This is a genomic window from Postechiella marina, assembly GCF_039538365.1.
Taxonomy (GTDB): Bacteria; Bacteroidota; Bacteroidia; order Flavobacteriales; family Flavobacteriaceae; genus Postechiella; species Postechiella marina.
In genome coordinates, this window is the sequence record NZ_BAABCA010000001.1 from 1 (window position 1) to 57,671 (window position 57,671).

Annotated in this window: 30 protein-coding genes (1 of these 30 running past the window's edge); 12 read left to right on the plus strand and 18 right to left on the minus strand. The window is 31.6% G+C overall.

Translation table 11 applies throughout. The features are described 5' to 3' along the window. Positions 1-198: 198 nt before the first annotated feature. The 11 genes from corA to lacZ all read right to left on the minus strand — a co-directional run bounded on the left by corA (position 199) and on the right by lacZ (position 26,524). Positions 199-1,263, minus strand: coding sequence for a magnesium/cobalt transporter CorA (gene corA, locus ABD715_RS00005; protein WP_344785677.1), 1,065 nt, complete (start codon positions 1,261-1,263; stop codon positions 199-201). 202 nt (positions 1,264-1,465) lie between these two features. Then, positions 1,466-2,191, minus strand: coding sequence for a hypothetical protein (locus tag ABD715_RS00010; RefSeq protein ID WP_344785679.1), 726 nt, complete (start codon positions 2,189-2,191; stop codon positions 1,466-1,468). Further along, positions 2,188-4,932, minus strand: a complete 2,745-nt coding sequence (locus tag ABD715_RS00015) for a right-handed parallel beta-helix repeat-containing protein (RefSeq protein ID WP_344785681.1) — start codon at positions 4,930-4,932, stop codon at positions 2,188-2,190. The genes ABD715_RS00010 and ABD715_RS00015 overlap by 4 nt, the downstream gene beginning before the upstream one ends. Positions 4,933-4,982: 50 nt before the next feature. Further along, positions 4,983-6,536, minus strand: coding sequence for an alpha-L-fucosidase (locus ABD715_RS00020; protein ID WP_344785683.1), 1,554 nt, complete (start codon positions 6,534-6,536; stop codon positions 4,983-4,985). Positions 6,537-6,606: 70 nt separating this feature from the next. Then, positions 6,607-7,758: a T9SS type A sorting domain-containing protein gene (locus tag ABD715_RS00025; RefSeq protein ID WP_344785685.1), complete on the minus strand. Its 1,152-nt coding sequence runs from the start codon at positions 7,756-7,758 to the stop codon at positions 6,607-6,609. A 133-nt stretch (positions 7,759-7,891) separates the two neighbouring features. Next, the gene (locus ABD715_RS00030) at positions 7,892-11,905 is read right to left on the minus strand and encodes an FG-GAP-like repeat-containing protein (protein WP_344785687.1); all 4,014 of its coding nucleotides are present in this window, start codon (positions 11,903-11,905) and stop codon (positions 7,892-7,894) included. A gap of 120 nt (positions 11,906-12,025) precedes the next feature. After that, positions 12,026-13,654, minus strand: coding sequence for a hypothetical protein (locus tag ABD715_RS00035; RefSeq protein ID WP_344785689.1), 1,629 nt, complete (start codon positions 13,652-13,654; stop codon positions 12,026-12,028). Positions 13,655-13,666: 12 nt separating this feature from the next. Then, entirely contained in the window at positions 13,667-15,442 is a 1,776-nt protein-coding gene (locus tag ABD715_RS00040) for a RagB/SusD family nutrient uptake outer membrane protein (RefSeq protein ID WP_344785691.1), read from the minus strand. A gap of 12 nt (positions 15,443-15,454) precedes the next feature. Beyond that, positions 15,455-18,607, minus strand: coding sequence for a SusC/RagA family TonB-linked outer membrane protein (locus tag ABD715_RS00045; protein ID WP_344785692.1), 3,153 nt, complete (start codon positions 18,605-18,607; stop codon positions 15,455-15,457). Between the two features lie 306 nt (positions 18,608-18,913). Then, positions 18,914-23,164 carry a two-component regulator propeller domain-containing protein gene (locus ABD715_RS00050; RefSeq protein ID WP_344785693.1) on the minus strand — a complete coding sequence of 1,417 codons (4,251 nt, stop codon included), beginning with the start codon at positions 23,162-23,164 and terminating at the stop codon, positions 18,914-18,916. 105 nt (positions 23,165-23,269) lie between these two features. After that, positions 23,270-26,524: a beta-galactosidase, LacZ type gene (gene lacZ, locus ABD715_RS00055; protein WP_344785695.1), complete on the minus strand. Its 3,255-nt coding sequence runs from the start codon at positions 26,522-26,524 to the stop codon at positions 23,270-23,272. A 301-nt stretch (positions 26,525-26,825) separates the two neighbouring features. On the opposite strand from lacZ, the gene ABD715_RS00060 reads away from it, so the two are divergent. From ABD715_RS00060 to ABD715_RS00080, 5 genes are all read left to right on the plus strand, one after another. Next, on the plus strand, positions 26,826-30,026 hold the full coding sequence (locus tag ABD715_RS00060; RefSeq protein ID WP_344785697.1) for a SusC/RagA family TonB-linked outer membrane protein: 3,201 nt from the start codon (positions 26,826-26,828) through the stop codon (positions 30,024-30,026). A 60-nt stretch (positions 30,027-30,086) separates the two neighbouring features. Then, positions 30,087-31,997, plus strand: coding sequence for a RagB/SusD family nutrient uptake outer membrane protein (locus ABD715_RS00065; protein ID WP_344785699.1), 1,911 nt, complete (start codon positions 30,087-30,089; stop codon positions 31,995-31,997). A gap of 12 nt (positions 31,998-32,009) precedes the next feature. Then, a complete protein-coding gene (locus ABD715_RS00070) occupies positions 32,010-34,037 on the plus strand; it encodes a SwmB domain-containing protein (RefSeq protein WP_344785701.1) in 2,028 nt (675 codons plus the stop codon). Positions 34,038-34,320: 283 nt separating this feature from the next. Then, positions 34,321-36,786, plus strand: a complete 2,466-nt coding sequence (locus ABD715_RS00075; protein WP_344785703.1) for a glycoside hydrolase family 2 TIM barrel-domain containing protein — start codon at positions 34,321-34,323, stop codon at positions 36,784-36,786. Between the two features lie 70 nt (positions 36,787-36,856). Beyond that, the gene (locus ABD715_RS00080) at positions 36,857-37,936 is read left to right on the plus strand and encodes an SGNH/GDSL hydrolase family protein (protein WP_344785705.1); all 1,080 of its coding nucleotides are present in this window, start codon (positions 36,857-36,859) and stop codon (positions 37,934-37,936) included. Positions 37,937-37,942: 6 nt separating this feature from the next. On the opposite strand, the gene ABD715_RS00085 is transcribed toward ABD715_RS00080, so the two are convergent. The 4 genes from ABD715_RS00085 to ABD715_RS00100 all read right to left on the minus strand — a co-directional run bounded on the left by ABD715_RS00085 (position 37,943) and on the right by ABD715_RS00100 (position 44,950). Continuing rightward, complete coding sequence (locus ABD715_RS00085; RefSeq protein ID WP_344785707.1) at positions 37,943-42,148, minus strand: hybrid sensor histidine kinase/response regulator transcription factor; 4,206 nt, start codon at positions 42,146-42,148, stop codon at positions 37,943-37,945. Positions 42,149-42,266: 118 nt separating this feature from the next. Continuing rightward, a complete protein-coding gene (locus ABD715_RS00090; protein WP_344785709.1) occupies positions 42,267-42,419 on the minus strand; it encodes an SsrA-binding protein in 153 nt (50 codons plus the stop codon). 582 nt (positions 42,420-43,001) lie between these two features. Beyond that, complete coding sequence (locus tag ABD715_RS00095; RefSeq protein WP_344785711.1) at positions 43,002-44,588, minus strand: M56 family metallopeptidase; 1,587 nt, start codon at positions 44,586-44,588, stop codon at positions 43,002-43,004. Between the two features lie 2 nt (positions 44,589-44,590). Then, entirely contained in the window at positions 44,591-44,950 is a 360-nt protein-coding gene (locus ABD715_RS00100) for a BlaI/MecI/CopY family transcriptional regulator (RefSeq protein ID WP_344785713.1), read from the minus strand. Between the two features lie 154 nt (positions 44,951-45,104). Here ABD715_RS00100 and ABD715_RS00105 point away from each other — a divergent pair, with 154 nt between their 5' ends. Then, on the plus strand, positions 45,105-46,055 hold the full coding sequence (locus tag ABD715_RS00105) for a calcium/sodium antiporter (protein WP_344785715.1): 951 nt from the start codon (positions 45,105-45,107) through the stop codon (positions 46,053-46,055). A gap of 899 nt (positions 46,056-46,954) precedes the next feature. On the opposite strand, the gene ABD715_RS00110 is transcribed toward ABD715_RS00105, so the two are convergent. Continuing rightward, a complete protein-coding gene (locus ABD715_RS00110) occupies positions 46,955-47,977 on the minus strand; it encodes a glutamine synthetase beta-grasp domain-containing protein (RefSeq protein ID WP_344785717.1) in 1,023 nt (340 codons plus the stop codon). A gap of 280 nt (positions 47,978-48,257) precedes the next feature. Here ABD715_RS00110 and ABD715_RS00115 point away from each other — a divergent pair, with 280 nt between their 5' ends. From ABD715_RS00115 to ABD715_RS00135, 5 genes are all read left to right on the plus strand, one after another. After that, entirely contained in the window at positions 48,258-50,444 is a 2,187-nt protein-coding gene (locus tag ABD715_RS00115; protein WP_344785719.1) for a glutamine synthetase III family protein, read from the plus strand. 80 nt (positions 50,445-50,524) lie between these two features. Beyond that, positions 50,525-51,703 carry an AIR synthase related protein gene (locus ABD715_RS00120; RefSeq protein ID WP_344785721.1) on the plus strand — a complete coding sequence of 393 codons (1,179 nt, stop codon included), beginning with the start codon at positions 50,525-50,527 and terminating at the stop codon, positions 51,701-51,703. Between the two features lie 76 nt (positions 51,704-51,779). Beyond that, positions 51,780-52,820: a DUF3078 domain-containing protein gene (locus ABD715_RS00125; RefSeq protein WP_344785723.1), complete on the plus strand. Its 1,041-nt coding sequence runs from the start codon at positions 51,780-51,782 to the stop codon at positions 52,818-52,820. Between the two features lie 99 nt (positions 52,821-52,919). Then, positions 52,920-55,193 carry a TonB-dependent receptor gene (locus ABD715_RS00130; RefSeq protein WP_344785725.1) on the plus strand — a complete coding sequence of 758 codons (2,274 nt, stop codon included), beginning with the start codon at positions 52,920-52,922 and terminating at the stop codon, positions 55,191-55,193. A gap of 12 nt (positions 55,194-55,205) precedes the next feature. Beyond that, positions 55,206-56,045: a DUF4249 family protein gene (locus ABD715_RS00135; RefSeq protein ID WP_344785727.1), complete on the plus strand. Its 840-nt coding sequence runs from the start codon at positions 55,206-55,208 to the stop codon at positions 56,043-56,045. A gap of 59 nt (positions 56,046-56,104) precedes the next feature. On the opposite strand, the gene ABD715_RS00140 is transcribed toward ABD715_RS00135, so the two are convergent. Then, positions 56,105-56,743: a hypothetical protein gene (locus ABD715_RS00140; protein ID WP_344785729.1), complete on the minus strand. Its 639-nt coding sequence runs from the start codon at positions 56,741-56,743 to the stop codon at positions 56,105-56,107. Between the two features lie 221 nt (positions 56,744-56,964). After that, positions 56,965-57,339: a hypothetical protein gene (locus ABD715_RS00145; protein WP_344785731.1), complete on the minus strand. Its 375-nt coding sequence runs from the start codon at positions 57,337-57,339 to the stop codon at positions 56,965-56,967. Positions 57,340-57,603: 264 nt separating this feature from the next. Here ABD715_RS00145 and ABD715_RS00150 point away from each other — a divergent pair, with 264 nt between their 5' ends. Further along, on the plus strand, positions 57,604-57,671 hold the beginning of the coding sequence (locus ABD715_RS00150; RefSeq protein WP_344785733.1) for a hypothetical protein. 643 nt of this gene lie beyond the right edge of the window; only the first 68 of its 711 coding nucleotides appear in the window; its start codon is at positions 57,604-57,606; its stop codon lies off the right edge, out of view.

Consider the following 57,671-nt stretch of genomic DNA (forward strand, 5'->3'; position numbering starts at 1 on the left):
TCAACATTTATTTGTTGAGGATTTTTTTTTGTTATATACTCAACTTAAAGTAAAACTTTATACTATTTATAATACGAAGGAAATGTTAATACAAACTTATCTATGGGGGCTACTGACTAATAATATATAAGCAAGCTTGTTTTTTTATTAAAAATGCGCATTTAGTTTTATGAGGAATAATAGTTCTAGTATTTATGTTTAGAGCCATTTTTTTCTTTTAAAATAGTATAGCATTCCAAAGAAGATAAATATCATTACACCCCAGAGTATAAAATAAGCATATTTATGCTTTAATTCAGGTATGTTTTCAAAATTCATACCGTATATACCTGCTATAAAGGTTAGAGGGATAAATATGGTAGCTATTATGGTTAGTACCTTCATAACTTCATTCATTTTATTACTTAGGTTGGTAAGGTGCATATCCATTAAACCCCATATCATTTCTCTATATATATCTACGTTTTCTGCTACTTGAATAGTATGGTCGTGTAGATCACTTAAATATAAATGTGTTTTTTCTTGTACTAATTTTTTGTCTACTTTGGTTAATTTACCGACTACTTCTCTTAAAGGAGAAACTGCTCTTCTTATTTTTAATACTTCTCTTTTAGAGTTTTGAATATCGAATACTAATTGATCATTATTTACTAAATTAAATAGGTTGTCTTCTATAGTTTCGGTTTTTTCACTAAGTATGTCTACTAAAATAAAGTAATTATCTACTATGACATCTATTAAGGCATATAATAGGTAATCTGCTTTCATTTTTCTAACCAAACCTTTGGAAGTTCTTATACGCTCTCTAATAGTGTCAAAAACGTCTCCTTCTGTTTCTTGAAAAGAGAGTAGATAATCTTCTCCTAAAACGAAACTGATATGTTCTATTTTTAATTTATTGTTATCATCGAAATGGAGCATTTTTAAAACTATAAAAGCATAGTTTTCGTATTCTTCTAATTTAGGACGTTGGTGTGTATTAACTATATCTTCTATTAGTAAGGGGTGCAATTCAAAATGTGTACCCAGTTCTTTAATGGATTCAACATTGTTTAAACCATTAACATTTATCCATGTTATGTTTTCTTTATTTTCATATAAGAATACATTTTTTACATTTTCTGCTCTTTCTTCTACTACCGTGTTTAAGTTATAGTCGAAAATCTCAACATTTAAGTCTTTGTTTTGTTTTTTTCCCATATAAACAGGAGAGCCAGGAGCTAATCCTGTATTCTTTCTTTGTGTTGATTTGTTGATTTTCATTCTAATTAAACCGTATTTAGAGTTATTTTATTCTATTAGATGTATTATATAGAGAGGCAATAGAATAGAAGTTAAAGACAATGTACAAAATAGTATGATAATATGTAATAGGCTTTTTTATTATTCATTTTTAAATAGAAAAACTCTGTAATTACATTACAGAGTTTTTCTATTTAAAATATGCTAATGATTATATTATAATTTATATTTCTGTTCTAAATTCGAATACTGGAGATTTAGATGTGTTTCCTGCTTCGTCTTTTGTTACTATTATCCAGTAATAAACTGTATCGTTAGTTAATGATATATTATTTTCTGTATTAGTATTTGTGTTTTCCTTTTGTAATTCTGTTGGAGGATTGGTTGTGCCTAAGTAAATATCATAAGTTGCTATATCGTTATCTAAATCACTTCCCAGCCATTCTAGATTAACAGGATTGCTTGTTATACTTCCCATTTTTGGTGAAATTATTGAAGCAGGAAATGGAGCATAGTTTTCTTCTGCTTCGCCTGCGTTAAACAAATTCCAAGTTTCACTGGTTGCTACTTTTGTAGTTTTGTTTGATTTAGATATAACATGCCAAGAATAGGGCACACCTCTTAATAGTGTAAATGAGGCCGAGTTACTAGATGTTGTTTTTTCTTGAATAGTATCTGTATTTAAATTTTTTATTATAATGGTGTAGTTATTTGTATTGCTAGACTTATTCCATTGGAATGCTACAGTGCTTTCTGTTTTAGATAAAATATTACCTTGATTACATTCTTCGTTTTTAAGTGGAGTTACTAGTGTAGCAGCTTCTGGAGGTAGAATTTTATCATCACCACCATTATTGCTATTAGAATCGTCGTTACTACTGCTACCGCAACTAACTATAAATATTAGGGTTAATACTAGTGCAGTTCTTTTTATATGTCGAAGTATCATTGTTTAATAATTTTAGATTGAAAATTAATTTTTTGAGATTTTAATTGAATAAAATAAAGGCCTGGTTTAAGTGTTTCTAAATTTAAGTTAAATTGTTTATTCTTTATAAACTTATTTTGTTGCATATAAACTTGTCCTGTAGAGGATATAATTTTGTAATTAACAGTATGGTTTACATTATTAAGAAAATTAAGACTTAATATTGTTTTGACTGTGTTTGGAAACAAAGTAATGTTATTATCTAAATTAATATTTTCTGAATATTTTCCTTGACATTCTTTAGCGGTTTTTACTTCTATTTTATTATTTCCGTCTTTTAAATTAAGGGTTAATATATTTTTAGTTGTTACTATATTGCTACCATTAAGAGTAACATTATATGTATCGCTTCCATTTAATGTTAAACTTACTTGCTTGTTTTTTGAGTTTATTTTACTTGTAACAATAAGTTTTTCTGGTTGGTATATTATAATATTAAAACATTGCTTGTAGTCTAAGTTGGCACTAGTTGTTATGCATAATGTATAAGAACCTGCTTCTAAATTTGTAAAAGATGTATTGGATGTAAAACTTTTTTCTATATTTAATTCTTCAATTTTGGCAGAAAAATTTAAGGTTGTATTGTTAGATGTAATTGTAATAGAACCATTATTACTACTTATACATGTTTCACTTTTTGTTAATATTTTAAAATTATCTGATGCTATTTCGAATATAGGGCACCCATCTGTATTTACAGATGTTTTTAAAGGGGTATCTGGACAAAGATCAATATCGTTTGTAACACCATCTTTATCATCATCATTTGGTAGAAAATCTATACAATCTTCACCAGGTAGTCCATAACAGCCATTACCGGTAGGACTATAAATGGGATCCCAAGTTATTCCTGCAACCCAATTATCTGCTCCATATTCGTATGCTCCAATATCTGGAGACGTACCTATATAGCCATCTGTTATACCCGTTATAATACGACCTTGGTTTATAGGGCTTGATTCTGGTTTTAGAGTAAATTTTCCGTTGTTAGCATCAGTAAATACATTTGCTGTAACTACTAAATTATTTTGTTTGTCAGATTGAGGTTCCCAATCTCCATTGTTTGATAGGTTATTCCAAACTTTTACATTAGAAAAAGATGTTCCGTCTTTATGCCAAGCTCCCATAACCTGCGATCCATTCCAAAGTGTGTTGTTATAAATTTCTATATCTTTTCCATTCCAATTAATTTGAATATTGGTCCATTCTGTGTTCCAAACCACATTGTGATGAACCTTAAAGCCTGCAGCATCATTATCTAAATAAATGGCAGTGGCTTTAGATTTAGATCCGTTAGACTGGGTGTCGTGAAACCAATTATGATGAATTTCTGTTGTATACTGGGCACCAACGGTATAAAATAGCCCACAATCATCTGCTAATAAATTGCTTTTAGATACATCATTATAAGCTATTTCATTGTTAGTTCCATAATATTGAATGCAATCTCGTCCTCCATTAAAAATAGTATTGTTTTTAATAAGGCTATTATTTATACCTCTAGCTACTAGAGGTGCATCATAATTGGATAAAAAATCGAAATCGTGAATATAATTATCTATAATTTGGATATTATTGCCTCTTGCTTGTATTCCTGCGGATGTATTAAATGCTATTTCGCATTTTTCGATGGTATTATTAGAGCCTTGTATATTAATACTAGCTTTTCCTGCTCTTGAAGAGTTAGAGACTCCTATGGTGTAATTGCCATAAAAAGAGGAAACAGCATATAGTACATTGTTAGTGGTTTTATTATTTCCGTTAGCTTGCCATGTAGAGCTATCTTCCATATTTATCGCACCTCCAAATACAGCAATATTTCTAATTTCAATATAGCTTTTGTTTTTTAAATTAATGGTTTCAATTCGTTTTCTCATTTTTACTTCGCCATCAGTAGGAGGAGTACCTCCTTGAAGTTGAATGAATAACTCTTTAGATGATTCATCAAAATACCATTCATTTTTATAGTCTAAAGCTTCTTTAACACCTTCGAGGTAAAAATCTCCGAGATCTTTAGGTGCATGAAATGTTCTTACCCAACTTTCGTTAGTACCAAATTCTAAATCAAAATTTACACGTCCGCTAGAACTACTTGTAATTCTTTTTTTCCATGCAGTCCAACCAGAACCTGCTTTGTCTCCGTAAAAGAAAATAGCACCACCAGTCCAGTTTATTGCTGGAATAGTGTTTTCTGTTAAATATGCATTATTTATAATTTCTCCACTACTGCCTCCAGTATTTCTAATTGTTGCTATATCGAAAGGGTTGTTATTTGTTTTGTTGGGCCACCTAGCTAAATCGCAAGCTGTTTGGTTTACCATAACGAAATTTTGATCTCCAAGACTATTAAAAGTAATTTTTGTTTTGTAAATAGATCCTGAATCTTGTGTCCAACCAGAAAGCGATTGCATAGCAGAAATAATTACTTTTTCTCCAGGATAGGATTGATATATAATAGGATTTCCTGCAGTTCCGGAGTTTTTAGGGGATAGTGTTTCTTCGTAGGTGCCTTCTCTTATGTAAACAATGTCTCCAGGGAGAGCTATTGAAGCTGCTTTTGATAGAGTTAGATATGGACTTTCTATGGTTCCAGAATTAGAGTCGTTTCCGTTTTTAGCAACATAAATATCTTTAGCAAAGGTGTTTAGTGTTAATAGTATAATGGCAATAGTAATTAACTTTTTGTAGATGTTTACTATCATTTGTATAGTTGTTTAGTTAGTTTTATTTGTTACTAAAAAGTATGTATAGATTATTTTTTTAGTTTGATAGCTATGGTATATATATGATTATTAGTACTTTTTATGTGTTTTTGGATTTCTAAACCATGATTAGTTTGTTGCCATTTTATATTATTAGAATTTCCTAAAATATTAATGTCTTCAATAGATAAATAGGTTAGATACTCTGAATTTTTAGCTAAAGAGGTTATATTAATTTTACCATTAGTAGGCCAACTTAAAACAATAGCGTAAAGTATGTTTCCTTTTTTTGTAAAACGAATATCTTTTGAAGAAAATAGGTTTGAGTTGTTTTTAGAATAATAAACTTCATTTATTTTGGTTGGTCCTTCTCCGTAAATTTTCCAAGTTGTAGTATTGTAAATAGCTTCTCCATTTATTTTTAGCCAATTACCAACTTTAAGCAAAATATCTTTTTGATTATTTGGTATGGTTCCATCAGATTTTGGTGATACATTTAAAATAAAACTTCCGTTTTTACTAACAATATCAGCTAAATTTGCTATAATTTTATTAGTTGTTTTATGTATTGAATTACTAGTATTACTGCAGGAGGTTTTCGAAATTGAAACATTGTTTTGCTTTTGTAATTCTTTAAGAGTTGATAATTTATCGCATTCAAGGTTATAAATAATTGTTTTCTCAGGAAATGAGTTATTATTTTTATCTTGTAAAACAACTTCTTTACCCCATTTTACACCTTTATTATAGTAATAAGATGCTAGTTTTGGGCGTATGTTTTCAAAATTAGGTGAATTATTATAATAATCTATCCAAAATATATCTGGTTGGTAGTTATCTATAAGATCTATAGTTCTATTCCACCACCTTTTTTTAAATTCGTTAGATACTGGTTGATTTAAATCTTTACCCTTAGCAGAATACAAATCGGCATAATCTGGGTTTGTAGTGTCAAAATGATCTTTTTTATTATAAACAGACCAATTAAAAGCAAATTGAGAAGAAGCTCCCATTATAAGTCCTTTATTTCTTCCTGCACGAAATAACTCTCCTAATATATCTCGTTTTGGACCCATGTCGTATGCATTCCAACGGGTGGTATTAGACTTATACATAGCAAATCCGTCGTGATGATCTGCAACAGGTATAACATATTTGGCTCCTGATTTTTTAAATAATTCTATCCAATTGTGTGCATCAAACTTTTCGCCTTTAAATAACGGAATAAAGTCTTTATACCCAAAATCTTTTTGATTACCCCAATTGGCTTTATGATGTATGAAAACATGAGAAGGTATATTTTTTTTTGAGCTTATTGGATAATTGAAATTGGTACTGTCTATATACATTAGCCTAGGGTAACTTTCGGCTTCGAATGCAGGAACTGTATATGCTCCCCAATTAACGAAAATTCCAAATTTAGCATTAGTAAACCATTTTGGTGTTTTGTAGTTGGCTTTAATAGAATCCCAATTTTCTTTATAGATGTTTTTTTCAATAGGATTAGTGTTTGCTTTTTTTTGGCATGAGAAACATAGTGTAATAGCAAGACATAGAGTAAAGACTAGAGCTCTATATATTGAATTAACTATTGGTAATCTCATAAATTAACGTGTTATTTATTAGATATAATATTTATTCGGTGTTGTATTTCAAACACCGAATAAGTATTATTTAATTTTTAATAATTTTACGTGTAATACCAGTATCTGTTTTTAAAAAGTATAACCCTTTTTTTAAGCTTGATATGTTAATAGAATTTTGAGCTTTTAGTTTTAATACCTCTTGTCCTAACGCATTGCTAATAGTAAATGTTTTAACATTGTTAATATTGCTAAGGTTTAAAATGTTTTTAACCGGGTTTGGGTACATACTAAGCGTATTAGCTTTTATATTTTTAACAGATAGAGCTGGACTTACAGTAAAGTTGTTTTGAGCGGGTAGAGATGCTGGAGCAAAATTTGTATCATCGCCCGCAATAGGTCTAAACTGAAAGGTGTAAATAGGAGCAGGTGTATCTTGATGGCTAATGTAGTTATTACCTTGATCTCCTGCATTAGGATCCCAATTGGCTCCTAAATCAGAGCTAGGTCTCATTGTACCGTTATTTTTGGCACTGTTAGGAATATTAATTGTTATTGTAGTAGTCATGTCGGTTCCAGGATCTAGTTCAGTTGGGTTACTAAAAAGACCATACCAAATATCACTAAATAAATTTACATCATTAACTGTTCCATCAGTTATCGTCCAAAGAGTAAACTTGATGCCATTAGGAGCAATTGGCATATCTGAAGAATATATTATATCTATATCCATTGTAGCACTAGAAGGGTAGGTTACAGAAGCTGGATTCCAATCCCAAGAATCACCTAATGGAGCAGATTCTATTGTAATAGCAACATCATTACCTGTTACATAGCTGGCCCATTGGTTGGCAGAGTTTTGGTAACCAACCCTCATAAAATAAGCTTCATTTGCAGGTAAATCGGCAGAGGCCATTAAATCTGTTGGAATAACCCAATCTATGCTAGAAGTACCAGTGTGCGTGTTTGCGACAGTTAAGTCATTTTTACCTTTTTTCCAAGTCCATTTTGATGTGTCTGAATTCCAAATTTGAATAGAGTATTGTAAGTTTGCTGAGTTTGTACCACCTACAGTGTGATCTAAACCAGCACCGTCATCACCAGCATCAAAGCTAGCAGATAAAGGATAGGATTCTCCCATTGTTACCGTACTAGGAGGTTGTGTTACCCATGTTTTTGTAGGGCTAGTTTGCGCAAACATAAAAGTACTTGTGAGTAATGCAAAAAATAATTTTTGAATCATAATATTTGGTATTAATTAGTTTTAGTTATAACTCAAAGTTAAATTTATAATGAGCAGTAAAGGGCTAGATTTGTCCAGAATACTATGATAAATGTGTTTTGAATTGCTCCAAACGTCAAATATTAAAGGATTTTTACTTTTTTACTATTAATTTTGTTTTATTGTTAATTTTTAAAATATAAACTCCTGTAGTTAAAGACTTAGAAAGGTTAAGTTGAGTTGTTTTTGTAGTTTCGTTATACGTTTTTCTTTCAAAATTTAAAAAGCTTCCTTTTAAATCTATAAGTTGAAATATATCATTTTCAGATGTGTTTGTAATATTAATGAAATTACTATTTAAAGGATTAGGATATACTTTTTGAAAAGAGCTATCTTGGTTAGGTATTGTTGTTTTTCCATCAAAATATTTTACACCAAAATTGTAAGCGTTTATGCCAATTTGTTCTCCAATTATTCTTCCTGGAATATCGTCTGCAGGAGGGTGTATGCCTCCCCAAATTCTAGATAAACTACATTGGTCTGAGGCATCTCTGTATGTTGCCCATTGCAGTTTTACATCTACACTTGGTCCTTCTTCAAAAACTAAAAACTCATCTTTTTTTGCAATAAACTCGCCATATCCCCCAGGGAAAAACTCATCTCCAGTTAACAAAGTCATTACTTCTGCAGCAGCTCTAGAGTAGGTAGAGTGCCCAGAAACGTATCCTGCAAATGGAGGAGTAACAAAGCTTGGGCGTTGGTAAGGCCACCAGTTTTCTGCTAAAATCCAGCCAACACCAGCGTTATCTGTTTTAGTATTTTGAATGTATTTATGCCCTCGCCAAGTGTATAATTTTATTTTGCCAAGGTGTTCTTTATTTGCCCCTTCAAGTGCATCGCCAGGATTTACGGTTTCTATGTAGCCTTCTTTTAATGGTATACCAGCAATGTGGTAATTTTCTAATTCAGCATTTGTACTTTGTCCTAATTTTGCCATGTATCGTATAGCAGATATTGGTCTTATATAATCGTACCAACCTTTAATGCCCCATGCGGTAATGGCAGCATCATGCATAGTACCTCCCATTAAAAAATAGGCTTTTACATCCCATTCTAAATTATTTAATATATCTCCTTTTCCATTTAGTTTTTTTACTAACAAACTATGGTCGCTTACGTAATTTAAAAGAGTAAACCAATGTCCAGGCGGGGTTTCTGAATCTGGACCATCTGCCCAAAATTCTGCTAATACTCTTGTATAGTCTCCTCTTGGAACTAATTGCTCTTTATAAGGTGCATTTGTATACGGGTTTATATTGTGTCCTTTAGAAATATCTCCGCCATCTGTAGATTTATAAAAGTCGATAAAGTCGTCAAAATTTGTAGGAACTTCATTTAAGTTTATGTTCCCTATGGATTTTGGTGAAATATCCCAAATGATATTATCTGATGGATCTAGGTGAGACGACCATATAGAAACCATAGAAAACCCCCATTTGTAAGCATCGCTTGAAGCATTATTTTGAGACAGATTAAGCATTGGAGGCTCATTTGGATCATGATATACTATATATTCATTTCCATCTTTATTATAAATGTTCTTATTTTCATTAATTAAGGAAAATGGATGAACTGCACCCCATTCTGGACTTAAAAAATCTGGTGTGTTTTCAGATATTAAATTACCACTTTGATCTATGAACTGAAATAAACTTAATTGTTGCCATCGATTTGGGTTTATGTTTTTATTTATTCCAGGCAAAGCAGGTATTAGTGGTGTATTAGTAGGTGTGTAATGTTTGTTTTTATAGTGGTCGATTTCATTAGATTTATCTGTTTTACCGTATTCTAAAATAGTTTTTGCTATGTAGTTTCCTAAAGCAGCAGGGTTACCAGAGCTGTAATCTATTGATTTATAATCTGTAGGGTATCCTAAATCAGCCATTATAAAATCGAATGTGCTTTGCGATTCTAATTGTCCTGGAGAGTTTTTAAAACGGTGAGATAGTAACCTATAAGCAGCATAACTCATGGCTTTTTCTTTGGCTTTATCTATATTTTCTTCGGTAGCGAAACCGTTAAAATTATTACTGTACCCATGTACTTTATTACCTAATAGATATGTTCTTGCTTTACTATTAAAAATAGACCAAGCATCATACAGGGCTATACTTGTGTGAAATAAATTTCTTGCATGAACAGTAGGTCTTGCATAATCGTTGCGTATAGCATGTAATAGTGCCTCATTCCATATTCTAGCTACCGAGCGTTTAGGAGATGTATTGGCTATGCTTAGGTTTACATCTGCATCTATTTTTTTTGTTGTACAGGTTAATCCGCTCTCAATTATGGATACTTGTCCTTTAGCTTCAAGATGCCATTGTACTTTAATTGTTTCTGTATTTTGGCCTTCTAATATTTCTCCTCCTGTAACGTACCATTGCACAGACGAATTTGTGTTTTTATTGTATGTGTATGTTTCAATATTAAGGTATCCAGATGTTGTATTCCCATTAATTACAGCTCCATCCATGTAGGTACAAGAGCCATCGTCTTCTACTGCATTTGGATTATAGCTACAAGAATTAGGATCTGTACAACCTTTTATTTTTACTCCCTGAGTTGTATCTACAACCTCATAATTATTACCTTCTATTACTTTTATTGTAGCATCTATTGGTAAATTATTATAGGTTTCAATTAGACCAGAAGGCCATTTTATTTTAATTTCTGAAATAGATGTTGCATTATCTAAGCCAAAATGTAAAGGTTGAATACTTTGAGAAAGAAAACCTACGCCAGAAGCGTAACGGTGTAAACTTCCGTTGTTTGTTGTAATTGATACACTTGCACCAATAGCGTTTCGGTTTGATGTTGTACCTTCTAATATTACTTTAAACCAATGTGGGTTTTGTGTAGAATTTTCGTTAATAGTCGTGTTTTGATAAAAGTAAGATTCTTTATTACTGTTTGATACAAACAAGTCTAAATCTCCATCGTTATCATAATCAAAAGGTGTTACTGCAAACCCCATGGTAATGGCGCCTAAGCCTACCTTACTGGTTTGCTCTGTAAAAGTGTAGTTTGCATTTGCATCGTTTTCAAAATATACATTAGCTTCTCCTTCAGGAAAAGATTCTTTAAACCCATTAACAACAAATAAATCTTCATCACCATCCAAATCAAAATCAGAAAAGGTACAACCCCAACTCCAGCCAGTTTTTAAAACACCTTTAGTTTCTGCTAGTTCTGTAAAAGTGTTATCACCATTGTTAGAGAATAAAAGATTCTTGTTTATATCGGTAACATACATGTCAAAATTACCATCGTTATTATAATCGCCTATGGTTATTCCCATATAGTTGGCACTTCTAGCCATATCGTATTTTAACGATTGATCTTCAAAAATACTTCCAAATTTATTTATGTATAACTCGTTAGGAATAAAAAAATCGTTAGTAACATATAAATCCATCCAATTATCATTATTAAAATCAAATGGCATACTCATATAAGATTGATTCATGCTGTTTACATTATAAAATACAGAACGATCTTCAAAGGTTCCGTCTCCTTTGTTCATATATAATATATTACCATCGCATCCATTCCAAACAGAAATATATAAGTCTATTAAACCATCATTATTGGCATCAAACCAAGTAGCACCAGCATTACTACATTCGTTTCGTTTTTTTATTTTAGCTTGTGTTGTTGTTTCTGTAAAAGTTCCATTTCCATTATTACGAAATAATTGTACTTTAAATGCATGTGTAAAAAAGATGTCTGGAAAGCCATCATTGTCATAATCGCCCCAAGACACTCCATATTTAATACCGTCTAGATAACCATTGTCTTTACTCTCTTCTGTTGAAGGAAATAGGTTATTTAATCCAGAAGTAGTAGTGACATCTGTGAATGTACCATCGTTATTGTTTCTAAATAATTTGCTTTTCCCTTTTTCTTCATTAATATTATCTTGGGCTTTGGCAACTACAAATAAATCAAGGTCATTATCACCATCATAATCTGCTACAGCTACACCATTATTTTCGCCTATATTGGTTAGTTTAGCAATACGCTCGATGCGTTTAAATGTTTGTGAAAAAGATTTTAAACTAAATAAAACAATAATAAAAAAAAGTAAGCAGTTGTTTAGTTGTTTCATAAGCTTGTAAGTTATAATGTAATAAAACTTAAAGTTTAATATATTAAAATTTAAGTTAATAATAAAAGCCTATTTGAAAATTCAAATAGGCTTTTAAAAGTTGTAAGTTTAGCCTTTTGTTTATGGCCTTAATTCTTCTTTTACTAAATAAAAGTCGTCATAATATATTACAGCATCACTGGCTGAATTACCATCAATAATAGCTCTAAACATTATTTGAGATATTGGTTGACTTTGCTTCCATGTAATAGTAAATTCATTCCAAACTCCTTGTTGTTCAGTTCCGTTGCTATAGTTTGTCCAACCTTGTTGAGTCCAGTTTTGAATAAAAAAGAATCCAGATCTAGCTGTTGGAGATACTACAGAACCAGGCTTAATATATCTTTTATATTTAAAGATGTAATTTGCATCAGGATCTAGAATAATTGGTTGAGAAAGCACAGCTGCTGGTTGTACATTAGCTTCTCCTGGTACTATTGTAGCTTTTATACTATAGCTACCAGTAGATGCTTGTTCAGAACTAACTTCAACAGTGCCTTTGTTGTCACCATGAATTCCCCAACTATCGCTTCCTTGAAAACCAAAGTCTTCTGCGCCTTGTACTCCAATAGGTAGTAAGTTAACATCATGCATGTTTACAGGCACATCTGTAAAAGATACCGGAGTACGTGTATCTGTAGATTCTATACCACTACCATCTAGTAGTGTAACTGTTATTACATCTGGTCTATAAATAGGTTCTGTTAATTTAATATCTAAAAAAGTAGAGTCATCTGCATTAATAGAAACAGATTCTATATTAAATACTATATCGTTTACTTTTACTTCAAAGAAAGATTCTTTGTTAAAAAATGGTGCAAACTCTCCGTTAAAAGGAATCTTAATAGTTTCGTCTTCTTGTTCGTTTATGTTTCCTGTTAAAACAAACGGTTGAGACGAAGGTATTACTTTTACAGGTCTGCTTATTATAAGTCTGTCGCTATCTGCAGGAATATTTTCTCCAGATCTAGATACTGTAATTCCTGCTTGAAAAGTTCCTAGTTTTTTGAAAACTAAGTTAGCAACTTCTTGGTTTCCTGATGCCACTGTTTCAGGTTCTGCGCCTTCAGTAGGAAATGTTCTTGCCCACCAAAATCTAGTTGTTGGTTCTCCTATTGTTGTTTTATCTGTAAATTCTAAGGTGTCTCCAGCTTCAACATAAATAGTATCTGTACTTTCTAAATCTAATAAAACATTAGCTTGTCTTACTTCAATTTCTGGAACAATAGTATCATAAACTTTAACTGTTAGGGTAGTGTCTATAACCCATTTTCCGTTTATTTCCTCGGCTTCCATAGTGTATGCGCTACCATTTTGAAAACCTCTAAAAGCTACATACTCGTCAAAAATATTAAACATTCTTACTTTTTGTAATCCAGATTTTTTAAAGTAAACATTTATAGTTTTATCTGTAGAAGTTGTATCTCCAGGGTTAATAATTCGTGTTTCATATAATGAAGAAGAATCTCTAAATGTAAATGGTCCTTCTATAAAGAAGTTACCTTCGCCTATAGTCCATTCATGATGAGAGTAATTTTGCGATAAGTTGGCAAAAGTAATATAATCATAAATGTTAATTTCTAAAGCTTGTTGACCTAAACTATGGTATAGTCCAACATCATAAAAGCTATTTGGTGCATCGTAATCGTCGTCCTGACATCCAAAAAAGGCTGTAGTTAGAACAACTGCAATTAAATATATTTTTTTCATTTTCAATCTTTTTTATTTATACAAATCTGGGTTAGCAATTACTTCGCTATTTGGTATTGGCCAATATGCGTGCTCTGACTCATTATAGTTAACTGCTGCTTCTTGGAATTCATCCCAGTCTGGTGTATCATCATTAGGAGATGCAGGATCTATTTCATCACAAAGCGCTCCCCACTTCCAAATTAAGGTTCCTTCTTCATTTTCTATTTGAAATGAAGTTCCTGTGTATTTTCTAGCAGCTAACTCTTGAAAACGTTGCTTTTTAATGCCCCATCTTCTAAGATCTATATTTCTATCTCCACCAGGACCCTCGCAAGATAATTCTAATGGGTATTCAACATGTCTTAAATGCTCGGTTAAATTTGTTGCATTATAGCTTACGTTATCATGGTCGTTTGTTGGGTATTCTCCAGAACCAACAGGTCCTAATAATTGTAATGCAGAACGTCTTCTTACTTTATTTATATATAGTAAAGCTTCGTCGATGTCTCCCATTTCTATTTGAGTCTCAGCATAGTTTAAGTATATTTCTCCTAAACGTAACAATCTTTCGTTTACACCAGAAATTGTTGTACCATCTGTACCTTCAACTTCTCTTTCAGAGCCTGCAAGGTCCCAGTTGGTGTGCTTTCTCCAAAAACAAGTCATTTTTACATTAAAACTAGCTCCTAAACCTGTTTTAGGTGCTCCGTAGTATGTCATATCATCGTCATCAGCTATTGCTACAGACCATGAAGTTCTCAAGCTATATTTTCTAAATGCTTCTGTACCGTCTTCTAAAGTAATTTTGTTTCTATTATCAGAATAATCTAAAGGATCGTTTCTATACTCTTGAATTAACCAGTTTGCAACTACACCACCAAACCATGTTCCAGAGCCTCCAGTAAGTAGTTGATTTATATTAGCATTTGAAGCAGAAGATTTTCCATCTAGTCTTGATAATGTATAAACTATTTCTAAAATAGATTCTTCGTTTAACTCATCCATAGTAGTAAAGTTACTGCCTATGTTTGGTGTTAAAGAATATCCATAATCATCAATTACTCGTTTTAAATATGTTGCAGCAGTAGGAAAGTTTCCTTCATATAAATATGATTGACCTAATAATGCTACAGCAGCACCAGAGGTTACTCTACCTACTTGAGATTCGTTGTTTCCATCAACCCATGTTGCAGGCAGGTTAGAAGCAGCGTATTCTAGATCGTCTCGATAAAATGTTAGGATTTCTTCAGATGTATTTACCGGTTTGTAATACCCAGTTTCTGAAGTAGGAACTTCTGACCATAATGGAACAGAACCACCGTTATAATGGTTATGAAGATTAAAGTAAGCAAATCCTCTTAAAAATCTAGCTTGTGCTAAAATCTCGGTGTTCTCTTGCTCTGAGTCTTCATTACCATAAGTTCCTGCTAATTTTTCTGCAGCAGCAATAACTTGATTAGCTCTAAAAATAGTAGTATATAGACTAGACCATTTTTCTACAACAGCTGTGCTCGCCTCGTTAAATGTTTGTTGGTAGTATATATTTGTATTATTTGGTCTTTGGTAACCATTAGCCCAAGCATAGTCTGAACGAGCTAACTCATCTACTAATCTATAATTATTAGGGTTAGAGTAGGCGTCGTAAACCGCTATTATTCCATACCTAAGGTCTTGTATATCGTTCCAGAATGTAGCTGGAGATATATTGTTTGGATTATCTTGTTCAAGAAAATCGTCTTTACATCCTACCATAGCTAAGCAAAAGGCCATGATTAGAACGATTTTATTATTCAATATTTTTTTCATAATCTTTTTTTTTTAGAATTGAAGTTGGAAACCTGCTCTTATTTGAGAACTAATAGGGTAAGTACCTTTATCAATACCTCTAGTACTTAAACCATTATTACCAACTTCTGGATCAAATCCGTCGTATTTGGTAAGGGTCAAAATGTTTTGTCCAGTTACATAAAAACGTAATTTAGATAAACCTATTTTTTCAATTTTACGTTTAGGAATTGTGTAACCTAAAGTAATGTTACGAAGTCTAGCAAAAGTACCATCTTCTAACCAATAATCATTTCTACCTCTAACATTATTATCTGTCGTAGAGCCTCTAAATACAGGTATTTGAGATGTAGGGTTTTGTGGAGACCATTGGTAAACTAAATCTTGGTGATTACCTTCTTGGTAAGCATAAGCTTTATTTCCATTCATAATTTCTCCTCCAACAGAAGCATACCATTGCATAGAAAAGTCTACACCTTTATACCATGTATTAAAGTTGAAACCCATTTCGAATTCTGGAGTACCGCTACCAGAGTATTGTCTGTCATTTATATCTATAACACCATCTCCTGCATCAGCTACACCATCGTTGTCTGTATCAACTGTTAAAGCATCTACTAGTCTTAAATCTCCTAATCTAGCATTACTGTTAGGGAATTCTTCTAAGTATTCAGCTAATTCAGCATCAGTTTGAATAACTCCGTTAGTTTTTATAAGCATAAATGCACCAGCTTCCATTCCTTCTGCTAAAACAGAAACAGCATCTCTATCGTTAGATGTTCCAGAAATTGTACTATCATCAAAATAGATTAACTTATTAGTATCTGCCATTTTAGTTATAGTGTTTTCATTTTTTGTAAAAGTTACACCAGCATTCCATGACCATTTACCTTTATGACGGTAATTAGCAGCTAATTCTACACCTTGATTAACCATGTCTCCAACGTTTAATACTACTTCTGCATTTTGGCCTGTGCCACCACCAACAGTAGGAGGGAGTAGTACAGAGAATAGCATATCTCTTTTATTTGTTCTATAAATATCTGAAGTAAAAGTTAATTTATTGTTGAAAAATGCTAAATCATATCCAAAGTTAGTTGAAACAGAAGTTTCCCATTTAACATCTTCGTTGGCAAAGCCTTCTTGAATAGCTCCATTAATTAAGCTATCGTCTCCGTTACCAAAAAGGTAATCGTTTTCTAGAACAATAGTAGGTTGGTAGCTATAATCTTGAATACCTTGGTTACCTGTAGTACCATGACTTGCTCTAATTTTGAAAGAAGATACAGTTCCTTTTAATTGTTGCCAGAAATCTTCGTCTGACACATTCCATCCAAGAGAAAAAGAAGGGAAAATACCCCAAGGATCTTTTCTAAATCTTGAAGATCCATCTCTACGTATACTACCACTAAATAAGTATTTACCTTGATAGTTGTATTGTACTCTACCTAACATACCTATAAGAGTATTTACTCTATCTTGCGTCCAACGGTTATTTCCAGAACCAGCTTCAGGGTCTTCTAATGCGTTGTTTAAAACTGTTATGTCGTTGTCGAATAAATCGTAACGTCTTGCGAAAAACTGAGAATACGAATACTCCTCAGCAGAATAAACCCCTGTTAAAGTAAAGTTATGGTCTCCAAAACTCTTTTTATAAGTTAAAATGTTTTCTAAAGTTTTCTTTTTAGATAAATTACTTTCATTATATATTTGAGCTCTTTGTTGTGATGGAACTTCATTACCTTCCCAATCGTAAGCAGTAAACTTTGGATTTATTCTTATTCTAGTACCATTGTTTCTACTTACAGACCCTCTAGATGTAAATTTTAAATTTTTATTAAAATTGTAAGTTAAACTTAAGCTACCATCAAAATAATCGTTTTGAGCATTATCTGTTTGTAGTAATCTATACCCTAAATAAGATATATTAGCTGCTCCAGATCCATCACCACTTTCTGTAGTTTCTTCTATACTAGGGTCTATTGCTGTTTGGTAAGCATCAAACCTTATAATTTCTTTTGTTAAACCCCAAGGAGAATATTCACGATCTTCCATTCTAAACGAAATCCCTGTTTTAATATCCCATTTTCCTTTTGAGTATGTTGTGTTAGATCTTACGTTAAAACGCTCTAAACCAGATTTAATTATAGCTCCTTCTTGGTTAAAAAAGTTTGCAGTAATGTTGTATGCTAATCCGTCTTTACCACCAGATACATTTAAACTGTGATTTTGTATAGGGGCATTGTCATTTTGTACAACGTCTTCTAAACTGTTATTGTTTGCTAATTGATGAGCTGCACGCTCTATAGTAGTCCATGTGTTACCAAAAACTCTTCCTTGTTGTGCATACGATAATAAAAATTGGCTATACCATCTATCTTCAGATTCCATTAAAGGTGTTCCAGAAGTAATGCTTTGAATACCATAGTAGCTATTAATATTAACCTTCATTTGGCCAATTTTACCTTTTTTAGTTGTAATTAAAATTACACCAGCAGCACCTCTAGTACCATAAATAGCTGTAGAAGCAGCATCTTTAAGTACATCTACGGTTTCAATTTCTGAGATACTTAATTTAGGATCGCTTTCAAAAGGAATACCATCTACCACATATAATGGTGAGTTAGCACCAAAAACAGAGGTTAAACCACGAATTTGCACATTCGCTTCAGAACCTGGCTCTCCAGAACTAGATGTAACAGAAACACCTGCTATTTGTCCTTGTAAGGCAGAACCTAAATCAGACGTTGCAGTATTCATAATATCTTCTGCTTTAACTTGTGCTACAGCCCCAGTTATTTCTTTTTTAGTTTGTGTTCCGTATCCAACTACTACAACTTCGTCTAGTGTAGATAAATCTTCTTTTAAAGAAACGTTAATTAAAGTTTGGCTACCAACAGTAACTTCTTTGGTAACATAACCTAAATAACTAAAAACAAGTACATCTTGAGGTTTTGCTGAAAGCAAAAAATTACCGTCAAAATCTGTTACCGCTCCAGTTGCAGTTCCTTTAACTATTATACTAGCTCCAGCTAAAGGCTCGCCTTCTCCTCCAGATACTACACCACTTATTGTAGCAGATTGGGCTTGAACGACGTTTGTGCTAATTATGCATATTAATGCAAAGAAGCACAACTTGAGTTGCGACTTTTTAAATCGCACCCTTTCAAGTAATTTGATTTTCATATTCATTTTAGTTTTAAATTAGTTTATAGGTTACAAATATGAATATATTTCAAGTTTTCTAGGGAAACTGAGGTGTAAAAAACTAAAACAATCGTATAAATTTAATAAGGGTTGACTTGGTTTTGGTTTATTAAATGCTTGATTTTTAGTATTTTATTTTTAATGTCAAGTCTCGGTCTAGTAAGAATCGTATTAGTTGTTTTAGTTTTTATTAGTTGGATTAGAGTACGGTAAATATTATAAAAAAACCTTTTAAATTTAAGAGGTTTTTTTATAATATGGTGGTTGTTTAAGGGCTAAATATAATTATTTAGGCTTGTTTTTTTCTTCTTGATCTTCTTCTTTCGAAGATGATTCTTCATTGCGAATAAACTTACTTGGTATAACTCCAAATTGCTTTTTAAAACATTTAGAAAAATATGATGCTGTGTTAAAACCTGTCATATACATAATTTCTTTAACAGATAAATCGCTGTTTTTTAATAGTTGTACAGCTCTCTTTAATCTAATGTTTCTTATAAATTCTCCAGAAGTTAATCCTGTTAATTCTTTTAGTTTAAGGTATAGGTTACTTCTACTTAAATTCATTTCTTTTACAAGAAACTCTACACTAAACTCTGTGTTCATCATATGTTTTTCAACGATTTCAATAGCTTTTTTCAAAAAGGTTTCGTCTACAGAGGTTACTGTAATTTCTTTAGGCTGTAGTGTAATCTCTCTATTAAAACGTTTTCTTAGCTTATCTCTTTGCTTAACAATGTTATTAAGTTTAAGCTCTAAAACTTCCATGTTAAAAGGCTTTCTTATGTAAGCATCAGCTCCTGTTTTTAGACCTTCTATTTCCCATTCTTGAGATATTTTTGCTGTTAGCATTACTACAGGAATATGACTTGTTTCTTGCGCATTTTTAAGTTTGTCGCAAAATTCGATACCTCCCATTACAGGCATTAATACATCTGTTAATATAACATTAGGTAATATCTTTTTGGCAAGCTCAAAACCGCGTTCTCCGTTTTCGGCTTCATAAATATCATATAAATCTTCTAAACCATTTCTTATAATAAGTCTTATATCTGCACTATCATCTACAATAAGTAAAGCAGGTAATTTAGATCTTGTTTTAGAAATGTTTTTTTCTACAATTTCATCTATTAAACCAATAGCATGTGAGTCTTCGTTTAATTGATTTAAATGAGCATATGTTTCGGTAGCATCTCTAAAGCCTATACCGTTAATGTTTTCGTAGGTTTCTTTATATCTAGGTATCCAAATAATAAAGTTAGACCCATCTGTAGCGTTACTTACAACGTCTATGCTTCCTTGGTGTAATTCTATTAACTTTTTTGCAAAAGATAAACCAATACCAGAGCCTTCGTATTTAGATTTTTTTGAGCCTTTTTCGCTATAAAAGCGTTCGAAAATAAGGTCTAATTTGTTTTTAGGTATACCTTTTCCCGTATCTTTTACTTGTATTATGGTATAATTTGCTTTATCTATTTTAGTTTTAAAACCATCAGGGACTTCAAAATTTTGACCTCTAAAAATATTTAGGCTAATAGAACCTCCTTTTGGTGTAAATTTAAAAGCATTTGAGAGTAGGTTGTTAATCACTTTCTCTATGGCATCTGGGTCTATCCAAGTTGTAATAAGTTCTGCTTCAGATTTTATATTGAAGTTAATATTATTTTTGCTACTTAAAAACTGAAATGGTTCTCCTATTTCTCGAATAAACTCAACAATATTAGTTTGGCTAACAGTTAGCTCCATTTTGCCTTTATCCATTTTTCTATAATCTAAGAGTTGATTTACAAGTCTTAAAAGATAGTCTGTGTTTTTAAGCATGAGTTGATATTGTTCTTTTGCTTTTTCGGGCTTTACATTTGGTCCTTTTTTTAACAAGTATTCTATTGGGCCTTTTATAAGTGTTAGCGGAGTTCTAAATTCATGCGAAATATTAGTAAAAAACTCTAATTTAAGTTGTTGTATCTGTTCTTGTTGTCCCTTTTCTAATACATCCAATTCTAATTTGTGCTTTTTAGAAGAGCCTATTATTGTAAAACGTCTAAAAGCAAAAAGCCCCATAATAAAAAGCATGATATATATTAGTATAGCTAAATTGGTTCTGTAAAAAGGAGGTGTTACATTAATTTGCAACTCTACTGGAGTTTCGTCCCAAATGCCATCATTGTTAGATGCTTTAACTTTTAGGGTATATAAACCAGACTCTAAGTTTGTATATGTAGCAAAACGCATGTCTGCTTTTGTGTAAATCCAGTCTTTGTCAAAGCCTTCTAACTTGTATGCAAATTGGTTTTTGCTTGGCGCCGCATAATGTAAGCTAGCAAACTCAAAAGAGAAGCTGTTTTCTTTATATTTTAAATCTATTTTTTTAGTATTATTAATAGATTGTTTTAATATAACTCGGTTTCCTATTTCTTTACCAATGCCTACAGGTTTATTAAATATAGAAAAATTGGTTATTACAGTTTCTGGTAGGGTAGAATTGTCTTTAATTTTCTCAGGAAAAAACTTATTAAAACCATTTACACCACCAAAGAGCATTTCTCCATTTTTTCTCTTAAAAGCTGCAACTTCTCCAAATTCATGACTTTGTAAGCCATCATTTACATCGTAATTTTTAAAGGTTTTATCTTCTATATTAAATTTAGATAATCCTTTATTGGTTGATAGCCATAAATTACCATGATTGTCTTCTAGTATAGATTTTACAACATTATTAGGTAACCCTTGTTTTTCTGAAAAAGAAATAAACTTAACTTTATTATCTTTTGTAGTAACTAGTTTGTTTAGTCCTCCACCAAAGGTACCTAGCCAGATATCGCCACTTTTACTTTGGAAAACGGTTAAAATATAATCATAGCTTAAGCTAAACGCATCATCAGGATTATTTTTATAAACAATAAACTGTGGGTTTTTTTTATTTATTTCATCTTTTGGTAATTTGCTAAGACCTTTGGCTGTAGCAAACCATATATTACCTTGCTCATCTTCAATAATGTCTCTAATAATATCGTTGGAGATACTATTTTTTTGATGAATGTTATAAAAAAGGTTGTCTTTTTTATACTCTCCAGGCACATCTGTCGCTAACCATCTGTGAACACCAGAATTATAGGTTCCTATCCAAATATTTTTTGAAGAATCTGTTAAAACAGAAAAAACGCTAGAGCTTATGTTAGATAATTGCTTAACATCTTTGTTTGTAAATTCTTTTTTAGGGTCGGTAATATCCAATTCAAATAAGCCTATAGACCCTTGGGAACCTATAAGCAACTTTTTTTTGCCTGCAATAGTTATTTCGCTTAAGTCGAATGCAAATTGAGAAGACCCTATACTAGTAAAGTGGTTTTCGTTTTCTCCATACCTTTGCATGTTTAAACCATTACCTTCAGTACCAATCCATAAGGTTTTATTACTGTCTTCAAAAATGGTTCGAATATTATTACCTGTTAAACTATTGGGAGCTCCTGTTTTTTGAATAAGCTTAAACTGTTTAATTTCGGGGTTAAACTTATTAACGCCTCCGCCATCTACACCAACCCAAACAATACCACTACGGTCTTGGTATAAGGATGAAACTAAGTTATTACTTAAACTTGTTGCAGGGTTGTTAGGGTTGTATCTAAAATTGTTAATTAAAACAGGAGGATCTTTTCTTTTTCCTGTTTTATAATAGAGAAGTCCATCTGTTTTTGCTCCCCATATGTAGTTGTTATCTGTTATTATTTTCTTGAAAAAACCACCAGAAAGCCATCTTACTCTTTGTGCAATACCATAAGGATAATAAGAATATAACCCACCTCCAGAACCAATTATAAGTCGGTTTAAATTATCTTCGGCTAAGCTTCTTACGGGCATGTTTGGTAAGCCAATTAAATGGTTTACTAGTTTAAAAAAGTCTTCTCCTTTTTGGTTTTTTGTTAATTTAAAAAGCCCTTGGTTACCACCAGCCCAAATTTGATTATTACTATCTTCGAAAATGCAATAGTAGTTTGTCGATTCTTTGCTTAAATAATTTGGTATTTTTATTTCTAAATGTTTAAACGTTACAGAGTCTAAAGGTTTTGTGGTGTCTATAACATCTATGCCTTGATTGGTACCAATCCATAATCTGTTTTTAGAATCTTTAAAAATGCTAGAAACATGATCGCTAGCCAAACTACTAGAATCTTCTTTGTTGTGTTTAAATCTTGTGAAATTTTCGGTGCTACTGTGGTAGTAATTAAGACCTTGCCCAGTTGTTGCTACCCAAAAATCGCCACCTTTATTAGGAGCAATATCCCAAACTAAAATACTAGATATGCTTTTAGGGTTATTGGGTTCTGGCTTAAAAACCGTGAATTTATACCCATCGTATCTATTTAATCCATCATGAGTTCCAAACCACATATAGCCCAATTCGTCTTGGTATATAGTGTTTACATCATTTTGAGATAAACCGTTTTCTGTCGATAAATGTTCGAAACCTACAGCATTTTGGCTATGGCTGTTAAAAACACAAATGAGAAAAAAAACAAATAGTTTTACTTTTAGCATAAAACGAAAAAATTATTTAAAGGCGTGTATTATTATAACAAATATAATAATACACGCCTTTAAATTATAATGATTAGTAAAATATAAAAAAAACTCTAAATTTTGTTAAAATTTAACCTCACTAGGGGTAATTTTAGCGTTTAGAGGTAAGATATAAAAAGTATATTTAAAATCTCCAGGTTTAACTAAATACTTGTTTAGTGGCTCTGCTCTAAAAGACCATGTGTTATCTCCTCCAACACCCATTTGTATTAAGTCTATGTTTACTGTTAACGTATTTCTTTTATTAAGTTCGTAGGTGTGTCTAGCTTCGTTTAAGTTATTTAAAGCATAAGGAGAAATACTAAAATTAAGAGGCTGTTCTCCTTTAATTAATACACCTTTGCCCGACGTATTTTTTAAACTAAACCATCTTGTTTCCATGTGGTTTCCAAATTCTTGAGGCACAATGTATTCGTAATTCATGGTATTAGCATCACCAGAATAAATACCTATTTTAGCGCCTGTGCTTCTGTCTGAATAATTTGCTTGAGGACCTTTTCCAAAATATTCTACATTATAAAATTGGTTATCAATATCGAAAGACATACCTATTTTAGGGATATTTGGTGCGTCTTTGTTTATAGAGGCTTTATAGTCTACCTTTAATTGTCCATTACCTAAAATAGTATAAGTTAAGGTAATGTTGGTTTTAGGTGTATTAATACTTCCTTTAACTATAATTTGTTTTTTACTAGGTTCTAAATCTTTAATTGATACACTAGATGTTTTAAAGTTTTTTGAAGCATCCAACCAAGCTCTTTCATTTTCTTGTTTTTTAGACTTTCTATAAGCCAAATCAGCTTCGGTTTCTGCTCTCCAAAAGTTAAGAGTAAGTGGAGATTTAATTAAATTAATACCTTTAGATTCAAAATTTGTTATAACTCCCTTTGTTTTATCTACTTTAATAGAAAACAACTTATTTTTTGCTATAATGTAGTTAGAATTTTCAGTTATTTCAATTTCAGAAGTTTTTATAGATTTTGTTTTTAAACTAGGCGTTTTATAAGGCAGTTTAAATTGCTCTTCAAAAACAACATAACCTTTGTTTGCCCAAGGTGTATTGTTTTTTAATTTACCTTGAATTGTAATAAGATATTCGCTGTTTGCCTTTAATTTGGGTTTTTTAATGTCTATTTTAATTTTTTCCTTTTGATAAGGATTCGTATTTAAACTAACTATATCTCCTGTTTGAATAATTTTTCCATTTTCTGATATATACCAAGTCAAATTATATTTTGATAAATTTGAAGCATGATGTCTGTTTAATATTTCAAATTCACCATTAAGCGAATTAATTTCTGTAATAACAGCAGGCTGATTTACTTTTTTACATTCGTAAATTTCTGGTTTAGGAGTTCTATTTGCAGCAATAATACCATTTAAGCAAAAGCTATTATCGTTAGGCTTATCTCCAAAATCGCCACCATAGGCTAGGTATTCTTCTCCATCTTTTGTTTTAGTAAGTAAACCTTGATCTATCCAATCCCAAATATAACCTCCAAGTGCTCTATCGTTTTTGTAAATAACATCCCAATAAGCTTTCATGTTACCTAGGGCATTTCCCATAGAGTGTGCATATTCGCACATAAGTACAGGTCTAGTGTCAAAGCTGGTTATGTCTATTAGGTTTTGTAATTCTTTAGCCTGCGGATACATTCTACTAATCATATCTACATATTTCTTATCAGAAGGATTTGCGCCTCCAGGCGAAAAATAATTTTTCTTATAGTCTTTATGAGTAGGCTGACCTTGAGCGCCTTCGTAATGAATATAGCGTGTAGGGTCAAAATCTTTTATCCACCCAGCCATGGCTGCGTGATTTGGGCCTGTTCCAGACTCGTTACCTAAAGACCAAAATACAATGCTTGGGTGGTTTTTATCGCGTTCTACCATTCTAATAGCACGTTCTAAATAAGCGCTTCCCCATTCTGGTACATTGGATAATTGACCGCGAGTGCCATGCGATTCTAAATTAGCTTCATCCATAACGTAAATTCCGTATTGGTCACATAAATCATAAAAGTACGGGTCGTTAGGGTAGTGCGATGTTCTTACCGCGTTAAAGTTAAACTGTTTTATTAGCTTAACATCTGCTTCTAAATCTTCTCTAGATAAGGCTTTGCCTTTTTTCATATCATGATCGTGTCTATTAACTCCAATCATTTTTACAGGATTTCCGTTTACTAAAAAGCGTCCACGATCGTCTATTTTTAGCTCTCTAAAACCAACTTTGGTTGTTATATGCTCAATTATATTGCCTTTATTGTCTTTTAAAGAAAATAATAAGGTATAAAGGTTAGGAGAATCTGCAGACCACTTTTTAGGTGCCTTAACTTCGGTTTCTATCATTGCAAAAGCAACATTATCACGTTGCGGATAGTTTTCGCCAAAAAATGTTTTTAATTTCATGGTTTTTGGCTCTCCAACTGTATTATTGTTTTCGTTTAGTAATTTGGTGGTTAGCGTCCAATCATCATAATTGGTTTTTAAAGGGTTGGTGCCAAAATAACCAACTTTTTTAATGTACTTGTCTTTTACATTGGCTATAAATTCTGGCCTTATTTGTAAAAGTGCGTTTTGGTAATTATCATCTAATTCTGTTCTAATAGTAAAATCAGATAATCTTACTTTAGGTACAGCTTGCAAAAATACTTCGCGCTCTATACCGCTTAGTCTCCAATGGTCTTGTGCCTCTAGATAGCTGCCATCGGCCCATCTGTAAACTTTTACAGCTATTTTATTTTCTCCTTTTTTTATGTGTTTTGTTACGTCAAATTCAGAAGGTAAGCGTGTATCTTCACTATAACCTACAAAATTACCATTTATCCAAACATAAAATGCAGAAGACACACCTCCAAAATGAAGTATAATATCTTTTTCGTTCCAAGATTCATCAACAGTAAATGTTTTTATATATTGCCCAACAGGATTGTCGTTATGGTTTATTTTAGGGAAATCGCTAAAAAAAGGATAAGTGGAGTTAGTATAAATAGGAATACCGTAACCTTGCATTTCCCAGTTAGAAGGGACTTCTATTGTTTTCCAATTAGAAGCGTTAAATTCATTTTTATAAAAATCATTAATAGCATCATCTGGTTTAGGTACCCAATTAAATTTCCAATCTCCATTTAAAGATTTGTAAAATTTCGAAGCTTCTCTAATATTTTTAATAGCTAGTTCTTCGGTTTCAAAACTGTAAAATGTAGCTTTTGCAGGTAATTTATTTATTTGATTCACTAAAGGGTTTTCCCAATCATTTTGTTGAGAGAAAGTAGAAAGTGAAATAAAAAGGAAAATTGAAAAAATACTTCTGGTCATTGTTTAATTATTTTGTTCAACAAAAATCGATTATTACACTTATAAAAAAAAGCATAGATGTTTTATTAAGTAGCACTAATGTGTAATTACCATCGTAATTAAGAATAAAATATGATAACCATGTTAAATTATTAAAATCTTAAATTTTGGAAGTTTTTTTGTTAGCTCCTAATTTTTTTTGCTTAAAACCTTTAATAATAGCGCTATCGGCTCATATGGTTTTTGATATAGAACATTTGTTACCTCCTTTATTTTAGATTTATTTAACATTTGTAACACTAACTATTAAATAATAAAGAATATGAAAATTAAATTTCTTGAAAAGTGGTTTTTCAAAAAGAAACAAATTAGGGCTACCATGATAGCTGTAATTTGTTTGTTTGGAATTAATACAATTCAAGCACAATCCATAACCGTAAGTGGTGTGGTTGACGGAGACGGACTACCTTTAGCAGGAGCAAGTGTTATTGTAAAAGGTACAGCAAGAGGAACAATTACCGATTTTGATGGTAATTATGTTATTAAGGCTAATGTTGGAGAAATACTTCAGTTCACCTATTTAGGTTACGAATCTGATGAGGTTACCGTAGGAAATCAAAACGTAATTAATGTAACAATGAAAGAAGACCTTTCTACTTTAGAGGAGGTTGTAGTTGTTGGTTATGGTACTCAAAAGAAAAGAGAGGTTACTGGTGCTGTAGGGCAAGTAAAAGCAGAAGTTTTAGAAAAAACTACAACATCTGATATTGGTACTGCATTACAAGGGCAAATAGCGGGTGTAAATGTAACATCTAGTTCTGGTGCACCAGGTGAAGAGGCTAACATCTTAATTCGTGGATTTAGTTCTTTATTAGATGGTAATAATGGGCCTTTATATGTAGTAGATGGTATTCCTTTTGATACCGATCCAGGGTTAAGTATTAGTGAAATCGAAACTATTGATGTTTTAAAAGATGCTGCATCTACAGCTATATATGGTGTTCGTGGTGCTTCTGGTGTTATCCTTATTACAACTAAACAAGGTAAGGTTGGACAAATGAATATTCGTGTAAATTCTGAGTATGGTATACAAAATATTACTTCTGATTTTGACGCTATGTCTAAAGAAGAGTATACCTATATTCACTTATTAAGAGGCGCTTTAAACTCTGATAAAATACAAGGTGGTGTTGATGGAGATATACACAGAAATTCAAGTTATTTTACTAACGATACAGATATAGGTAGTGTGCTTTTAAATGATAACGCACCAATTCAAAACCATTCTATAAATGTTTCTGGTGGTAAAGAAGGTTTAACTTATAACTTTAATGCTAACTATTTTGGGCAAGAGGGATCTTTTTACAATTCAGACTTTAAAAGGTTTAACATTCGTTCTAACGTTCAGTTTACAACAGGTAAATGGAAAGTTACAACAGGTTTAACCCTTAGAAGAGATTTAAAATTAGTTCCAGTAAATGGTATGATGAATAGAATATACCAATATAGAACGTTTCAACCAGCTATAGATTTAGACACAGATGCATTATCAAATATATCTGAAGTAAGTTTAGAAGATCCTACGCAAGATTGGCAACTTAATGAGGCAAGGAGACTTGCTAATGCTGCAAGAACATTAAAAACAGACGATCAAAGAAATACAAATAGTCATACAGGTAATATTCAATTTGAATTTGATGCCACAAAAAACTTAAAAATTACAGGTCGTTTTGGTGCAACATATTCAGATAGAAAAGATGTTAGAATTGTGCCTAGGTTCGATATTTATAATACCGAAGGCGAATTAATTTCTAACCCAGCTAACATAACATCTAATAGAACAACAGATATTACAACTTCTAAATTAACATCAGAGGTTTTTGCTACATACACCAAATCGTTTGGAGACCATAACTTTACGCTTTTAGCAGGTGGGTCTTTCGAGAAATCTACAAACGAGCGTTACCTAGTAGAGGTTAGAAATAACCTAAACCCAGCAGTAACAGTATTAGATAATTATGAGTTAATTTGGGATGTTGAGTCTGGAGGACAAGATTACACAAGAACTTTACAAGGTGCTTATACTAGGCTGCAGTATAACTACGACTCTAAATACTTACTTTCTGTAATTGTAAGACGCGACCGTTCTTCTCAATTTAGTAAAGGATTACAAGTAGGTTATTTCCCGTCTGTGTCTTTAGGGTGGAATATCTCTGACGAACCATTTTGGGAGCCTTTAAAAAAGACAGTTAACTCATTTAAAATGAGATTAAGTTCTGGGCAAAACGGAAATGATAGATTCCCTGCTTATAGTAACCAATCTGTAGTAGAGGTAGGTAGAGATTATATTTTTGGTAGTAATAATGCGTCTGGAGATATTAACAACCCAGATCCTGGAACAGTAGCTTTAGGTACAACGCAATTAGAGTATGCAAATTCTCTTTTAGGTTGGGAAACTAATGTAGAGCAGAATTTTGGTTTCGATATGGGTTTCTTTAAAAACAAACTTACTGTAACAACAGATGTTTATAAAAGTGAAAAACGCGATTTATTATACCAAGTTGTAAATCCACCGTCTACAGGGGTTTCTGGACAATATAGAAACACCATTTTTAATGTAGGTAATATGGAGAATACTGGTGTAGAGTACGGTGTTAAATACAGACATAAAGGTAAAAATGGATTTAACTGGAATATTGCTGGAACCTATACATCAAATAACAACTTAGTAACTCAAACAAGTTTAAATAACCCTATTATTAGACTAGACAGAAGTTTTATTTCTGATGCTGGTACAGACGAGTTAGTAAGTGTTATTACAGAAGGTTACGAAGCAGCTGCATTTTTCTTGAGAGAAACTAATGGTGTTATAAAAACAGAAGAAGAATTAACTGCATATAAAGAAATAGACCCAAGTGCAAAAATGGGAGAACTTCGTTACATTGATCAATTAACTGTTGATACAGATGGTGATGGTATTGCAGATGCAGGCGATGGTACTATCGATGATAACGATAAAGTATACCAAGGAAGCGGATCTGCAGACTGGGAAGCTGGTTTAAATTTCTCAGCAAACTATAAAGGCTTCGATTTTAACATGCAATGGTATGGATCTTTTGGAGCAGAAGTAATGAATGGTAGTAAAGCTTACGCATACCAAGTTGGTACACATAGAGACTTGTTTTATTCTTGGACAGAGAACAATACAGGATCAGATATACCTTGGTATAATGGTAACAATACTAAATCTTACAGAGGTGCTTCAGATTATTTTCTTGAAGATGGTGATTTTATAAGATTAAGAAACATATCGTTAGGGTATTCTTTACCAAAAAAGTTGGTTAAAGGTATGGGAATCACTAAATTTAGACTATACGTGCAAGCTCAGAACCCAATAACAATAACAGATTACACAGGTTTCGATCCTGAAGTAGGTGGTAATGGTTTAAGCACTCGTGGTATTGATCAAGGAAAGTATCCTGTTTCTTCTCAATACAAGGCAGGTATCCAACTTCAATTTTAATTACTAATAAAAATGAAGATGGAAAGAATAGATAAAAAAAATAAAAAAATAAATTTAAAGATGAAAAAGACACTTTTAAAAAGGGTAATTCCTCTTTTGTTAATAGCATTTATATTTCAAGCTTGCGACGATCAGTTCGATCAAGTAAACCCTAATGCCTTAACAAATGAGAGTTTTTGGACTAATACTGGCGATTTAAATTCGGGTTTAAATGCAGCTTATGCAGCTTTAAGAGACGAAAATATATTAGGAATTTTATTTGAGCCTTACCGTACAGATATTGCTGTACCATACTCACAAAGAAGTAACGTTACTGGAAACCCTATATACGATCAAACCTTCGATTTAACTACAGACCAGGTTCAAGATAAATGGGATGCTTGTTTTATGGGTATTTTTAGAGCCAATCAAGTATTAGATGCTTACGAAGATCTTAAGTCAACGTTTGTAGGTGAAGAAGCAATAAATTCAGGAATAAGAATTGAAGCACAAGCTAGAGCTATTAGAGGATATTTGTATTATGTACTACATAATTCTTATAATCAAGGATCGGTACCTGTATTTACAACAGTACCAACTAGTTTTGACGATTTTCAAAAAACATTTTCTTCTGCAGAGGAGGTAAAAACATTTTACCGTCAGGAATTGCAATACGGAATAGATAATTTACCAGCAACATACAATGCTTGGAGAGAAGATGCAGGAAATGGGAATTTAGGGCGTATAACTGGTGGTTTTTGCGAAGCTTTAATAGCTAAAAGTTACATGAACGAAAATGATTTTGCAAATGCTAAAACATACCTAGAAAACGTTATGAATAACTATGGTTATAGATTAATGGATGATTTGGCGCAATGTTTTACAGGTATAGATGAGTTTAACGACGAGTCTATTTTCGAAATTAACTATACAACAGATGTAAACCTTTTAGGTACAGACGAGCAAAATTTAGCACAACGTATATCTCATTTTTTAAATGATGGTAATAGAATTCAAGCAACCTCTTGGTTAACGTTAAAATATAGAGCAGAGCGACCAGATCCAAACGATCCTGCAAACTTAGTAACAAGAGAAACTTTTGAAAATAATGGCGATTATATAGAAGGTGGAGACCAAGTAGACGTTTTAAGGTATTATAGTTTACGTATGGGGAACTCTTTATCTTCTGTAGATGATTGGGATTCTAAAATGTATGGAGAGTATCCTGCAGAATATGGAAGACATCCAAATGCAGCTCCTCATGCTAAGCAGTTTCCTAACTTTTGGAAAAAATTTACACACTGGAATGTACCTAATGGAGGAGCAGGAGAAGATGAAAGTACAGAGTATGATAATAAATCTGGAATTAACATCCCTGTTATTCGTTTAGCAGAAATTTACTTACTGTATGCGGAGTGTATGCTGGAAGAAGGTGATTTATCTGAAGCATTAAGATATATTAACCGTATAAGAAAGCGTTCTCATCTTATATTATTAGGTAAGTCTACAGATCCTGGAGCAGAGTATGCTAATGCTACTACAACTTATATGGACGATATAGATTTAGACGCTTCAAATGGAGAAGAAGCTGTAACTATTGCAAACTTAACAGAGCATTTAAGGTTTACAGAAAAACCATTAGAGTTAGCTTTAGAAAGCGAGCGCTATTTAGATTTAAGACGTTGGGGTGTATGGAAAGATCAATTAGAATATATAGCACAGTTTGAATACGATGCTTACCATTACAAAAATAATGTACAAGGTAAAAATCCGGTAAGATGGAGAAACTATATAGTACCAGCAGGTTTCGAACCTCAATTACCATACAGAATGAGGTTTCCAGATAAGCCACAAGCAAATAATAACCGTAGAGCTAAAGAGCCTCATTTAAGAGACCATTTAATAGGTTCTCAAAACTTTAATGCAGATTTACACTCGTATTTCCCAATTCCTCAAGACGAAATTAATGCTAACTTAAACTGGGATAAATAAAAAAAAGCAATTATGAAAAACATAAAAAACATATTACAAGTATCATTTGCATTATTGCTGCTTATTGGCTGTAATGATGATGAATATGAAATACCAGGGGAGTTTGTAGATCTATCTCTTACTTTTACCTCTGGAGCGGGAACAGATAGAGAATCTCAAGTAAATAGATTTTTCTCTTTTAGCGATATATCTGCAGGAGCAGAGTATCAAGAATGGAGTATACCAGATAATGCTTTCTTTTTAGAAGGACCAATTCCTAATAATTTAGATAATCATGACGAGTATATAAAAGAGCCTAGAGAAGAAAAAACCTCTACAGATAAAACGGTTCATGTTTTATTTAAAAAAGGAGATACACTTACTAAAATAGGATATTATGCAGTATTTCCAGATTCTACTTCTTTTATCTTTAATTCTTATTATGATTCAGATTTAAATTCATTTGTTCCAGATACGGTTAAAACTTTAAATGTTAACGGAAAATGGGTAGCAGAATATGAGTTTACTTTAGATGTATACGATACTGTTGTTGCTAAGCCAGAAGTAAGGTATACAGACGGAACAATTTTAGATCACATAAACACCGAATCTATTACCTTAACTTATGGCGATAAATTAGTTTTTGAAGATTTAAGTAACTTTGTTGAAGATAACAATGCTAGACCAGACGAAACAAAATGGACAGTAAGAACATTTGAAGACAATGAAGACGATAGAGTATCTATAAGTGTAGAATCTCAACTTAGAGAAGGTGATTACGAAAAAAAGATTATTGATACAGTAACCTTTAATAAATTAGGAGATTTTAAAGTGTCTTTAAAAGCAACCAGAGCTAGAACAGAAAATTTAAGAGTTAGTACAGATACTATTTTAATGCCAGTAGTTATTAAAGTAGTACCTCTAGCCGAAGATTTAGTTTTACAAACAGATGTAGATATAGAAGAAAGAGATGATGACCGAATAGTTATACCAGTTAGCTCGCCTTTAGAAGCTATTGAAGGTAACATAGGTGCAGATTTTATAGTAAAAGTAGATGGAACAGAAATACCGGTAGAGTCTGTATCAATAGGAACTCGTAAGGTTAATGGAGAAACTGTTGGAGGGTTATTGTTTATTACTCTTGATGTACCTTTAGAGCCTGCAGATGCCAGTAAAACAGTTACTGTATCTTACAACGGTACAAGTATAATGTCTAAAGACGAGCGTCTTTTACAGGCATTTACAGATGAGCCAATAGTTGTTTATGTGCCAACACCAATGGGGCAAGTAGGCGATGTATTAGAGTCTGAAAATGATGAGATTGTAATAAAATTTGATCAAGAAATTGATGCAACTTCAATAGCAAACTCTTCAAATCCAGGAGCAGGTTTCATGATCGAAATTGATGGTGTTGCAGCAACAATCGAGTCTGTAAGTGTTAATGCAGATAATGCAAAGACTTTAGATATTGCTCTTGTAGAGGATGTTTCTAGGTTGGATGTAATAACAATAGCGTATACAGGTCCAGGAGATATTATGTCTGTTGGAGGAGGTACTATAGCCGATTTTGCACCAATTACTGTTATGATGAATGAAGATGATATTTTAAATGGTGAAGGAGATTTTGAAGGTGATGTAGCTCCAAATTGGACAGATGCAAATGGAAACGGAACATCAACAGTAACTTTTGTAGATCCTACTCCAATTGTTGCACCAAGTGGTTCTAAAGTAGCTTTCTTTCAAGCTCCAGATGGTAATAAGCCAGACTTAAGGAGTACAATTACCTTTCCTTTTGAAGGCGGAAAAACATATATTTTAAAGTATAAGAGATATATAACATCTGCTACAACTACTACTACATCAAAAACATATATTGGAGCAACACAATTAGCTAGCGACCAATGGGCAGCAGCACCAAGAGATGTTTGGGTAGATTATCAAATAGAGTATACGCATGCAGGATCAGGTACTTCTAACGAAACAATAAGGTTTCAGCCTGTACCAGCGGGAGTGTGCGAAGTTTATTTCGATAATTTAATTGTTCAAGAAAAAGAAATTTAAAAAGTAGATTAAAAAATATCTTTTTTAAAATTTAGTTAATTATTTAAGTTTGAAACCCTGTTTGATTTTAATCAAATGGGGTTTCTTTTTATAATACCATTCCCTATTTATTAGTGGTTTAGAGACATTAGTACTCCTAAATAGAACATATGTTATTATAGAATAGCAGTGTTCTTAATAATTTTATAATCTAAATAACTAAAGTTTAATACTAGTAGATGTTTAAATAAAAACGCTACTTTATTAAGATACCATCTCATTTATTTTTTAACCAAATAAACTTATGCGCAATCAAAATCTAAAAATTCTAAAAGTATTTACCTTATGCTTATGTTTAATAAGTGTAATATCTTGTAAAGAAGACATAGCTAAACCAGAAAATATAGCATTCAACAAAAACTGGAAATTTATTCAAAAAGATGTACAAGAAGCAATAAGTCCTCAATTTGACGATACAGAGTGGGAAACGGTTAGAGTACCTCACGATTGGAGTATAAAAGGTCCGTTCTCTAAAGATAATCCTTCCTTTTCTAGAGGTGGTTGGTTGCCAACAGGAAAAAGCACTTACAGAAAAACATTTAGAGTAAACGCTTCTCAAGAAAACAATAAAGTATTTGTTTATTTTGACGGAGCTTATAGAAACTCTGTTGTTTATATTAACGGAAAAAAAGTAGGTTATCGCCCAATGGGATATATTGGTTTTGAGTACGATTTAAGTGAGCATATTAACTTTAATGGATCTAATGTATTAACAGTAACTCTAGATAATTCTGCGCAGCCAGGTTCTAGATGGTATACAGGTACAGGTATTTATAGAGATGTTACTTTAAAAATTAGAAACAAAACTTATATCCCTAACTGGAGTTTATACGTAACATCTTCAAGAATTAGTAAAGGAGAGGCTACAATTAACGCCACTTTCGATATTAAAAACGAAAATTTAGAAGATAAAAACCTAACCGTAGAAACCCGTGTTTTATTAAATGGAAAAATTGTGTCTATAAGTAAAGAAGATGCTTTGGTTGCTTCTGGTAAAAAGAAAGACTTATTAATTAACTTAAAAGTTGATAACCCTAAATTATGGTCACCAAAAACACCAGATTTGTACACGGTTAATGTGCAGATAAAAGATAATGGTGTTGTTGTTGCAAATGAATCTGTTAGAACAGGAATTAGAAAATTGGGTTACCATAAAGACACAGGTTTTTCAATTAATGGCGAGCAAATAAAATTAAAAGGAGTTTGTTTACACCATGCAGCAGGACCTCTAGGAGCAGCAGTTTATAAAAGAACAATAGAAAGACAATTAGAAGTGTTAAGAGAAATGGGCTGTAATGCAGTTAGAACTTCTCACAACCCTTTTTCTTCTGAGTTTTTAGATATATGCGACGAAATGGGCTTTTTGGTAATGAATGAGGTTTTTGATGAATGGGAAATTGTTAAAAAACCAACAACTGTTCAAGACGGAAAAAAAGTGCGTATTCCTGTTAAGTATTATGCCAATATATTTAAAGAATGGGCAGATAAGGATTTAACAGATTTTGTTTTAAGAGATAGAAATCATGCATCGGTGGTTATGTGGAGTATAGGAAACGAAATAGACCAAATGAAAACAGATGAAGGTATTCCTATTGCAAATAGGTTAATAGATATTATTCATAAATTAGATGATAGACCTGTTACCAATGGTTTAATTGGTTATGGTTGGGATGCTTGGCCTAGCGAAGGAGCAGCATCTACTAGCGATATTAGAGGTTATAATTATATAAAAGAAAACGGTTTAGATCGAGAAGATCAAGTAGCTCCAGATGCTATGGGCATTGTAACAGAGTGTGCTTCTGCGCAGTCATATTACCCAAGAAACACTTATTTATATGGAGAAGAGAAAGCGCAATGGTGGGCAAAGTTGGGCTATAAACATACAGACGCCTACGAGTGGGTAGAAAAAAGAGAATTAATAGGTTATAGAGGGGTGCAGGCTTGGAAAGATATAAAAAATAGACCTAATATTATGGGGCAATTTATCTGGACAGGATGGGACTATTTAGGCGAAGTAATACCATATGGTTGGCCCGCACGTTCTTCATCTTTTGCTCCAATAGACTTATGTGGTTTTCCTAAAGATGGTTATTACTTTTATCAGTCACAATGGTCCGAAAAACCGATGGTGCACATTTTTCCGCATTGGAATTTAGACGGTATGGAAGGAAAAGAAGTAACTGTTTATGCCTATACAAATGGAGATGAGGTAGAGTTATTTCAAGATGGAAAATCGCTTGGGAAACAAAAAAATAATTTAAATGATGTAGAATACCAACAGTGGCAAGTGGTTTATAAGCCAGGCGAATTAAAAGCTATATCGTATAAAAATGGCAAGCAAATAGCAGAAGATGTTGTTAAAACAGCAGGAAAACCTGCAAAAATTGATGTATTTGTAAGACGTAAAACATTAAAGGCAGACGGAGAAGATTTGTCTTATATAGAATGTACAATTCTAGATAAAGACGGAAATGTTGTTCCCAAAGCAGATAATTTAATTCAATTTAAAGTTGAAGGCGAAGCTAAAATAATAGGTGTGGGCAATGGCGATAATTTTAGCCATACCTCTTTTCAAGCTAAAGAAAGAAAGGCTTTTAATAGTAAGTGTTTAGCTATTATTCAAACATCCGAGAATATTGGGGATATAACTTTTACAGCGTCTTCTCAAGGACTAGAAACTACAGTTGTGTCATTTAAAACAGAAAAATAAAATTGTTTTTGTTGGTAGTTAATTCTAATTATTTAAGTTAACTAACTTATTTAAAATAAAATTTATATCCATGCGCTTTTTTGTCAAGTATGTTTTTGTTTTTTTACTTGTTGTTTCTTGTAAATCAAATTTAATAATAGATTATGATAGTGAATTTATAGTTTACCAAGGGAGAATAGGAGTTAATAGCGATAAAAAAGCATCAGAGATTTATTGGTCTGGTTCTTCTATTAAAATTAATTTTACAGGCACCGAAATAAAAGTAGTTTTAGAAGACGAAAATGGATTAAATTACTTTAATGTTATTTTAGACGGTAAGCCAATTGAGGTTTTAAAGCTAGATAAAGGAAAACAAACGTATACTTTAGCAAAGGCATTAGTAGATAAAAAACATACAATAGAATTAACAAAACGTAACGAATGGACTTATGGTAAAACCTTGTTTTATGGTTTTAAAATTACAGGTAAAGCCTTAAAAAAAGATGCCGAAAAATTAATATTTATAGAGTATTATGGTGATTCTATTACCGTTGGACATGGTAACGAAGACACGGTTTCTGGGCAAGACAGAAATGATGGTGATGTTACAAACAATTACATGTCTTATGCAGCAATTACAGCAAGACGCTTAAATGCAAATTATTCTTGTATTGCTAGAAGTGGTATTGGTGTAACTGTAAGTTGGTTTAATATGATAATGCCAGAGATGTATTATAGACTAGACCCTAGTGATACTAGTAGCAAATGGGATTTTTCTAAAAAACAAGCCGATATTGTAGTTGTAAATTTATTTCAGAATGATAGTTGGATTGTAAAACAACCAAAGCACGAAGAGTATATACGTAGGTTTGGAGAAGAAACACCTAGCGAAACAAAAATTATAAAGGCTTATTCTAATTTTGTGGGCAAAATTAGAGCACATTACCCAAAGGCCTCTATAGTGTGCTTGCTAGGTAATATGGACATTACAAAAGTGAATTCTCCATGGCCAAACTATGTAGTACAAGCAGTTAAAAGTTTAAACGATACAAATATTTTTACCTGTTTTGTACCTTATAAAAATACTAAAAAGCATCCACGAGTAAACGATCATAAAATAATAGCAGATCGTTTAACTAAGCTTATAGAAACTCAAGTTTTAAAAAAATAGAGTCCTTTATTTGTTTTTTTTCTGTTTTACGTATTCACTTGGTATTACTCCAAATTGCTTTTTAAAACATTTTGCAAAGTATGATGAGGTATTAAACCCCGTCATGTACATAATTTCTTTTACAGAAAGGTCGCTTTGTTCAAATAGTTGCACCGCACGTTTTAATCTTATGTTTCTAATAAACTCACTAGAAGATAAACCTGTTATTTCTTTAAATTTAGTGTAAAGATTGGTTCTACTAAAGCCCATTTCTTTAACCAACATTTCAACATTAAAATCGGTATTCATCATATGTTTTTCAACAATAGCAATGGCTTGATTTAAAAAACGTTCATCTTGAGAGGTAACTGTAACTTCCTTGGGTTGCAGTGTAATATCTAAATTAAATTTATTTCTTAAGTTTTCTCTATGTTGTAATATATTATTTAATTTGAGCTCTAAAATTTCTACGTCAAACGGTTTTCTAATATACCCATCTGCACCAATTTTTAATCCAGTAATTTCGCTTTCTTGCGATAATTTTGCAGTAAGCATTACAACAGGAATATGGCTGGTTTCTTTTTTAGATTTTACATGTTTACAAAACTCTATACCATCCATTATGGGCATCATAATATCTGTAACAATAAGTTTAGGCGAAACTGTTTTTAATATTTCTAGCCCTTCTTGCCCGTTTTCTGCAGTATGAATTTTAAATTTTGATTTTAAAGCTTGAACAATAAAAGCTCTAATATCTTCATTATCATCAACTAGTAAGAGTTCAGGTAAATCAGAATCTACTTGGACTAAATTTTGATCTTCTATTTCGTCATTTATGCTTATGGCAAACGAGTCTGATTCCGAAGAACGAATTTCAAAATCACTCTCGCTAATTTCTTTACATGTAATTTCTGGTACGTTTAAATAAGCTTTTTTGTTAACCGGTAATTTAACAGTAAATTGGGTGCCTTCATTAGGCTTACTGTTAACCATAATATACCCTTGATGCAGTTCTACTATGTTTTTTACAAAGGCTAAGCCTATGCCCATACCTTTAGAGTTTTTCTTGTCTATGTTTTTTTCAGAAAAGAATCGTTCAAAAATATTTTCAACTTTATCTTTATCCATACCCGCTCCCGAATCTACAACCTCAATAACTACATAATTTGTTGGTCCGTTTTCTTCGTGGATGTTTATTTTTATAAAACCATTATCTGGTGTAAACTTAAATGCGTTAGATAATAGGTTGTTCATTATTTTTTCGACAGAATCATGATCAAACCAAGACACCAAATTATTATTTGAGGCAGTAATATGAAATGATATAGCATGCTTTTGTGCTGTAAACTGGAATGGTTCGCTTACCTCTTTAATAAAGTTAACTATGTTGCTTTTACGCATAACTAACCTCATTTTACCTTGGTTTATTTTTCTAAAATCTAGTAGCTGTGTAATAAGTCTTAGTAAATAATCGCTGTTTTTTTGCATAAGCTTATACTGCTCTTGTACCACGCTATTATCTAATTTATCACCTTGTTTTTGTAAAAATTTTAAAGGGCCTTTTATTAAAGTTAATGGAGTTGTAAACTCGTGAGTTATATTAGTAAAAAACTCTAATTTAATACGTTGTAGCTCGTTGTTTTTTTCTTTTTCTAAATGTTCTAGTTCTAAAGAGTGTTTTTTTGAAGTACTTATAATAGTAAACCTGCGGTATAGTAAAAGAAAAGCTATAAATATTAAACCATAAATTAGAAAAGCCAATTTGGTTTGCCAAAATGGAGGCGAAATAATTATTTTTAATTCTGAAGGTGTAGAGTCCCAAATATCATCATTGTTAGATGCTTTTACTTTTAGAATATAAGTATCGGGTTCTAAGTTTGTGTAGGTGGCAAAACGCTTGTTGGAGCTGGTGTAAATCCAATCGTCATCAAAACCTTCTAACATATAGGCAAACTTGTTTTTTTGAGGCGCCGCATAGTGCAATGCAGCAAACTCGAAAGACAAGCTGTTTTCTTTGTGTTTTAATTTTAACTCTTCTATTTTGTTAATCGATTTATTTAAAATAACTCTGTGGTTTATTTCTTCACCTATATTAATTGGTCTATTAGATATAGATAAGCCTGTAATAACCGTTTGTGCCTCTACTTTATTGTCTTTAATGTCTTTAGGGTTAAAAACATTAAAGCCATTAATACCTCCAAAAATAAGATCTCCGTTTTCTCTTTTTAACCGCGCTAATTCTTGAAATTCGTTGTCTTGTAGTCCGTCGTTAACATCATAGTTTTTAAATATTTCTGTTGCAGGATTAAATTTAGAAATACCTTTATTTGTAGATATCCAAAGGTTTTTTTTATCGTCTTCAAGAATACCTTTTATAACGTTATTAGGTAAGCCATTGGTTTCGTTGTATCTAATAAAAGAGTCAGATTTTCCATCTATTGAAGGGATAAACTTATTTAAACCACCGCCAAAAGTACCTATCCAAAATTCGCCCCTAGAGCTTTCTTTGAGTTCAAGTATATAGTTATGGCTAATGCTATTTTTGTCTTTTATATTGTTTTTGTATACTATAAACTTGGGGTTTTCTTTGTATTTTTCACTTTTAAGAAGCCTGCTTAATCCATTTCCTGTAGCAATCCATATGTCGCCTTTAGAGTCTTCATAAATGTTTCGTATTATGTTGCTAGAGATACTTAAGTAATCTCTGGGGTTGCTTTCTAGTTTATCTTTTTTATAGGTTTGGGTTTCTTTGTTATATAACCAACGGTGTATACCATTTTGGTAAGTCCCTATCCATAGGTTTTTTTGACGGTCTTTTAATATAGAAAATACACTTCCTTTAATATCTTTAAATGCATCAAAGTCAACTTCAAAAATGTTATTAGGATCTGTAATGTCTAATTGATAAAGCTTTTTTCCAAATTCACCACCCGTAAGTAATAGTTTACGATTTTGTATAGTGATTTCTTCAAAAGCAAAAGCCTTTTTATTATCTCCAAATTTTTTAAAAGTCTTATTTACAGTGGTATCCTTACTCATTAAGTTAATACCTCCACCTTCGGTTCCTACCCATAGATAACCATTGCTGTCTTCGTAGAAAGCCCTTATTTTGTCGTAGCTAAGACTGTTAGGGTTAGAGGTGTTTTTAATGTGCTCAATATGCTTTCTATTGGGGTCAAATTTATTTATTCCACCACCATTTGTGCCAACCCATATAATACCTGTTTTGTCTTTATACAATGAGGTAATGCTGTTTTTACTCAAACTGCTATTTTTTTTAGGGTCGTGTTTGTATAAATTACTAATTTGTGTTTTTTTGCCTTGTTTGGTATTAAATTGAAGAAGACCACTGTTTGTACCTACCCAAAGGTATGGGGTGTCGTAGAGAATGTCATCAATTCCACTTGCTAAATATTGAGGTATTCCTCCCACTTTTTTTAAAGTGCCTGTCTCATTATTTAGATCGATAGTAAATAGATTTCGACTTATGGATACATATAGTTTTTGATCTGGAGTTTCAATTATAGCTTTTAGTCTTCTGTTAAGTGAGTTACCATAAAGGTTGAATTTTATTTCGCCACTGCTTTCATCTAGTTTAAAAAGACCTATAGAGGTTGTTGCCCAAATTTGATTTTTACTGTCTTCAAAAAAAGTATAAACACTGTATTTATATTCGCTCTTTAGGTTGTATTTATTGTCTTTATTTAGGTTTATGCTTTTAAATTTTAAAGAATCTAACGGTTTATTAAGGTTTGCAACGTCTATATTTTTGTTTGCAGCTACCCACAAGCGATTTTTAGAATCTATAAAAAGATTAAAAATTTGGTTGTTACCAATGCTATTTGGGTCCGACTCGTCGTGTACGAAATGTGTGAATTTTTCAGTAGATCTGTCAAAATAATTTAAACCACGCCCCGAAGTACCAATCCATAAATTATCTTTTTTGTCGCCAGTAATAGCAAAGATTAAATTACTATTAATGCTATTAGGGTTGTTTGGGTTTGGTGTATATACGGTAAAGTTGTAACCATCATATTTGTTTAGGCCATCGTGCGTGCCAAACCACATAAAACCTTGGTTATCTTGATAGATACAGTTTATGTCGTTTTGCGATAATCCATGATTGGTGCCTATGTGTTCAAAATAAATATCATCTTGGGCGTGTACGCTATAAAATAGTAGTAAAAACGCTATAAACAATAGGGTGTAAGATTTTGTATAGGGAGTATTCATTAATTGAGATATTGCCTTTTGAGTTATAAGTATGAAGCAGTGCAAAGCAAGCATACTTTATTAAGGTTAATTGGATTGTAAATTTAATGAATATTATATAAATAAATGTGAATAGATGTTAATCTAAAGCATTTTTAGTAACAAACCATCTCCAGCCTATTATGGCCATTTGTAATTTTGATGCTTGCGATAAGTCTAGCTGTTGTTTAGAAAAACTAGGTAGAATAACTTTATTAATTTTTGCTAAAATTTTGAATACTTGTTTCCCCATTTTATCTGTGCTTTATATTACAAAAATAGTAAAACTTATTCTAGACTAAGTTCTACATTTTGTAGAGGGCTATAAGATAATTGTAATTAAGTTAATAATAAAAGTAATTACAAGTTTGGCGAGTGTTATCATAATTTTAAGGGGTTTTAGGTTAATAAAAAATGTATACATATCAATGTTTTTTGAAGATATATATTTGGCAATATGTTTACCTAACGATTTAAACTAAATCGGCGATTTTGCATGAAGATTTGTAACTTAAAAAGTAAGTTTGATTATAGTTTTTATGTGACGCCCTTTGTGTAATATTGTAATTGTAGTTAAATATCTATTTTTTGTTTAAAAGTGAAACAATTATAAGGCGTTTTTAATGTTGTTTTTAAAAAGCAAGGGGCCTTTTGTTTTAAAAGAAGTGTTTTTTAGTAGTTTCCTCTTTTGAGTATTTTTTATAATAAAAAAAAGCCCTCGTTTTAGAGGGCTTAAAAAAGTTTGTGTTTTTGTATGTATTACGACTATAAAACCATTTTATTTGTATTTATTAATGGCTGTTTTGTTTTAAATCTATATTTGTAGGATTGATTTTTAATTTTTCTGTTTTAAAGTGATTTCTACAACACCATTTTCTCCTTTCACCCCATATTTTTTTATAGCTCTTTCTCCTTTTAAAACATTTATTTTTTCAATGTTTTCTGAGCTAATTGCTTTCATTTCTTTTTCTGTAATTTCTTTTCCATCTAAAATGTAAAGTGGTATTTTTTGTTTTACTGTTTTTATACTTACAGAGGTTTTGTTTTTATTTGTTATTTCTATTGCACCATCTTTTGCCTTATTTCCATATTTGTCAATGGCATTTTTGCCTTTTAATACATTAACAGATTTTATATCGTATTTATGTAATGTAAAACCTTCGTTTGTAATTATTTTGCCATCTACCACATAAATTGGCTTTTTTCCTGTTTGCATTTGTGCGTTTATTATGGCGGGAGCAAACTTAAAGGCGTGGCTCTCACTATTTCCAATAGAAATGCTATGGTCCTTTTTATCAATTGCAATTTTTATAGTTTTAAGAGGTTTTTTAGAATTCGAGCTAAAACTTGTGTTATGCGAGTTTTTATAGCTTACTTTTATTTTTATAGAAGTAATGTCGTTGTTTGTATTTCTTTTTACACCGTTTATACTTAAGTTATAGCCTTTTTTATTTAAATCGGCTTTAATTTGGTTAAGCATGTGGTCGGTCATATTCTTTTCTATATAAACATTTAGTTTATCTCCATAGTTTGCGTTATTGCTAGTAATTGAATTCTTTATATTCGATTTTTTAATAATAATTTCCTTTGTATTAAAGCTCATTAAAAACCAGCCTAGAATAGGAAGGATTAATAAATACTTTAAATAATTAACTTTTTTTGATTTTGATTTGTGTAACATAACGATTCGTTTTTTGATTAATGAATTATAAAAATTATTTGTTATAACCAGTTGATTAGCTGGTATGCTTGTTTTAAGTAAAGTGTATTGGTAGCTTTTTTTGCAATCAATATTTTTTTGAGTTTGTTTATCTGCAATAAACTCTAAATTTTGTTTTAACTCTTTGCTATAAAGCCATATTATAGGGTTAAACCAAAGTATAATACTAGAAACTTGAGTTAATAGCGCGTCTATAGAATGGTATTGGTTAGCATGTGTTTTTTCGTGCGTAATAATATGGTTTAATTCTGTTGTTTTAAATTGTGAAGGGTTGTATACTATCCATTTAAAAAAAGAAAAAGGTAGAGCATTGTTAGTTGTTTCAATAAAACGAAAACCATCAGGTTGTTTAATGCTCTTTTTAGTTATAATGTTAAACAAAGATGCTAATTGAATAATAAAACGTATAGAAAAAATAATAACTCCAATTCCATATAAAATAGGCAAGTAGTTAAAAAAAATGAAGCCTTCTTTTGTAATGTTTTCAAAATTAGCATCTTCATTAAAAGTAAAATGAGGTACTATAAATGGTTCTTGGTCTACATATATTGGAATTATTAAAAAAGGGAAAATAAAAGTTGATGTTAAACCTAATAGTAGGAACCAGCGATTTTGCTCAAAAAAAGTTTCACGTTGTAAAAACAATTTATAACAGCCATAAAATATAATGGTAATGGCACTAGCTTTAAGTAAATACGCCATAATTATTTGTCTTTTTCAATTAGAGCAATAATTTCCTTGAGTTCTTCTACACTTATTTTTTCTTCTTTTGTAAAGAATGATACAACATCCTTGTAAGAGTTATTAAAATAATTACCTATAGCTATATTCATAAAACGTTTTCTGTACTCTTCCTTTGTTATAATAGGGTAGTATTGGTGCGTTTTTCCATAGGCATTATAAGCCACATATCCTTTGTTTTCGAGATGGCGTATTATTGTAGATAATGTATTGTAATGTGGTTTGTCTTCTTTAATTTGGGTTAAAACATCTTTTACAAAAGCTTTTTCTAGTTTCCATAAGATTTGCATTATTTCTTCTTCTTTGTTTGTTAGCTTTTCCATTAGTTTAAAAATTAGTGCATTACAAATATAAACTATTTTTTTAGTTAAACAACTATAAAAGTAGTTATTAAACTATATGTGTAGTTTAAAAAAACTATCGCATTTTGCTAACCACTTTTTAAGTTTAATTTATCTTCGCAAAAAAAATATATTTATGAGTTTACTTTGGGTAATCCTTGGTTTTGTGTTGTTAGTAGTAGGAGGCGAGTTTTTGGTTAGAAGCTCTGTTGCTTTATCGTTTAAGTTTAATATTTCTAAAATGGTTATTGGTATGACGGTGGTTTCGTTTGCTACTTCTGCGCCAGAATTATTAGTAAGCCTACAAGCTGCTTTGTCTGGGTCGCCAGCAATAGCAATTAATAATGTTGTAGGCTCTAATATTGCCAATATTGGTTTAGTGTTGGGTATAACAGCGCTTGTAGGCCCTATTGCTGTAGATAAATCGTTTTACAAGCTTAATTGGCCTGTAATGATGATTTTTTCTATGATATTATATTATGTTTTAAAAAATGATAATATTTTATCTGGTATAGAAGGAGGTATTTTATTTGTGGGTTTAATTGTCTTTTTAGTTTATTTAATAAAAACTGCAAAAAATGATACCGAAACCGAAGAGGTTGACGATGCGTTGGCTGTAGTTTCTAATTTTAAAATATTTATATGGTTAACTATAGGTGCAGCTGCTTTATATTTTGGAAGTGAATGGTTGGTATTTGGAGCTAAAGAAATTGCTACATCTGTAGGGGTTAGCGAGGCTGTAATTGGTGTTTCGTTAATTGCTATTGGTACAAGTGTGCCAGAATTGGCAGCATCTGTTATTGCTGCAGCCAAAAAAGAGAAAGCCATTTCTTTAGGTAATTTAATAGGATCTAATATTTTTAATATAGCATCGGTTCTAGGATTAACAGCTATGGTAAAACCTATTCCGGTAACAGAACCGCAAATTTTATCGAGCGATATTTTTTGGATGCTTGGCTTTTCGGCTGTATTAATTCCTTTAATATTTTTGCCAAAACGATTAGTAATAAGTAGGTTTAAAGGGTTCTTTTTAGTATTTGCTTATGGCGTATTTATGTTTCTAGTATTTACTAAGGGAAAATTCTAGAAGTAAAACTTTTGTTTTTTAGTATATTAAAAACTAATTTATAAAAGGTTATCGAGACTTATTTACAGATAAAGGCATTAATTATTTTTTGAGCTTAACTTGCAGTGTTTCGTTAAAAAAAAGGAGACTTCTACATGGGCTAAAACAAGATTTTCGATTTTATATTGTTTGTTAAAATGGGAATTTTTACATTTTTGTACTTCTTTAATAATGATGACAAAATTACCTGTTGTTTTCCCTTTTACAATTATTTATTAATGGCGTGTTTGTCGTTTATATCATAAAAAAAATCTCAAATAAATTTTATGCCTAAAGCAGTATTATATGCTTAGGCAGAAATTAATAGTTATAAAAATGGATGTTTAACCTTTAAAAAGGTAAAGCCCAGTAGCGCTATTTAGATTTAATAACCAAACAAACTTAAGTATACTGTGTTTTACACTTATGTGAGTTTCATATAATTTTTTTAATAAAAAAGTATATTATATAAAGGCAATAATTTTAAAAGGAGCTAACGGAAAATAGGACAAGCAGTATTAATCAGTCCAAAAAAGCACAAGGTTGTAATTCCGGGTAATTTGCCTATAGCTACTATTATCAAGTTGATATTCTAGCGAGGCTCTCTTTAGAAAACCATTTAAATAAGTAGGTTCTTTTGATGTTGTTGTAAATACAGTAATTTTAAATACAAAACCTACTCTGTTTGCAATTACATAAGTGACTATAAGTGTAGCTATAAGTACGTTTATTAAATGTGGCACTTTCGAAAAACAAAGGCGGTATTCGTTTAATTTCTTTAAATAGAAAACACCTTATAATTAAAAAGTTTATAACAAATAAAAAGGGTTTACAAATTGCAAACCCTTATTATTATGAACAAAACTGTTATTCTAAAATAATTATATTTTAGCAGATTTAACTGTTTTTATAATTCTTCCAGCTATTTTGTATGGATCTCCATTAGAAGCAGGACGTCTGTCTTCTAACCATCCTTTCCATCCTTTTTCTACTGTAATAATAGGAATACGAATAGATGCTCCACGGTCAGAAACTCCATAAGAGAAATCTGTAATAGCAGCAGTTTCGTGTTCACCTGTTAAACGTTGGTCGTTAAACTCACCGTAAACAGCAATGTGCTCTTTTACTACTGGTCTAAAAGCTTCACAAATAGCTTCGTAAGTTTCTTTAGATCCACAAGTTCTTAATACCTCGTTAGAAAAGTTTGCGTGCATACCAGAACCATTCCAATCCATATCTTTACCTAGTGGTTTTGGGTGGTACTCGATGTAGTAACCATATTTTTCTGTTAAACGGTCTAGTAAATATCTAGCAACCCAAATTTCATCTCCAGCTTTCTTAGCACCTTTTGCAAATAATTGAAATTCCCATTGTCCAGAAGCAACCTCTTGGTTAATCCCTTCAAAGTTTAAACCAGCATCGATACATAAATCTGCATGCTCTTCAACTAAGTCTCTACCGTGTGTGTTTTTACCACCAACAGAACAGTAGTACATACCTTGTGGTGCAGGGTATCCGCCTACTGGGAAACCTAATGGTAATTGAGTTTTAGTATCCATAATAAAATACTCTTGCTCGAAACCAAACCAAAAATCATTATCATCATCATCAATACCAGCTCTACCGTTAGAAACGTGTGGCGTACCATCAGCATTCATAACTTCTGTCATAACTAAGTAACCGTTGATTCTGTCTGGATCTGGGTAAATAGCTACAGGAACTAATAAACAGTCAGAAGATCCACCTTCGGCTTGTCTAGTTGATGAACCATCAAAAGACCAGTTTCCAATTTCTTCTAGAGTTCCTTTGAAGTCTTCATGCTCTTCTACCTTAGTTTTACTTCTCAAATTTTGAGTTGGGTAATACCCGTCTAACCAAAGGTATTCTAATTTAATTTTTGCCATAATGATTATTTTATAATTGTAATAATGATATTAATATCACAAATATAAAAGATTCTTTTCTACTTTGCATTTCTTAGGGGTGTTTTCGTAAAACCTCAAGTTATTTTTATTTATACCCTATTTTTTTTGGGCTTTAGTTATAAAAAGTATACTATTTTTTATTTTTATTGAAAAAATGTCAAAATATTTTTTTTAATTTTTCACTTTTATTCACCTTGATAGTTATTTTTGTATTACGAAATGCAACCCTTTGGTTTCAAAATTAAATTAATTTAAAGTTATGTCTACATTAAGGTTTCATGCTATAAAAAATTCTCTGTCTTATAAACCGTTAATTTTTGAAGAGAAAATTCGTAGGTCAGATTTGTTTGGAGAAAATGTGTTTAACGAAAATTCGATGCGCCAATATTTAACAAAAGATGCCTTTGAAGGAGTAGTTAATGCTGTGCAACATGGTAAAAAGATAGATAGAAGCATAGCAGACCAAGTTGCGTCGTCTATGCGAGATTGGGCATTATCTAAGGGTGTTACGCATTATACACACTGGTTTCAGCCTTTAACAGGCTCGACCGCCGAAAAGCACGATGCTTTTTTTGAAACTATTGGAGATGGCGTGGCTATAGAAAAATTTGGAGGAGGCCAATTGGTACAACAAGAGCCTGATGCGTCTAGTTTTCCTAATGGAGGTATTCGAAATACTTTTGAAGCTAGGGGTTACACCGCATGGGATCCTACATCACCTGCCTTTATATACGATACAACATTATGTATTCCAACCATTTTTGTTGCTTATACTGGTGAAGCGTTAGATTATAAAACACCTTTATTAAGAGCCTTGCACGCAGTAGATGGTGCTGCGACAGCAGTTTGCAAATATTTTGATAAGAACGTTAAAAAAGTAACATCGTCTTTAGGGTGGGAACAAGAATATTTTTTAGTAGATAAAATGTTGGCAGCTAGCAGGCCCGATATAGCTTTAACAGGAAGAACGTTGTTGGGGCACTCATCTGCTAAGGGACAACAACTAGACGATCATTACTTTGGTTCTATACCTAATAGAGCTTTAAATTTTATGAAAGAGCTAGAAAACGAATGTATGCTTTTAGGTATTCCTGTTAAAACGAGACATAACGAAGTGGCTCCCAATCAATTTGAGTTAGCTCCTATATATGAAGAGGCTAATTTAGCGGTAGACCATAATTCTTTACTAATGGATATTATGGGGCGTGTAGCTTCTCGCCATAATTTTAAAGTACTACTACACGAAAAACCCTTTGCAGGTGTTAATGGTTCTGGTAAGCATAACAACTGGTCTTTATCTACAGATACAGGAATTAATCTTTTAGCTCCTGGAAAAACACCAATGAGCAATTTGCAGTTTCTTACCTTTTTTATAAATACCATAAAAGCGGTACACGATAACGAAGCTTTATTGCGTGCCTCTATAGCATCTGCTAGTAACGACCATAGGTTGGGAGCAAACGAGGCTCCTCCAGCCATTATTTCTGTATTTATTGGCGAGCAATTAACTAAGGTTTTAGAAGAGTTGGAAGGTGTTACCAAGGGAAAACTTTCTCCACAAGAGAAAACAGATTTAAAATTAAATGTAGTTGGTAAAATACCAGATGTTTTATTAGATAATACAGATAGAAATAGAACGTCGTCTTTTGCTTTTACAGGAAATAAATTTGAATTTAGAGCTGTGGGCGCTATAGCCAATTGTGGTAACCCAATGACCATTTTAAATACTATTGTTGCTAAACAATTATCTGATTTTAAAGTTGAGGTAGATGCATTAATAGCAAAGAAGGACCTAAAGAAAGACGAAGCTGTTTTTAATGTAATACGAGAATATATAAAATCGTCCAGAAATATTTTGTTTGAAGGTAATGGTTATGGAGAATTGTGGGAGATTGAAGCTAAGAAACGAGGTTTAAGTAATAATAAATCTACGCCAGAAGCCCTTAAAGCAAGAGTATCAGACAAATCTATAGCATTATTTGAAGAGATGAAAGTAATGAGTAGGGTAGAAAGTGAGGCAAGATACGAGATTGAAGTTGAAGCATACATATTACACATACAAATAGAAAGTAGAGTTTTGGGAGACATTGCCAGAAACCATATTGTACCAACTGCGGTTAAATATCAAAACATATTAATAGAAAATGTAAAAGGCTTAAAAGAAATTTTTGAAAAAGATTATAAATCGGTTTCTAAAGAGCAGTTAAGTTTAATAGCAGAAATTTCAAATCATTTAGAAGGCATTAACTCTAATGTTACTAAAATGATAGACCAACGTAGATTAGCAAATTCTATAGAAGATCTAGGCGAAAAAGCAAATGCCTACTGTAATAAAGTAAAACCATTGTTTGAAGATATTCGTTACCATTGCGATAAGTTAGAATTGCTTGTAGATGACGAATTATGGCCATTAACTAAGTATAGAGAATTATTATTTACACGATAAAATGTTTTTTTATAAATAGCACTTAAAAAAGCAGGATTTTTACATTCAAAAAAATTAAATTTGTAGCTTAATAAAAGATTATGAGTCAAGAAGTTTCTAAGCGTTATGCGCAACGTGGTGTTTCGGCATCAAAAGAAGATGTTCACAACGCGATTAAGAATATAGATAAAGGATTGTTTCCAAAAGCATTTTGTAAAATCGTACCAGATTATTTAACAAATGATGACGATTACTGTTTAATTATGCATGCAGATGGTGCAGGAACAAAATCGTCTTTAGCTTATATGTACTGGAAAGAAACTGGAGATATATCTGTGTGGAAAGGTATAGCTCAAGATGCGTTAATAATGAATATAGACGATTTATTGTGTGTAGGAGCTACAGATAATATTATGTTATCGTCTACCATTGGGCGTAACAAAAACTTAATTCCTGGCGAAGTACTTTCTGCTATTATTAATGGAACAGAAGAACTGCTTGACGATTTAAAATCTTTTGGAGTAACTATACATTCTACAGGTGGAGAAACTGCCGATGTTGGAGATTTAGTTAGAACAATTATTGTAGATTCTACAGTTACTGCAAGAATGAAGCGAAGCGAGGTAATAGACAACTCAAATATTAAAGCTGGCGATGTAATTGTTGGTTTAGAGTCTTTTGGGCAAGCCTCTTACGAGAAATCGTATAATGGCGGTATGGGTAGTAATGGTTTAACATCTGCAAGACACGATGTGTTTAGTAAGTATTTAGCAGCATCTTATCCAGAGAGTTTCGATGCTTCTGTGCCAGAAGACTTAGTATATTCTGGAGGCGTAAAGTTAACAGATACGGTTAAGGATTCTCCTATAGATGCAGGTAAGTTGGTATTGTCTCCAACACGAACTTATGCGCCAATTATAAAAAAGATTTTATCTCAATTTAATAGCGAAACTATTCATGGTATGGTACACTGCTCTGGTGGTGCGCAAACCAAAATTCTTCATTTTGTAGATCAGTTTCATATTGTAAAAGATAATATGTTTCCAATTCCACCATTATTTAAACTTATTCAAGAGCAATCTAAAACAGATTGGAAAGAGATGTATCAAGTATTTAACTGTGGGCATAGAATGGAGTTGTATGTATCTCCAGAAATAGCAGAAGATATTATTGCAATTTCGAAATCTTTTAATGTTAATGCTCAAGTAATTGGTAGGGTAGAAGCATCAGACACAAAAAAGCTTACAATAAAAAGTGAATTTGGAGAGTTTAGTTATTAAAATTTAGTTTTCTGTTAAATTGGAATGATTCTTGATGAAAACTGTAAATTGGAGATAACTTAACATAATCTATATAATGAATATTCGAAAAAGATTGTTAGTAAAAGGCCTAAAGACGTTTTCTTTTTTTCCAGAGCAACAAAGCCCAAACTTTATTATTTATAAACGATTTTTAGTTGTCTTTTTATTTTTTTCGTTTTCAGTTTATGCCCAACCAGACTCCTTATTTATTAAAGAGAAAGTAATAAAAATACAAAGACCAGAGTGGAAAACAAAAAGTAACGCAAGCATAGATTTAAGCGAGGTAACTTTTGTAAATTGGAATTCTGGAGGTAGTAATTCTGTATCTGCTCTATTGGGATATAAGTTTAATGCAGATTATAAAGACAAGTATTTTTTCTGGAAAAACAGCTTGTCTGTGCGTTACGGAATAAATAAGCAACAAAAACGAGAATTAAGAAAAACAGATGATTTATTCGAAATAACATCTAATTTAGGATATAAACCCGAAAATAATTCACATTGGTTTTATTCTGCACGTTTCAATTTTAAATCGCAATTAGCTAATGGATATAAATATCCAGATAAAGACAACCCTATATCGCGATTAATGGCGCCAGGATATCTGTTTTTTGGTGGCGGAATGGAATATGGAAAAGATATTGACGAGTTATCATTTTATTTTTCGCCTATAACATTAAAAACCACATTTGTACTTGATGATGATTTGGCAAATACAGGTGCTTTTGGTGTAGATCCAGCTATTATTGATGATGATGGAAATATTATTACACCAGGAGAAAGAGTAAGAAGTGAGGTAGGTATTTTAATAACCAATAGCTACGAAATGGAAGTTGCAGAAAATATAGTAGCAAAAAATTTACTAAGTCTATATTCTGATTACGTACATAATTTTGGAAATATAGATATAGACTGGAGACTTGGTTTCGACTTTAAAGTTAATAGTTTTATAAGAGCAACATTAGAGTCTCATTTAAAATATGATGATGATGTTAAAACTACAAAACCATCAGATATAGAAGGTGAGTTTGACGAGGCTGGGGCAAGAATACAATGGAAACAATTTTTAGGCATTGGCTTTGCTGTAGATTTTTAATAACTGCTAATAAATTGTCTTAAAAAAGTAAGTATAAGTTTTGTGTGGCGTGCAATAGTTTTTAGATTTGCTGTAAACTGATTATTGTTAAAATAGTAAATGAATAAGGCCCAATTAGTATGCTTAATACTCTTCTCTGTATTTTTAAATAATAACATTGCAGCTCAAAAAAGTATATCATTTCAAGTTATAGATTTTGATACAAATTATCCTATCCAAGACGTTTCTGTACAGATAGAAAAAACTAAAAGAGGAGCTTTTACCAATGCAAAAGGCATATTTAACTTAAATAATGTTTTAGATACACGCAGTTTAATTTTTTCTAAAATAGGTTATACTACACAAACCATTAAAGTAAGCGATTTAAAAGGTGTTATTTATTTAGAGCCAAAAATAAGTGCGCTAGACGAGGTAGTAATTAGAAATTTTTCTAGTAGCCAGTTAAAGCGAGTTGTGCCAGATCAAATTTATTTATCTAAAGGCGATATAGAAAAACTTCCTTTTATATTAGGCGAAAAAGATGTTATAAAGTTAATTCAATACACTCCCGGTGTACAGCAAGCTACAGAAGGACAGTCTGGGCTTTTAGTTAGAGGTGGTAATGGTAGTATGAATTTAACATTGTTAGATAATATATATTTACATAATACGTCGCATTTAGGAGGTGTGTTTTCTGCAATAAATTCAGATTTTGTTCAGGCTCTAGAGTTTTCTAAGGCTGGTTTTGATGCTGCTTATGGAGGCAGATTATCTTCGGTAACTAATATACAAACCTTAAAACCTTCAGATAGTACGTATTTTGAAGGAAGTTTAGGTTTGTTATCTACAAAGTTAACCGGTAACATAAAAGTAAACGAAACCAATAGTTTACTGTTATCTGGTAGAAGAACGTATTTAGAAATTTTTAAACCCTTTTTTGGCGATGATACATCTGTTCTTGGAAAAGATAAAAACTATTTTCTTTACGATTTTTTAGGAAAGCACAGCCTAAAACTATCCCCAAAAAGTAATTTAGAAACCACTTTTTATTTAACAAAAGATAACTTTAAGGATCATACCAAAGGAAGAAGTAGAAATTTAGAATGGGGAAACGTTTTATTTGGTACAACTTTTAAACATCAATTCTCTAGTATTTTAAGTTCGCAAACAACACTTTCTAATAGTTATTATGAGTTTTCTTTTGGAGATAACGAGTTTCCATACGATTATAATGCTAAGAGTACTTTTAATGTATTAAGTTTAAAACACTTTTTTTTATGGGATAAACCCAATGTATATAGCTTAAAAATAGGGGCAGACTTTAATATAAATAAAATACTTCCTAAACGTGTAAATGCTAGGATAGATGAGGTGCCATTAGAAATTTTAAATCAAGAAACTTTTAGTTATGATGATTTTAGTTTGTATGGCGATTTAGAATGGCCTATTTCTCAGAAAACAAAAGTAAAAGCAGGGCTTAGAGCTACCTCTTTTTTTAGTAAAAAAAATGCTGTAGTAGATAGGGAACATTATTTTGTTATAGAACCTAGAGTAAGCTTTAAATATCAATTTAAAGAAAATCAAGCCTTTAAGATGAGCTACCAAAGATTAAGTCAGTTTATTCATCAAGCATCAGTAACCTCTTTTAGTTTACCAGCCGATTTTTTTGTTGTAAGCTCTAATAACTTAAAACCACAAGTTGTAAACCAATATAGTTTAGGTTACGCTTTTGAAGAAAATGGATTGCAATTAAATAGTGCTTTGTATTACAAACATGTTTCTAATTACACCGAATTTGAAAATGGATCTGTAAATAATTTATTTTCTAATAATATATATAATGATATTTTAGTTGGTAAATTTGATTCTTACGGACTAGAGTTTAGTGTTAGTAAAAAGATAAATAAGTTAACTGCTCAATTTGCTTTGACACTATCTAATACCATTGCAGAATTTGATGAAATAAATAATGGGCATTCTTTTTCGGCAACATTCGACAGGCCAATAAATGTAAATTCTATAGCTCACTATAAATTAAACGATAGAATAGAATTAGGGGCTCTGTTTTTATTTACTAGCGGACAAAATTATACCCGACCAAACGATGTAAGGATTATTAACGAAAGACCAATACTTAATTTTGAATCTAAAAATGCATCAAGATTTCCTAATTATCATAGGCTAGATTTATCGTGTACTTACGCTTTTAAGCATAAAGGTAAATGGAAATCGAAATTAAACCTAACGCTTTATAATGCTTATAATAATAAAAACCCGTTTCAAATTTATTTCTCTACAGAAGGCGATATAGATGATACGTTTATAGAAATAACAGAGAATAGAGATAATCTATTTCCAATATTACCAACGCTAAATTGGTTGTTTTCCTTTTAAATTTATAATGATATGAAAATTTATTATTTATTACTTATTGTATTGTTTGGTTGCGAAAATAACAACGTTATTTTGTCTGATGAGTTAACAGTTGAGGGGCAAATATTAGAAGGAGAATTTGCGAGAATTAATTTAACCAATAGCTTACCTTTTAGTGGTGTAATAGATTCTATGGAGGTGGCAAGGTCTATGGAAGCAAAGGCAAAAGTAGAACTGTCGGATGGTGAAATCTCAGAGATATTAACTTTAAAAAGAGACGATAGTCGTTTTCCTTATTTATATTATAGAAGTAATATTATTAAGGGAGAATTAAATAAACAATACAATTTATCTGTAACTATTAGAGGCAAAGAATTTAAATCTATAACTACTATTCCAGAAAAAGTAAATGTATTAGATGTGTCGTTTTCTACTTGGGAAGAAGAAGGCGTAGTAGAGCCAGATTATAAAGACATTAATTTTACAATAGAAAATAATACAGACGAAGACCGGTATTTTAAAATTTTAATAAAGAACGAAAACGAAAAACGGTTTGAGTTTGCACGCCCTTTTATATTTAATACAGAAAATATTTCTACAAATACTTTTCCGTTAATAGTGAGTTATATTAAGTTTAATGAAGATAGTGGAGAAAAAGAAAACCATGTTAGAGTGGGTGAGGTATTGGAATTAAAAATAGTATCTATAACTAAAGAGCAATTCTATTTTTGGAAATCTATAGAAGGCGATGTTACAAGCCCGTTAGAAGATTCTTCCTTTTCTAATGCAGTGGTTAGCAATATAAGTAATGGAGCTTTTGGTTACTGGTCTGGAGAAAGTGTTGAGTCTTTTAAATTTGAAATTCCAGAATAAAAAAAACGACTATTTATAAATTATAAACAGTCGTTTTTATATTTTTAAGTTTAGATTATTTAGTCTATTTCTATGTTTCCAAATAAATCTTCGTAAGCATCAAAAACAGCTTCAAACTTATCTTCTAATTCTGTAAAAGAACCTTCAAAGTAAGTGTCAAAATCGTTAGTTGTTCCGTCTTCAAATAAGAATCTTGCATTAATAATGTCTTCAGTTATTTCAACTTCTTCCCAAGATTGAGAGTTAGAATTGTATTGGTAATCCGTATAAGTATCTTCATCTTTGTAAAACTCACTTTCTGCTATTAGTTTATTATTAATACTTAATTGGGCACTAGTATTACTGTTTAATAACGCTATTTCCTCGTCTATAGTTAAGGTTTCGTCTTCAGAGTCAAAGTTATCGTCTTTAGCACTAACTGTTAAAGCTGCATCTAAGAATTGAAAAGATACACTTACACTATCAAATATATCTTCAACATTACCGTCTTCATTATTAAAGTTTCCTTTAGCAGTGTAATCAAATCCTGTAATAACATCGCTGTTAAGTTTAAATTGGAAAGATTGCTTAACTGTACTGTTGTTAGAGTTTGTGTAAGCTGTAATAAAATGAAAATCTGCAATAGTAGTGGTGTTGTTAACTTTAGCAGGTATTAATTGTCCATCTTGAAACGTAGCAGAGTATTCTTGAGAAAACACCGTTACGCCATCTATTTTTAAATTTGCCTTAGCAAGCGTAGGTAATTCTTCTGTATCATCTCCTCCAGCAATAGTTGTGTTAAAATCTGTAACAGTAAATACAGCTGTTTTTCCGTTGTTGTAAGCTATGTTGTAAATAATATCGTCGCTTGTTCCTGTTTTATCAAACTCTTCTGTTTCAGAGTTCCAGTTGTAAATTCCTTTTTCTTCATTATAATCATCTAAAAGCGAAGAATCATCAACAACACAACTGTTACAGCTTGTTTTGCGTTAAATGAAATGATACCTTTATTAGTACCTTCTATAGAAGAGATATTAGAAATTGTGTTTAATGCTATATTTTTAGAATCACTACTTTTTGTTGTATTAGCAGGACTTAAATATTCTGCTAGTTCTATAATTTTGCTTAAAGCATCATTATCTTTAAAATCTTCAATTTTGTTTAATAACTCAATAGAGTTGTCTTCAAGTTGTTCTTTACCTTCCTCTACTGTTAGAGAACCTTTTACTTTAGAAGAATCTCCATTGTCATCACTTCCACAAGAGATGTTAAAAGCAAGAACAGCACATAATGCTAGGGCATAAAATTTTTTCATAATTTGATTGTTTGTTTTTGTTAAGTGAGTAAAAATATTAGTTTTTTCTGTATTTAAAAATTATTAAGGTTATTATTGTTTTATGATTATCATTCAACGATAATTTACTATGCATAATTTACTTATTACTAATTTTTAAGGTATTTTTTGGTTTATAGGTAAAAAAAGCGGACTAAATAAAAAATAATTATAGGGTAATTAGTACATTTTCTAGAGATATAATTATCTTGCACTATTAATTAAAAGTAATTCAAGCTCCTTAAAATGCCTAATATTAATAATAGAGTTCTATTGCTTACTTCAGTATTTTTTATTTTATGTTGTGGTTTTCA

Coding starts and splice junctions, on each gene's coding strand:
- corA (WP_344785677.1), bottom strand. CDS start 1,263: ATGAAAATCAACAAATCAACACAAAGAAAGAATACAGGATTAGCTCCT.
- ABD715_RS00010 (WP_344785679.1), bottom strand. CDS start 2,191: ATGATACTTCGACATATAAAAAGAACTGCACTAGTATTAACCCTAATA.
- ABD715_RS00015 (WP_344785681.1), bottom strand. CDS start 4,932: ATGATAGTAAACATCTACAAAAAGTTAATTACTATTGCCATTATACTA.
- ABD715_RS00020 (WP_344785683.1), bottom strand. CDS start 6,536: ATGAGATTACCAATAGTTAATTCAATATATAGAGCTCTAGTCTTTACT.
- ABD715_RS00025 (WP_344785685.1), bottom strand. CDS start 7,758: ATGATTCAAAAATTATTTTTTGCATTACTCACAAGTACTTTTATGTTT.
- ABD715_RS00030 (WP_344785687.1), bottom strand. CDS start 11,905: ATGAAACAACTAAACAACTGCTTACTTTTTTTTATTATTGTTTTATTT.
- ABD715_RS00035 (WP_344785689.1), bottom strand. CDS start 13,654: ATGAAAAAAATATATTTAATTGCAGTTGTTCTAACTACAGCCTTTTTT.
- ABD715_RS00040 (WP_344785691.1), bottom strand. CDS start 15,442: ATGAAAAAAATATTGAATAATAAAATCGTTCTAATCATGGCCTTTTGC.
- ABD715_RS00045 (WP_344785692.1), bottom strand. CDS start 18,607: ATGAAAATCAAATTACTTGAAAGGGTGCGATTTAAAAAGTCGCAACTC.
- ABD715_RS00050 (WP_344785693.1), bottom strand. CDS start 23,164: ATGCTAAAAGTAAAACTATTTGTTTTTTTTCTCATTTGTGTTTTTAAC.
- lacZ (WP_344785695.1), bottom strand. CDS start 26,524: ATGACCAGAAGTATTTTTTCAATTTTCCTTTTTATTTCACTTTCTACT.
- ABD715_RS00060 (WP_344785697.1), top strand. CDS start 26,826: ATGAAAATTAAATTTCTTGAAAAGTGGTTTTTCAAAAAGAAACAAATT.
- ABD715_RS00065 (WP_344785699.1), top strand. CDS start 30,087: ATGAAAAAGACACTTTTAAAAAGGGTAATTCCTCTTTTGTTAATAGCA.
- ABD715_RS00070 (WP_344785701.1), top strand. CDS start 32,010: ATGAAAAACATAAAAAACATATTACAAGTATCATTTGCATTATTGCTG.
- ABD715_RS00075 (WP_344785703.1), top strand. CDS start 34,321: ATGCGCAATCAAAATCTAAAAATTCTAAAAGTATTTACCTTATGCTTA.
- ABD715_RS00080 (WP_344785705.1), top strand. CDS start 36,857: ATGCGCTTTTTTGTCAAGTATGTTTTTGTTTTTTTACTTGTTGTTTCT.
- ABD715_RS00085 (WP_344785707.1), bottom strand. CDS start 42,148: ATGAATACTCCCTATACAAAATCTTACACCCTATTGTTTATAGCGTTT.
- ABD715_RS00090 (WP_344785709.1), bottom strand. CDS start 42,419: ATGGGGAAACAAGTATTCAAAATTTTAGCAAAAATTAATAAAGTTATT.
- ABD715_RS00095 (WP_344785711.1), bottom strand. CDS start 44,588: ATGGCGTATTTACTTAAAGCTAGTGCCATTACCATTATATTTTATGGC.
- ABD715_RS00100 (WP_344785713.1), bottom strand. CDS start 44,950: ATGGAAAAGCTAACAAACAAAGAAGAAGAAATAATGCAAATCTTATGG.
- ABD715_RS00105 (WP_344785715.1), top strand. CDS start 45,105: ATGAGTTTACTTTGGGTAATCCTTGGTTTTGTGTTGTTAGTAGTAGGA.
- ABD715_RS00110 (WP_344785717.1), bottom strand. CDS start 47,977: ATGGCAAAAATTAAATTAGAATACCTTTGGTTAGACGGGTATTACCCA.
- ABD715_RS00115 (WP_344785719.1), top strand. CDS start 48,258: ATGTCTACATTAAGGTTTCATGCTATAAAAAATTCTCTGTCTTATAAA.
- ABD715_RS00120 (WP_344785721.1), top strand. CDS start 50,525: ATGAGTCAAGAAGTTTCTAAGCGTTATGCGCAACGTGGTGTTTCGGCA.
- ABD715_RS00125 (WP_344785723.1), top strand. CDS start 51,780: ATGAATATTCGAAAAAGATTGTTAGTAAAAGGCCTAAAGACGTTTTCT.
- ABD715_RS00130 (WP_344785725.1), top strand. CDS start 52,920: ATGAATAAGGCCCAATTAGTATGCTTAATACTCTTCTCTGTATTTTTA.
- ABD715_RS00135 (WP_344785727.1), top strand. CDS start 55,206: ATGAAAATTTATTATTTATTACTTATTGTATTGTTTGGTTGCGAAAAT.
- ABD715_RS00145 (WP_344785731.1), bottom strand. CDS start 57,339: ATGAAAAAATTTTATGCCCTAGCATTATGTGCTGTTCTTGCTTTTAAC.